We start from the raw sequence: 57,671 nt of genomic DNA on the forward strand, positions 1-57,671 counted from the left end.
TCTAACTTGCCATTCGGAATCAGTTAAACTAGAAGGAAAACACATTTGCAAGATGGTGTTTGATTAAACCTCTTAGTTACAACACTGATTCCTTTTTTTATGCTTTTCTTTTTAAACACCCTCTGAGCGAAGTCGAAGGAGTGAGTGATCAGTTGTCAGTTGTGAGTGACTCGGAATTAAAACTTATTGCTCCGATTGCTCCATAATGAGCTAAACGCTGAAGAGTGCGACGCAACGGATGTTTGATAGTAGTGCGAATGCTCAGTGCATCGTTTTTTTGTAAGTGGTGAGTGGTCAGTTGTGAGTGCTCTTGCTTTAAATAAAAAAGCTCAGGTATCACCAAGATGCCTGAGCTTTTTATTTTCTGTTGTTTTTTTTATTCCAAATTACGCTGGATGTCTCCTTCGTCGACAATACAAACGCAAGTAGCCAATATTGAAGTTTCACCTTTGACGTTTCACTAACTCACAACTGACCGCTCACCACTCACATCATTTGCTTTCCAACCTTACAATCGGCACTAACATTTCTTCTAATGAAATACCGCCGTGCTGGAATGTGTTTCGGTAATAGTTAACGTAGTAATTGTAATTATTCGGATAACACAGGAAAATATCTTCTTTTGCAAAAATGAAGGTAGAACTTACATTCGGCCTTGGAAGCCCTGCCAGGCGCGGATCACGGAAGGCCAGCACATCTTTTTCTTCGTACTGCAGATTGCGGCCGTGTTTGTATCGCAAATTGGTTGTGGTATGACGATCACCCACACATTTGCTCGGTGTTTTTACACGTTGCGTACCATGATCGGTGGTGATAATCACCTGAATGTTTTTCTCGGCAATTTTCTTCAACGCGCGGTACAACGGTGAATGTTCAAACCAGCTAACTGTCAGTGAACGGTAAGACACTTCATCGCCTGCCAGTTCTTTCAGCACTTCCATTTCGGTACGTGCATGTGAAAGCATATCCACAAAGTTGTAAACGATTACGGTCAGGTCATTCGACAAATAGTTATGGATATTATCCTCCAGACTTTTACCGTCATCATTGTTCGTGATTTTCAGGTACTGCCACTTGAGGTGATCCAATTTCAGGCGTTTCAATTGTGCATCAAGGAATGTTGCTTCATGCAGATTTTTACCGCCTTCTTCATCATCATTTTTCCATTCGTTCGGAAACTTCGCTTCAATATCTACCGGCATCATACCCGCGAACAGCGCGTTACGACTGTATTGCGTAGCGGTAGGCAAAATGCTGTAGAACAAATCCTCTTCTACCGTCTTGAATGATTCCTGAATAATTGGTTGAATAGATTTCCATTGATCGAAACGAAGATTATCAATGACTACCAAAAAAGTGGGTCTTCCTTTTTCCAGTTTTGGCGCTACTTTTTCTTTGATCAACTGATGCGAAAACAAAGGCGTTTCTCCTTTGCCTTGTGCCCAGTTGGCGTAATTTTTAGCAACGTATTTAAAGAACTCGGTATTGGCTTCGGCTTTCTGCGTCTGCAATACTTCCATCATACCATCGCTGTCACTTTTCGATATTTCGAGTTCCCAATAAACAAGCTTACGATACAGTTCTTTCCATTCTTCATAGTTCGGATTAGAGCTGAGCGCCATAAACAAATTGCGGAAGTCCTGCTGATATGCAATCGTAGTCTTCTCGGCTACGAGACGTTTGCCATCCATAATTTTTTTCAATGAAAGCAGCACCTGATTTGGATTTACCGGTTTGATCAGATAATCCGTTATCTGCGAACCGATCGCTTCTTCCATAATATTTTCCGCCTCGTTTTTGGTTACCATTACTACCGGCAGATTTGGCTGCATTTCTTTGATGCGCGCCAAGGTTTCCAATCCTGTGAGACCTGGCATACTTTCATCCAGCAGCACTACATCAATATCCTTTTCTTTCAGCAGTTCCAGTGCATCGTGTCCATTAGTGAGCGGAGTCACCGAATAGCCTTTATTTTTCAAAAAGATGATCTGTGATTTCAGTGAATCTATTTCATCATCTACCCATAAAATTTCTCCTTGTATCGTGCTCATAACTATACGGTAGCGTTTTAGTTTTTTGAATTACACAAATATGTAATGGTTTAAAATTACACATCTGCCAGCGTTTCGCCTATTGTTTAACGTAAAATTGGCAAGTCGCTCATTTGCAATAACGTTCTGTTTCGTTTTTTGTTGCGTTCGCCTTATACAGAAGTCAGGTTCTCTAACTCCTGTGCCAGTAGATATAAATAAAAAAAGCGGTCGGACGACTTGAAGTCGTCCGACCGCTTTGCTACTAATTGAGAAAGACTCGTGCCGGGAGTACTCCTCCTTTGGAGGAGCCAGAGGAGGCTATCTAATCAATGTCACGTCGCCTTTAAGTGTTTTTTGACTGCCGTCGGTCATCCCAATCAGCAAAATATAATAGTACGTATCTGATTCCTGTGGTTTCCCGTTGAATGTGCCATCCCAACCATCTGTATTTCCTACTGCGTAAAAAAGCTGTTGTCCCCAACGATTAAAAACCCGAAACTCCTGAATGCGGTTGTAACCTATATTGACCATTTTAAATTTATCATTGTTTCCATCGCCGTTCGGTGTAAACGCATTGGGCAAAAACATACTCTCAAACAAACTGACATGCACCTGTGCTGTAGCAGAACATCCATATTCATCAGTTCCCTTTACGGTATACGTCGTTGCATCATGAGGTGTAGCAACAGGTGTGACGGAAAACGGATCATCGAGCCACTGAACAGGACTCCAGACGTAAGTTTTAGCGCCGGAAACCGATAACTGTGCATGGTCGCCCGGAAAGATTGTGGTATCATTACTTACTTTAAGCGTTGGCGCAGGTTCATGAACCACCTTCATAGTATCGTAACCAGTGCAGCCACTGGCGCGGTCTGTAGCCATGAGCACAAAAGTAGTTGTCTGATCTACATGACCGGTTGTATTAGGAGAATGCGGCTGGCTTACAACTGCGGAAGGTAGCCAGGTATAATCGTAGTCGCCGGCGTAGGCCATGGTTGCATGCAGGTAAAAATCTCCATTACAAGTAGCGGTATCCTGTAGCGCAGGCGTTACCACAACTGGTTTCGCAACCAGAATCGGCAGATTGACGGTCGTATTATTGACCATGTAACTAATGAAGCACTGGTAAGGAAATATAGTGGTAGCCTGACTGGCAATTGCCGGATTAAAATACCAGGTGCCGTTGTCCTCAAAGACACCGCAACCCGTAAAAGACCCGCCACCAGGCATCCCCGTGATGGGATAATTTTTATTTTCCCAACAGTACTTCGTAGCAAACGGTGTACCGTCGCCATTAACGATATTCTGTGCATTGCTTTCCGCAACACTGATCAGCATAAAACTGATGATTACAAACAAACGCAACATTGCCATTTTCTTCTTTCAATAAGAGTGGGATGCAGCTCATTCAGCACTGCATCCCTTGAAACCGACTCTTATTTATTTTGTTTTATTATTTTTTCAACTTTGATGAATGTACCATTAGCATCTGTGAGACGCAGCAGATATACACCTTCCGCGAGTTCGTTGACAGAAATGCTTTGTACATTATTCTGTGTTTTAATCACTTTACCGGCAACGTCTGTGAGTGTTGCATTTACTTTCACCGGTGCGTAAATATTCACTACATCTTTTGCCGGATTCGGGAAGATGCTCACCTGTGCTGCAATTGGATTGATGTTATTCACACCAACGTTTGTTACCACATATGCTACTGAAGTATCAACACAGCCTTGCGGGCTTGTAACTGCCACTGAGTAATTACCATTTTGCGTTACAGTATAAGTGGCATTTGTTGCACCAGGAATCACACCATTGTTCAGTATCCACTGATAAGTTGCATAACTGCTTGCGGTACCGAGTACAAAACCATTTACCGTAATTACCGCCGGTGCTACCATGTACACATATACGCTCATGCTATCAGCCGCGCTGGTATCACAGAAGTTGGCCGCTTTTACCGTAATAAAACCACCAGATTGCGTAGCGGTAACAGTGATGCTGTTGCTGTCACTTGTACCAGTCCAGCCGTTTGGCAGTGTCCAGATATAAGCAGTTGCTGTAGGTTGTTTTGGTGTTGTAAGCGTTATGGTACTCAGCGGACAAATTGAATCAATACCTACAATGGTATCTGGTTTCTGCACTGGCGGACATTCAAACAATTTTACGAGGAATGCATCCTGGTTATTACCTGAAGGATTATTGGATTGTACAGGCTGAAAACCATTTGCCGTAGCCATACCTGTAACAGAGCTGGTTACGCCGGAAAAATACACTGTTCCTGCGCTGGCCAAACCCGCAATTGCTCTGCCCACATCTTCCATAGTGCCACCATAGTAAGTGCCCCATTGACGAACACCCTGATTATTGAATTTTGCGAGGAAGATATCATTACCGAGATTCGGGTTTCCTGTGAACGTATCACGCAGCACACCTGGTGTCGGGAACATACCCGTCTTACTTTTTGTCTGCCCTACTACATAAATATTTCCAATTCCATCAGCATAAACTCCATTTGCAGCATCTGCGCCTTCACCACCAACATATGTAGACCAGGTACGCGCGCCGTTTACATCAAACTGAGCAATGAAAGCATCACCGTTGCCTCGTTGTGTATCCTGGTATGCACCTGTTGTTGCCAGACCTGCAGACCAGTAAGTGCTTGTGCCTGCAGACGCAGAACTGGTAGAGCCAACCATGTTCACCAGACCGTTGCCATAGCTGACACCAGCTGCGGCATCGTTACCTAAACCACCAAAATAAGTACCCCAAACACGTGTTCCCGCTGATGTAAACTTGGCAAGGAACGCATCATTTCCGTAAGGCAAGGTACCTGCAAATGAAGTCTGAAATGCGTTAGCTGTTGCGATCCCCATCACGCTACGCGTAGTTCCTGACATATAAACGTTGCCCGAATCATCTATTGCGATTGCTCTGGAATCTTCATAATCGTTGCCACCATAGTAAGTACCCCACTGACGAACGCCTGCTGTATCAAATTTTGCGAGGAATGCATCGCTGGTGTTGAGTCCTGTAGAGAGTGTATCTTTAAAGCTACCGGGCGTACTCATATTGTTTGGGCTCGTAGTAGTACCGGAGAAATAAACGGTGCCACTGTCGGTCACTTTTACACAATAACCGTAGTCCGTACCAGTGCCGCCATAGTAGGTAGTCCATTTGAAATTTCCTGCGGTGTCAAACTTGGCAAGAAATGCATCTGTTCCGCCACCAAATGAAGACTGTGCACTGCTTGCCGTTACCGGAAAGCCAGAACCGCTGCCAGAAGTAGTATTACCGGCGAGATACACATTACCCCATTTGTCGCAGGTAATTGCATTTGCCTGATCACCATTTACACCACCAAAATAAGTACCCCAGATACGCGCACCGGCACTATTGAATTTTGCGAGAAACACATCATTGCCCGCTACATAAGTAGACAGGTAAGCACCTGCTGTAGCAATATTTGTTGTACTTGATGTATAGCCCGTCAGGTAAACGTTTCCCGCCGCGTCGGTCGCTACAGCGTATCCATTTTCAGGATTGTTGCCACCGTAATACGTTGCCCATTGCAGTATTGGATCAATGATCAACGTGCCCTCATACTTGTCTGTATTAAAACTTACTGTATTTCCTTTCACAGAAAAATTAGAAGCCACAGTTTTTGATTCACCATAACCGTTTGTTGTATAGCTATAAGGACTTTGTTCCGTTACATAACCCATTGGTGTGGTAACACGCAGACCGCCATCAGTCTGCTTTTGCAGATCGGAAGCACCGTTGTATGAAAGCTGAATATCGGAAACATTACCACCCGGATGCACCACAAAATCATACTCCATATGTCCATCTTTCAGGTACAATTGCCAGTCAATATTGTGATAAATATTTTTGTAGACGATCTTTTCGTAAGCAGCGATATCCATCGTTTTTCCTTTACTCACATAGCTTTCATGATATTGCTGCACGCCGCTGCGCTCCATCTTTGCATGTTTGTTTGCGCCGGCCAAAAGCATATCCATGCGATAGATGTTTGTTTTCTCGCCGTTCTTCACCGTCCACTGATAATGCAAGGCACCATTACTGATGAATACATTTACATTTTCGGCAGAAAGCTTAAACTGTACATCTTTTCTGTTTTTACCAGACTGATCTTTGATCTGACCTTTGTTTTCGATGAAGCCAAATGCTTCGCCAAATGTACCAGGCTGCAGGTTGGGTTTCATGATACCGGATGGAAAAGGAACATTACTGCTCGGGAATGGATTGCTTTCTTGCGCCAGCACATCATTTTGAGTAGAAAACATCCCGGAGAACAGTAATACCAGAGGAAAGTATTTGCTTCGGATCATCTTAAGGTTTTTTTAATGAACAATTAATCCAAAATTGATTATTTATTCTTCCGCATTTATCATCCAAAAGGTGCATATTAAAAATCATTATGTAAACTTCGCTTTCATTCAATATCTTTATTCGCGGTACACAAACCGATTATACTTTATATTTGTTTTAGGTCGAAAAGCTGCTTCCAGCCTATGTTTTCACGTAATCTACATATCCCCTGGCTGGCCAGATATTCCATAATCCTGCTTCCGCTATTGTTTTTGACGGACATTTTTTTGTACGGTCAGACTTCCTCAAACAAAGAGCAATTTTCTATTTCCTATGGTATTCCTGATTCATTACGCATCGATCATGAAATAGATTCGGCTAAAAAAATACTGGAGTATGCTCCCGACAGCGGCATTCAAATATTCAAATCAATACTTTCTGAAAGTCGCACCACAGGTTACGCCAAAGGGATCTATAATTCCTTTATTTCGTTAGGAAAAGGCTATGCAATGATCGGAAAGTACGGTGACGGCATTGGCTACTGGAAAGATGGCATTACATTTATTTACGCCACCGGAAAAGGAACAGATAAACTATCGAGCTTCTATGGCAACATCGGCGCCATTTACGGTATCAAAGGCGATTATGAAACGGCGCTGCAATATGTTTATAAAGCAATTGACCTTTCAAAAAATGATGAGCAGCTTATCATGGCATACAACAATGCGGCAAACATATTGCTACGTATGCCCAACATGCCCGCCACTAAACCGCTGCACTATTTAGAACTTGCGGCACAGAAAGCAAGAAAAGCAGGCAACAAACTTATACTGGCCAGCATCTTGACCAATATGGGCTCTGTGTACGTGCAGCAAGAAGACTGGACAAAAAGCAAAAGCTATTTTGATTCTGCACTCGCATTAGCAGAAGGTCCGGAAATGGCCGAATTGAAATACAGTACGCTTTTATCATTGGGAGAATTAAGTCTTTCGCAACACCAACCTAATGAAGCGCTGCCTTATTTCTACGAAGCGCAAAGCCTTACGGGGCAGCATGTCAATCCTTACTATACCGTTACCTGTGATCTGCGACTGGGTGAAGCTTATATTCAACTGAAAGATTACAACACGGCACAGCAATTTGCAAAACGTGCAGAAGAAAAGACACGCGAATTAGGTATCGTCAACAACAGAGTACAGGCGTTTGAAACACTTTCCCGTTTATACAAACAGATGGGTGCTCACGAAAAAGCACTGGTCTTCTACCAGGAATACACGCACCTAAAAGATTCTCTTTTTCGCCAAACAACCATCGACCGCGTAAACGAAATGGACATCCGGTATAATACGGCCCAGAAGGAAAAAGAAATCGCGGATAATCAGTTGCTCATTGCCAACCAGCAAAACAGACTGCGACTAAATAATGTATTGCTGATTGCAGGCAGCGGCGGTATTTTATTGCTGGTTATTATCCTGATTGTAGTGTCAAAAAATGCGAAACAAAAACAAAAAATTCTGATCAGCGATCATACGATTTCTAATCTCAAAGCGATGATGAAAGGGGAAGAAAAAGAACGCATTCGCATTGCGCGGGAATTGCACGATGGAATCGGCGGAATGCTGGCTGCCGTGAAAATCAATTTTAGTTCACTCACGCAGACCAATCCTTCACTGAGATCTGAAAAAGCAAAGCATATCGAAGAGATGTTGCAGTCTACGGCACAAGAAGTAAGAACAGTGGCGCACAATCTGATGCCGGATATTGTATTGCAATTTGGCTTGCAAAAATCGCTGGAAACATACTGCAATAATATTTCGGGCAGAAATCCGCATCCGGAAATTCACTTGCAGTTCTACGGAGATTTATCTTTGCTCGACAAATCGACGGAACTGATTTTATACCGCATTTGCCAGGAGCTTATTCAGAATGTTTTGAAACACGCTCAGGCTACGCGGATCGAAATCCAGATTATGGAGTATGAAGGAAAAATTAACCTGACAATTGAAGATAACGGTGTAGGATTTGACACGAATGAAGTAAATTATGGCATGGGATTGCAAAACCTGCAATTCAGGATGCAGGCGCTGCAAGGCTTTATTTCGGTAGCTTCCAGAAAAGGCGAAGGCACGTCGGTCCATATTGAGTTCGATGTTCTTCAAAGCAGCACGACTAACACACAATAAAAGAACAGGATCTTTTGAAAATAAAAATTGCCATAGCAGACGATCATCCAATGATTATCCAGGGCTTGCAGAATATGCTTTCCCGGTACGACCGTATGGAAATCGCTGGTACCTACAATGACGGTACGGAACTGATGAATGGTCTGGAAAAAATGACGCCTGATATTTTGCTGCTGGATATACAGATGCCCGGCAAAACGGGCAGCGAACTGGCGCCGCTGATCCTGGAAAAATTTCCTTCGATAAAAATCATTGTGCTCACCAATTTTGACAGCGGGCTGTATGCGCACAATATGCTGCAATCTGGCGTAAAGGGCTATTTACTGAAAACGGCAGATGAAAGCATGGTGGTAAAAGCCATTGAGCAAGTGTATGAAGGCGGATCGTTTGTGGAACCTTCGATTGCGGAAAAGCTGGAAATGCTGCAGCAAAAAACCAATCGGGTTTTTACCACCAAATCAATGCTCACGCAAAGGGAAAAACAAATCCTGCAGCTGATTGTAGACGGTCACACCGACGGCGAAATTGCATCCAAACTATATCTCAGTGCTTACACGGTAAAACACTATCGTATCAGTCTGCTTTTTAAACTGGATGTAAAAAATGCTGCGGCACTGGTGAAAAAAGCAATACAACTGGGTTTGGTTACTTAATTCAGTTTACTGTCACCCACCACTTGTCATGCGGAGCGGAGTTGAAGCATTGCCCCAACATTAAATAAGAGCAACTCACTATCCAGAACTGACAACTCACAAAACAACTTACAACGTAAAACTTATAACTAATTATTCAAATGCCACACACGAACATCATTATTCGCGATGCCGTAAAAGAAGATTGTCCACGCATGCTGGAGCTGGTAAAAGAACTAGCTGTTTATGAACGTGCACCGGATGAGGTAACAGTGAGCCTTGAACATTTTATCGAAAGCGGTTTCGGAGAAAATCCGGTGTGGTGGGCGCTGGTTGTAGAAAAAGAAGGCGTGATCATTGCCTTTGCACTTTACTACATCCGCTATTCTACCTGGAAAGGACAGCGTATGTATCTTGAAGACATTATCGTTACCGAAGAATGGCGTGGCCGTAAAATCGGCGGCCTGCTTATGGACGAACTTATCAAAAAAGCCAAAACGAAGGGCTTTGATGGCATACACTGGCAAGTACTCGATTGGAACGAACCCGCGATCGGTTTTTACAAAAAATATCAGGCACGTTTTGACAACGAATGGATCAATGTATCACTCGATGTTAGAAATCACTAAAGCCGCGCCTCATATAACCCGGACATTTGTATGTTTTCAGCTGAAAAGAAATATTAAACACAAAATACATATACTGATCCTTTGAGGAACTATTGCCGCGTTGTTTACCAGCCCTACCTAAAGGATCATTTGGGTTTATTTCCATAGAGCGGTCTTGCAGGATGTATGCAGGATTCGGATTCTGCGGATCATTCGGGAATTTATCGGCGCCAACATAAGTAGTGCTTACGTCATCCAGATAATCGGTAAGCGTAAGACGGTCTGCAATTTCAAAACCAAAGTTCAAACCCGGACGGATCCAGTATTTGAAACCCATACCAATCGGGAAACACATGCTGAACGTGCTGTATCGGCGTTCCGGGTGATCAGCAAATTGTCCTTCAGTACCGAGCGTACGCAGGTAATATTTCCGCCCGTCGTAATCGGTATACGGATTATAATAAAACACGCCGACGCCGCCCGTCAAATATGGAGTAAAACGGCTGTTATCTTCCCCCGTTGCAAAGCGAAAGAAGTTAAATTCTGTTTGTACGGATGCTTCAAAGATATCGGAACGGAAACTCAGGTTACGTTTCTGATTGAATGGATTGCTCGAATATTTATCGTCATAGCCCACTTTTGTATAGCTCAGATTACCACGTACCGAAATATAAGGGTTGAGGTGCAATCTTGCGAAAACACCTAATGCCGGTCTTACATAATCGAAGCCATAATGATCATTGATATCACCGAAATATTCTGAACCACCGAAGATAATCCCCCATTCTGAAGCCTTATAAAAGCTTTGCGCCTGGGCGCCGGTAAAAGAAACAATCAGCAAACTCAGCAATACGGCTATTTTCTTGCTCATAATCAAAACAGAAGCTATAACTACAAATGTAACTTTTTTATTGTGGCGTGAAAGCCATTTTAGCGCCTTTTAATTTCTCCGGTCAATGCCCCAATACAATTTCTGACGGATCGTCTTCAGGAAGTTATGCTCGTCAGGGCGCACCAGCGAAATTGTGAAATGCTCCTTCTTTACAGCAAGTTGCACCTGGCTGGTAATGCTTTCTGTCCGGGCATCCAGCGTACAAAGAAATTGTTCCGCACGGCCTTCTATCTCAAAAGAAATCACATTATCGTCCGGCACTACAATCGGACGAGTATTCAGATTGTGTGGCGCCACCGGTGTAATGACAAAGCTGGATGTCTGAGGAAATACAACCGGGCCGTTACAGCTCAGCGAATAACCTGTAGAACCGGTTGGTGTAGCTACAATCAGACCATCCGCCCAGTAGGTATTCAAAAACTCACCGTTCAGATAAGTGTGAATTTTAATCATTGAAGAAGAATCCTTGCGGTGCAGGGTAAATTCATTTAATGCAAAAGGAGCGTCGTCAAATAATGGAATACTGGAATCCAGATGAAGCAAGGTTCTTTTTTCCAATGTATAAGAACCGCGTACTAAAGATAAAATCGCGATATCTACCTCATCTTCCGGAATAGCTGCCAGAAATCCCAGACGACCCAGATTTACGCCAATCAGCGGGATATTGGTATCTCCCACAAAATATACGGTATCCAGTAAAGTACCGTCTCCACCCAGACTGAACAACATATCGGTGTGACGCGGAAGATCTTTTTTACCAGTGAAAAAACGAGGTGTCTCTTTTAAGGTAATATGCGGAGACAACCGTTCGTAAAACTCTTTATAGAAAACAAGCTGAATCTTGTGAAGTTCCAGCTTCTGCACAATGTGCTGCAGCGTGGGTATATCTTCTTCTACAAAAGTGCGGTTGTAAAGTGCTACCAACATGTTTTTAATTATAATTTATGATGGATGAGTTATGAGTCCTGAAAACCGACAACTCTTCACGCTGACCTTATCGTTTAATATTTGTGCAAACTTTAAAAATTACGGGAGGCGGGTTAAACCGTGCACACTCATAAATCATAACCCAAAACTCATAACTAATAGACTTATTCGCTGTTGAAATGTAAAAATAATCCATTTTGGCCCAAGTGATTCCAGGTATATTCCAAACGGATCTTAAAATCGTAAGCGGTTATGATGTCCACACCAACCCCGCCGCTGTAGAGCAAACGATCATTCAAAAAACTGTTGCCCGGATACCGATTAGTCACATAACCAATGTCGGCAAATATTTTGGGATAAATGCGCAAGGGAATGCCCGGCAGATATCGCACGGATACTTTCCGGAATACTCTGTTCAGCAGTTCGCGTTTCAGATCTATACGCACCAGGCCATATTGCGAACCGTCTACCACATAATATTCGTAACCGCGCACATAATCTGATTTCGTCCCCAACGCCTGACGGAATGAATAAGGCTGATCTTCCGGCAAGGTGAGTCTTCCTCTGAAAATATAAGACAGAAACCATTTGGGCGCAGGATTTTGAAAATAGCCCGCTTCCATAGTTGTATACGCCTGAAAGCGCGCCCCTTCCAGCCCAATACGCGCTGAAGTATAAGAAACCAACTTATATCCGTGCAGCGAATAGTTCCAATTGTCTACTTTATTTATGTCGAAACGGTACGAAAGTTCTATCATGCGCAGATACCGGCTGCCATTTTCGTAGTAATCGGGATTAAGCCGCACAACAGTATCTGCTACTTCATAATCCCGGTATGCAAGCTGAAAAAGATGCCGTGTGGCATAACCAGGACGAATTGTGTAGAAAACTGCTGCATCAAACTGGCGGTTGATATATTGATCATGGTCTTTTACAAACAAAAGCTTGTTGCTATCGGTGACGTAAGACATTTCCTGACTTTTGGCCAGACTTACAGAAAACCCGAAACCTTGTTTCTGCGCTTTGTCGAAATAAGGCCTGGAATAATCGATTGAAAATTTTTGTGTGTAGCCCAACTGCACCGTTCCGCCCAGCGATTCCATATTACCCCTGAAATTGCGATCCTTTAAAGTGAGCCCGATATTGGCGCGATGGAGATCACGGTTTTGTTCGGTCCACCAGACGTTGAAATTTCGATCAGCCAGCTGAAAGGAAACTTCCGGCCAGATGTACCAGCGTTCTTTTACCATAATCAGCAGATTGACCGTCGATGAATCAACCGGTATAAACTTAAGATTTACTTCTGTGAAAAGCGTGGTGTTGTATAACCGGTCTCTATTGAGGGTTTTGAGATAAGGCAACGAATCAGAGCCGATGATATCACCTTCTTTAAAACTTAATTCGCGCAGCAAAATCTGCCTGCGTGTTCGCGCGGTTCCTTCTACCGCAATTTTATTAACAACAACCTTTCGGGCAAGTATGATCGTGTCGTTTTTGGGCAGTACACTGCGCTCCATCTGTCCAAAAGCAAGATGGGTAAAAATGCACAACAAGAAAACACTCAGTAAGAAAGGCCTCATATTTTCGGCCCGCAAGATACATTTATTGTTGATTGAAGATTTTTGGAAGAACGACTGTGAAAAATTGGAAAGGTTCTTAAAATCTTGAGAAACGTCTAAACACAATTGACCTCCATTCAAAATACCCCAAAAAAGGGCATCCCATATTCTGAGATGCCCTCGTGTTAAACTATATAAACCTAAAAACCCTTCTCCGTTTTTAATCAAAAAAGATTCTATTTACTTATTTTGTAAATAGCAGTATGATTGTCTGCGGTAGTGACACGAAGTATGTATATACCAGAAGGCAATTGTTCCAAACCGTTGATTGTATAGATGCCAGCACCTTTTGCTAAAGAGATTTTTGCAATGACCAGTGTAGTACCATTTACGCCGATTATTTCCATCTTACCTGCTACGTCTGTACTGCTATTAATTTCAACACTCAGCATACTATTAAAAGGAATAGGAGCTACGCCATTAATTGACATTTCTGATACTGTACCCGCATCTGCTGTTTTACCATTTAGTTTTACCACGTTGCTGTAAGACACCTTCTGGTCATTGTCTATTATTTTGAGGCGATAATAGGCAGTGCCGACTGCATCATACACAAACGAATATTTATGTGTCAATGCTGCATCTGTATTCATATTTACGCTGCCTGCCAAAATAAAATCACCACCATCATTACTATATTCTACTTCAAAATGGTTAACGTCCTTTTCTTCCGCTGTCACCCAGCTAAGATTATCGGTATTGTTGTTTCTGCTACCAGTAAAGCTCACCAGTTTCAACGGCAGTGGCGCCACTAGATTTACCTGTGCAGATGCCGGACAATTGTACGTATTATTGGCAACGATGGTGTACATGCCATCATCAATATTTTTGTTATAATGCGGATTCACAAATGAGCTATTGGTAGCACCAGAAATATTTACGCCATTCTTTTGCCATTGCAATGCAGTCGCAAGACCGTCAATGTTGCCGATGAGTGTGAGGGCTGGTGGTGCATCTGTTTTTACACTAATGGAACTAACGACTGGTGCGGGATTTACAGTAACGGTATACGTAGTTGGCGTACCGCTTACAACCTGATTGCCGGTTGGCGTTTTGTAGGTCATAACCGGTGTCATTGTGTACGTAACAATACCCGGAGTAGTCAACGTATTGGTGAGCGTATTACTGATAGCAGCAGCAGGAGTAGCATTATTAGCGAGACCAGTTACTGTACCGGAAGTAAGAACCGAAGTCCAGGTATATTGTGTGCCGGTTACATCTGATGTTGGCACGCCGGTAGGTGTAGTATTGCCACAAATTGTGGTGGAGCTGCTTGATGCTACAGGAATACGGTAAGTGGTAACCCTTGATGTATCATCTGTCGAATAAGCGTCAAGATATCCTGCAGGCGCTTTGGCTATAGCGGTGTTGTTTAATGAGTCATCGCTATTACTACTAAAATTGGCAGTACCCGTAAATGTAAGTGTAGCATAGCTATTGGCTTTCAATGTAAGTGTACCATTGTAGTTACCACCCGAGTAGCTACCTGAAGCAAGTGCATTACCTGCAGTTACCGGAGTGAAAGTTGGATTGCCGGACGGTGTAAAATTAGCTGGCAACAATTCAGTAAAATTCACGCCTGAGATATCCGTCATGTCATCGTTATAAACATTCACACTGTAAGTCATGGCGCCACCTGGCAATACAGAGGCATTACCTGTTTTTACTACACGAATCTGCGCTGGCGATGAAACCTGAATGTTGCGGATTTCATGTACAGAAGCAAACTGACCTGTAGACGCTGCAAAACCTATTTTGAGTGTAGACGGTGGTGGTGAGTTTAGTATGTAAGGCTGTATCACCTGTACCATTGGCCCGTTGAGCGATTCCTGTATATATACTGATATCTGGTATTTCCCCAATACCGAGTTGTATAAAAATGCGACACGTGCCTTACGAAAATAAGCGCTTTGTGGTGGACGAACGGTAGCGGTTCCATAATCAAACCATTTAGTGTTTAATGCTGTATTGGTCAATGGTACGCCCGTAAGGTATGGCGTGCTGTCTGCGCTTCGGCCACGTATTACTACCGAGTGCGTGGTTCGGCCCGGCGCTGGATCTGTTGCAAATACCTGACTGGAAAAATTACCCCATTCATCTAGGCCAACCGCTGCATAACCGCCGGAAAGAGGCGCAGCACTGTTAAAATTTCCTGCATAACCAAGCCCACCACCAAAGCTGCCGAGTGTAAATGTGCCAGGGCCGTAAGAACCATCAAACAGAAATACAGAAATCCCGTCAGCTGGGGTGCTACTTATTTTACCCCAGGATTCAAATTCAAATTCTGCCACGAATCCTGTATTGGATGGGAATGCCTGGTTAATATATCCATACCCATTCTGATTCTGATACGCATTGGTAAGACGTAAATATCCGGCACCAACAGCATCGATGCCAGAATCGGCAGTGAGTCTTGCATTGCCACCTATTATAAAATTGCTATTGCTGGGCGTGCTACCCATACACGTTTCACCTACTGAAGTCTGGCTCATGGCCCTTCCGCTAAGCAGTGCAACAGCAGCTATTAAAAATGCTCCCTTAATTATATTTTTCATTTTCCTTCAATTAAGACTTACCCACAAAATTCCGCCAGATACATAATTCGAAAGAGGCCAAACAGGCGTAATAACAATCCAAAAAGACACACTACTCATTACCGCTAAGGCATAATATTGTTTAGGATGCAAACAGAAAAGCATCTGGCAGAATCACCAGATGCTTTTCATTACTTAAGTTGTCTTTGACGCTTGCTATTTTTTGTGCAGCACCACAAACTCTACCCTTCTGTTTTGTTGCCTTCCAGCTTCTGTGCTGTTAGATGCAATTGGATGTTTCGCTCCCATTCCCCAGGTATAAAATCTGCTTTCGTCTACTTTGTTCTGAACAAGTAATGCTTTTGCACTATCTGCGCGTCTCTGAGAAAGCGAAAGATTTACATCCGCATTCCCGACTGTGTCTGTATGCCCACAAACCAAGATCTCTACGTCGCGATATTTATTCAATTCAGTTGCAAAATGCTGAAATGCCGGATATATATCTTGCTTAATTGTCGCAGAGCCAAAATCAAACAATACACTGTTCGGAAACACCACCTTTACGGTGTCTTTTGCAAGTGTTACGTCCGCCTCATGTACATTTTTTTTAATATCCGAATATGCTTTCGTCATATAATTGGTATGCTTACAGGAAAACAAAAAAGATGTTGCAAGGAAAAGAGTTACATAATTTAGTTTCATTTTTAACGTATTATGAAGATGAAAAAATATTTCATGAGGATACAATTTTTATCCCCAATCGGACTGCAAAGCTCTCGCAAACTACATTTTCGCGGCAGTTCAATGAGACATAATAAAGCTCCATTAAGACATTTTTCAACAACCTAAATCGGATTTCACTCAAAAACCTGACCCACATTGTTCCTATTCTTTGAGTTTTGAATTTTGATTTTTTATTTTGATCATCAAACTATAACCATGTACCGAAAAATCCTTTTAGCGCTATCTATAGTTGCAATAGTTTTTAATTCCTGTAAACATGAAGTGAAAACGGAGGTAACTCCGGCTGACGGCAATTACCCGCCGGAGGTTTCAAAAATCATTATGAATAAATGTGCTACTGCAGGTTGCCATAATGCTGCCAGTTATCAGAATGCAGGCAATTTATTGCTGGACACCTGGGAGCATCTCTTCAATGGTGGCTCCAGTGGCGCAGCGGTGGTGGCTTATAGCACAGAAAACAGTCCGCTGCTTTACTTTATTAATTCCAATCAAAACGGCAACAGCGATATTGCCAATCAGCCAACAATGCCGTATAATGGCGCTCCACTTTCTGCTGCTGAATATACTACTATCAAAAACTGGATTGCAAATGGAGCACCGGACAAAAACGGAAATATTCCTTTTGCCGGCAATCCCGACACAAGGCAAAAAATGTATCTCGCCTGTCAGGGCGCAAAAGCTTGCCGACTCGTGGCAGTAATCGATGCCGAGAAAAAAGTAGTGATGCGCTATATCAAAATCGGCGAAGCGAATGTGGAGGAAACAGCGCATAATATACGCGTATCACCCGATGGCCGGTATGCATACGTTTGCTTTTTCGGAGGAACGGTTATACAAAAAATTGACACCCGTATCGATTCTATTGTTGGAACTGCCCACCTTGACACCATCGGACAGTGGAGTGTAATTAATATAGCCGCCGACGGAAAATCATTAATGGTCAGCAACTGGGTCGGCGGCAACAGCGGCTCACTTACGATCGTACATACGGAAACGATGACTGCAGATCGGCCGCTCGGAGGGTTCACCTATCCGCATGGCGTTGCCGCCAATCCTACGTTCGACACTTTTTATGTGCCGGCGCAATATGGCAACGTTGTTTATAAATTCAATAGTGATGGTACTTATTTCAAACAAATCGCGATAGACGGCAAACAAGTCAATTTTTCGACCAGTCCCGGCGCTACACCCAATCCCCATGATATCATGATGCTGCCTGATCACTCCAAATACTTCCTGACTTGTGAAAACACAAATGAAGTACGGGTGATGGATGCCTATGCAGATACCGTGATTAAAGTCTTTCAGGTCGGCACTTTTCCGCAGGAGCTGGCTGTCTCAAAATCCAAACCTTACATGTTTGTTACCTGCCAGGAAGATCAGTCTTCATATCCGTTGTCAAAAGGTTCGATTTATGTGTTCGACTATCAGCAACTCAGTTTCGTAAAACGGATTGATGCTTCGTTTTATCAGCCGCACGGCATCGGCATCGATGATAAGAACAATACCTTTTATGTGGCCAGCCGCAATTTTGATCATAACGGTCCGGCTCCGCATCACAGCTCCGTATGTGGCGCCCAAAACGGATGGTACCAGATTTTTGATCTTAATACGTTTGAACCCGTGAGCGGCCGCAGGTATGAAGTAACACCAGATCCGTATTCTTTCGACCCAAGGTTTAAACCTTAAAAAATGTATGATGTCTGATTATTGGTTGCCTGGAATGGTAGCGTTCCCCAAAACAGGCCATTAGTGATCAGAATCAGCGGTTTCTAATAGCTTTCTAATGCTCCTTTCGGTGAAAAAAACGTTAACTTTATAAGAACTAACGAATAATCATGTATCGCAAGATCTTTGTATTAGCATCCATAGCCGCTATCATGTTCTATGCCTGTAAGCATGAGGTAAAAACCGAAGTAACTCCTACCGACGGCGGTTATCCTCCGGAGGTTTCGGCCATTATCATGAATAAATGCGCCACTGCAGGTTGCCATAATCCGGCGAGCTACCAGAATGCCGGTGGTCTGCTGCTGGATACATGGGATCATATGTTTAACGGCGGCTCAAATGGTGCAGCTGTTGTCGCGTATGCTCCAGATCTTAGTCCGCTGATGTACTTTGTCAATACGACTAACAATAACAACAGCGATCTGATTAATCAGCCGACGATGCCGTATAATACGACACCGCTTTCTACCTCGGAATATAATACACTTAAGAACTGGATTGCCAATGGTGCGCCGGATAAAAACGGAAATGTTCCTTTCGGCAGTAATCCCGAAACCCGGCAAAAAATGTATCTCGCTTGTCAGGGCGCAGGTCCTTGCCGTTTGGTGGCAGTAATTGATGCAGATAAAAAAGTGGTGATGCGCTACATCAAAATCGGTGAGCCGGGCGTATCGGAAGTGGCACACAATATCCGTGTATCACCTGACGGCCGTTATGCATACGTTGGCTTTATCGGCGGTCGCTATGTAGAAAAAATTGATACACGCACTGATTCTATCGTGGCAACAGCAGACCTTGGTGTTACCAAACAGTGGAGCGTAATTAATGTTGCTGCAGACGGAAAATCATTAATGATCAGCGACTGGGAGGGTTCTGGCTCTTTAGCCATCGTTCATACCGATGCGATGACTACTGATCCTTTACTCAACGGTTTCTCATGGCCGCACGGCATTGCCAGCAATCCTACATTTGATACTTTCTATGTACCATCGCAATACGGAAATACGTTGTATAAATTCACGCAGGACGGTACTTATTTCAAAACGATCTCTATAGATGGCAAGCCATTGACCGTTTCTACAATCAAGGATGTAACCCCTGATCCGCATGATATCCTCATGCTGCCAGATCAATCTAAATACTTCCTTACTTGTGAAAATACCAATGAGGTTCGCGTTTTTGATGCGCACGCCGATACGCTGATCAAAGTAATGCCAGTAGGCATTTTCCCGCAAGAACTGGCAATTTCCCGAACGAAACCTTATATCTTAGTCAGCTGTCAGGAAGATACTTCTATGTATCCGCTTTCAAGAGGTTCCGTTTATGTGTTCGATTATACAACGCTATCTTTCGTGAAACGCATTGACGAATCTTTCTTCCAGCCACATGGCGTGGGCGTGGATGATATCAACAATACCTTCTATGTTGTAAGCCGCAACTTCGATCCAAACGGACCTGCGCCGCACCATAGTTCTGAATGCGGCAATAAAAACGGCTGGTACCAGGTTTTTGACCTGACTACGCTTACGCCATTAAGCGGCCGTCGTTATGAAGTAACGCCAGATCCATACTTTATTGATCCGAGGTTTAAACCGTAACAAGCAAAAAGCTCAAAGCCCAAGGCTTAAAGCTGTGTAAAACTACAGAGCTTTAAGCCTTGGGCTTTTCTACAATCCTTATCCAAGTGCTTTTTAGCGTTATGCCTTAAGCTTTCCGCTTTAAATTAAAAAAGTTTCAGCTTCGCTAATCGTTCTATTTCTTTATTGATAATGCTGTCCAGCGCTTTCAGTTTGCCTTCTTTATTTCTATAAATCAGGCGGTGGTCTAGTACGGAATGACTGATGTCTTTCAGATCATCTTCTATCACAAACGTGCGGCCTTTTACGAGTGCATAGGCGCGTAAACATTTCAGAAACGAAATACCGCTACGAGTAGAAGCGCCCAGCGAAATATCCTGATGTTCACGTGTTGCTCTTACAATATTGCTCACACCACGAATGATCTCTTCATGCAGAAAAACGTTTGACGCAGCATCCTGTAAATTGAGAATATCCTGCATACTGAGGATTTGCTCGAGATTAGTCAGGTTATTGGCGATATTGGCATATTCACGATAGATATCAAGTTCCGTAGTTTCATCTACATACCCGAAATAGATTTTCATATAGAAACGATCCAGCTGCGCAGCGGGCAACGGATATGTACCTTCCATTTCTATCGGGTTTTGCGTGGCAATGGTAAAGAATAATTTCTCCAGCTTCAGCGTAGTATCACCGACAGTAATCTGATTTTCCGCCATTGACTCCAGCAACGCACTCTGCACTTTAGGCGAAGCACGGTTGATTTCATCAGCCAGCAAAATATTGCAGAACAACGGCCCGTGTTTAAATACAAACTCCTTATTTCGGTCATCGAAAATATGCGTACCGATCAGGTCCATCGGAAGCAGGTCTGGCGTAAACTGTACGCGCTTAAACACTACATGCTCGCCCGCCATTCGTCCGCTGATACATTGCGCAATGGTACGTGCCAATACGGTTTTACCAGTACCGGGATTGTCTTCCATAAGAATGTGTCCACCGGCCAAAAGGCAGGTCACCACTCTTTCTATTTGCCCGCGTTTACCACGAATTACCTTTTCAATCTGGGCAATCAATTGTTGAATAGCTTCGGTACTATTAATCGTCTTAACGTCTGATGCAGATTCCATTAGCGATAGCTTTATACAATTTTACTGATTTATGCCCGTCAAACAGCAACTAAAGCCATAATTTTTTGTGAAACGTGCTGAGCTTAAAGGCTAAAGCTTAACGCGAAAAGCTTTCCCTCAATACGAACATACCGAAAATAAATAGAGACGTAGCAAGCTACGTCTCTGTATAAATGTTTATGCTTTCAGCGTTAAGCTTTACGCTTAGTTAGCCAATTGTTTTTCGATTGCAGTATCGTAAGCTTCTTTCCAATCATTGAGGAAGCCCCAGCTTTCACCGTCAACTACGATATCCTGATTGTAGTTGATCGTACCCAGTTTCGCAAACGGTACGTTTTTCATTTCAGCTTCGAACAATGCATGTAAATCCGGATTCACGCTCACCACTACGCGGCTCTGAGCTTCACCAAACAAGAATGCATCTTTACGGATATTTGCATCAGTGCTGATGTTGAAACCAAGACCGCCTGCCATTGCACTTTCCAGCAAGGTTACAAACAGACCACCTTCTGAAATATCGTGCGCAGAGAAGATCAATTTCAGTTTGATCAAACGCAGAATTGTTTCCTGTACTGCCGCTTCTTCTTCAAGATCGAAGTAAGGAGCCGGGCTGTGCGTTACATTCTTAATGTGGTGCAGGTATTCAGAACAGTTGATATCATTGCGGTTCAGACCTACTACATAAATCAGATCACCAGGCTTTTTGAAATTCATGGTCATCTTATCAGTCAGAGATTCAAGCACACCCACCATACCGATTGTTGGTGTCGGATAAACCGGACCATCTTCGCTCTGGTTATAGAAGCTCACGTTACCGCCGGTTACAGGCGTATCGAACTTAAGACAAGCTTCGCCCATACCTTTAATAGCGTTTACAAACTGGTAGTATACTTCCGGATTGTAAGGGTTACCAAAGTTCAGACAGTTGGTAATTGCTACCGGCGTACCACCACTACAAACGATATTACGTGCTGCTTCCGCAACTGCGATCATACCGCCTTTGTACGGATCAGCAAATACATAACGGCTGTTACAGTCTGTAGTTACCGCCAGCGCTTTTTTAGTGCCGTGTACGCGTACCACAGGTGCATCGCTTGGTGCATTTGTGTGTGTGTTACCAGTTCCTACCATTGAATCGTACTGATTGTACACCCAACGCTTAGAAGCGATCGTAGGCAATTGAACCAGGCTGTAAGCCACTTCTTTCAGATCTGAAGGAACAATGATGCTTTCAGCGTTGAACTTCGCGATCTCCTGGAAATATTTAGGTTCTGTATATTCTCTATCATAAACAGGAGCGCCGCCACCGAGCACCATGCTTTCTGCAGGCACATCCGCAACCAGTTCACCGTCCATATAGTATTTCAGATTCTGATCTTTAGTCACTTCACCGATCTGTACGCAATGGATATCCCATTTGTCAAAGATCGCCTGCATTTCTGCCTCTTTACCTTTCTCTACTACAACCAGCATACGTTCCTGGCTTTCGCTGAGCAGCATTTCCCAAGGCTTCATGTTTGACTGGCGTGTTGGCACTTTGTCAAGGTGAATGATCATGCCGTGTTCACCCTTAGCAGACATTTCACTGGTAGAACAAGTGATACCTGCAGCACCCATATCCTGCATACCGATTACTACACCTGTTTTGATGAGTTCCAGACATGCCTCGAGGAGTTTTTTCTCTTCAAACGGATCACCTACCTGTACAGCAGGCAGATCGTTAATGCTATCTTCAGAAATATCAGCAGAAGCGAAAGACGCACCGCCGATACCGTCTTTACCAGTAGCCGCACCTACTATGAATACCGGATTGCCGGCGCCATGTGAAGTTGCAGAAACAGTAAGACCTTTATTTACTTCTACCACGCCAACACTCATTGCATTAACGAGCGGATTAGTCTGGTAACAATTTTCGAAATAGATTTCGCCACCTACAGTCGGTACGCCAAAGCAGTTACCGTAATGACCGATACCCTTTACTACGCCTTTCAGCAACCATTTTGTTTTTGGATTGTCCAGTTTACCAAAACGGAGAGAATTCAGCGAAGCGATCGGACGAGCACCCATTGTGAAGATATCACGGTGAATACCGCCAACACCTGTTGCTGCGCCCTGGAATGGTTCAATTGCAGAAGGGTGGTTATGGGATTCGATTTTAAACACACAACCCCAACCGTCACCGATATCAACGAGACCAGCGTTTTCTTCACCAGCCTTTACAAGCAGTTTTTCACCATCGCGTGGCAATGTTTTCAGCCATTTGATGGAGTTTTTATAACTACAGTGTTCACTCCACATAACAGAGTACATTGCAGTTTCAGTGAAATTGGGCGTGCGACCCAGTACTTCTTTAATCTTTTCAAATTCTTCTTCGCGAAGGCCAAGTTTTATAGCCTGGTCGAGTGTTGCCTGCATGAAATGCAAATATTTTGAGGACGTGAAAAACTGCTGCAAAAGTACACTAATTCGGCGAAAGGCGAAACGTGGATGGGGAATGGGCAATGGTGAATACCCGTAAAATGTGAAAAGTCAAACTTAAAAGCTAATCAAAATCACTGATTTTCTGATCGCTGATGGCTGATTTGGATGCAAGATTGGTTAATGGTCAATGGTGAACGCCGGCTAAACGTGAAAAATCGAACGTGTACCATCAGTAAAATCGCGGACTTGCAATATGATACTATCCATTTCGTAGTGGTGTAGCGCGCTACACCACTACCGCCCGCTATTTGCAGATTTTCATGTTATTTTGAATTGGCAAATGCCGACTTTATGGAAATAATAAATAGTATCATTCCCGTAGAAACTTATCGCAGGTTGCGCCGGGAATGTGGTCTTTCAGACAAAACGGAACAAGCCGCCACTATTGGCCTGAAAAAAACGGTACATTCTGTGATGGTAAAAGAAGCGGCTGAAGTGATCGGAATGGGACGGCTGATTGGCGATGGCGGCTGCTTTTGTCAGATCGTGGATATCTGCGTATTGCCGCAGTACCAGGGAAAAGGTATTGGCAAAATAATCATGAAGGACTTAACGGACTTTATTCAAACTCAACTGCCTGAATCTTGCTATATAAGCCTGCTGGCAGACGGCGACGCTTCCTTTCTTTACGAACAGTTCGGATTTAAGGATGCCATGCCGCAGTCGAAGGGGATGTTTTTAAAACGCTGATTTTCCTCGTGTTCCTCATCCCTGAACGGAGTCGAAGGAAGTACGTTGTGGTTGCTCTGAACGATGTGTGGGGAGAAGAAACGATCAACAATAAAAGAAAACGGTCGGACGACTTGAAGCCATCCGACCGTTTATTTATTCAGATAATTTGGGCAACGCCCACATTATCGCGTTAATTATTCACCTACTACTTCGAATTCCAGAGCAACGATGTTGTCTTTACCGAAGTCGATTTGAGCTTTGTAAGTACCCAGCTCTTTCACTTCATCAAGGATATTGATGCGGCGACGGTCGATTTCGTATCCTTTTTGCTCACGGATAGCGCGACCCAGTTGGATTGCAGTTACAGAACCGAAGATTTTACCGCTAGTACCGATCTTAGCACCAACTTTCACTGGAGCAGAAGACAGTGCAGTGCGAACTTCCGCGATCTGCGCCAACAGTTTTTCTTCACGTTTTTGCAATTGTTTGCGGCGTTCTTCCAGAACTTTCAGGTTAGAACCGCTCGCTTCGATTGCATATTTCTGAGGGATCAGGTAGTTGCGTGCATAGCCAGGCTTCACGTCTACCAGTTCATGGGCAGCGCCCAGATTATCTACGTCTTTTATCAGAATTACTTGCATGGAATTTTACTTAAAAATGTGAAACGATCACTGACTATTTTAACAGATCAGTTACATAAGGCAACAATGCGAGCTGACGAGCTTTTTTAATAGCCTGTGCTACTTTACGCTGGAATTTCAGGGAGTTACCACTGATACGGCGAGGAAGCATTTTACCTTGTTCGTTCAGGAATTTTTTCAGGAATTCTGCGTCTTTGTAATCGACGTATTTAATTCCCATTTTTTTGAAACGACAGTATTTCTTCTGACGTTTTTCAACACGTGTGGAAGTGAGAAATTTGATTTCGTTTTGCTTAGCCATTGTGTACAGTTTTTAAATTGATTAAACAGTTTCTACTTCAGCACCTTTGTTGCGCTTTTTAGCATTGTATTCAACTGCGTATTTATCCAGGCGGGTAACCATGCGACGCATAATGTTTTCGTCACGGTTCATCTGGATTTCCATTTTAGCGTTTACTTCAGTAGGCGCTTTGTACTCGATCAACCAGTACAGACCAGTTGTCTTTTTCTCAATTGGGTAAGCCAGGGAACGAAGGCCCATTGCATTTTGGTGAACGATTTCGCCACCATTGTCTTTGATGAAGTCTGCAAACTTCTTCTGAGCGTTCTTGAAGTCATCTTCTGCCAGAACCGGCGTAAAGATCACCATCAGCTCGTAGCTTTGAAGGTTGTTTGTTGCCATAATAAATATGTTTTTAAAATGATTCCCAATTGTCCGGCAGCAACGCTGGATACCGTTTTACCGGCAGCCGAACACAATTTGGGATTGCAAAGGTAGGAATTATTATGTTTTGTTGAGCTGTGAAGTTGTAAAATTTGTAAAGCTGTACTCCAACCAAGGGCATACATTTCACAATCAGTCATTTACATTTATAAATCACTTCAGAAACAATCAACTTTACAAATCGGCGATCAAGCGAAATTACAAAGAACCCAGCACCATCCGCGCTCTTGCCCGAAAACCGGCCGTGGCTCCCTGCTCCAGCTGGTCTTCTATAATACTGACCAATTCCTGCCTGATCTCAGGATATTTACAGGCCAGATTTCCCAACACAGTCATTGAAAAACAACGCACTGCAACGGTTTCTTTTGGATCGGCGAGAAATTCAAAACACGCAAACATCACCGGCCCCTCCAAGGATTCAGGAATTGGAACATGCTGCAACATACGAACGACGTTCCTCCTTACCGCCACCGGCAACTCAGGCTCCTGCATTCGTTCCGCAAACAAAGACAAATAAGGCTCAATGAGTTTCGGATATTTTTCGGCAACTAAACTAATGACCCACGCCACCCGTTGTACTACACGATATTCATCTTCCAGAAACAGTTCTATCAATTTCTCGAAACGCCTTTTATTACTGCCAATGTAATTGGCAATCAGTGTAGACTGTTCTTTTGAATGTTCTTCGAGTATTGCTGTTCTTAGATCCATTTTTCGTTCCGGTTAATTGGTTAAAGCGCTAAAGCGTTAATTGGTCGTTGCATAATCTGGCCGATTTCCAATTTACCATTTTTAGCTATCCCCGACAGATTTAACCATTTACCTTTTTAACGAATTGTCGTTTTTCGTAAATTAAGAGCATGAAAAGCATTCAGACATGGTTGTCGGAATATGGTGAAAGTCACCAGAATCACACCAATAAAATGATTCACTGGATATGCGTGCCCTCCATTTTCTTTTCGATCGTTGGCTTGTTCTACAGCATCAAACTGCCGGTTATGCTCAGTTCGAATTTATCATTAAACGTGGCGATGATTCTGTTGGTATTAATCGTCATTTATTATGCATCATTATCACGCACTATATGGATCGGCATGTTGTTGTTCTGCATGATTTGTCTGTTGCTTTGCCGTTTTATAGAAACACATTTCACCATGCCGCTCTGGCAAATCAGCATTATCATTTTCGTACTCGCCTGGATCGGGCAATTTTACGGTCATAAAATCGAAGGCAAAAAACCTTCTTTTCTCAAAGACCTCCAGTTTCTGCTCATCGGTCCGGCCTGGCTGATGAGCTTTATTTACGGTCGTCTGCACATTTCCCTTTAGTTAACTGGTTAACGAGTTAAATTAGTCAAACGTAACAAACCACGACTGATTTAACCTTTCGACAAATTAACCATTTAACCAATTGCCCCCTTAACTATTTAACCGATTCGCCGTCCCGATGATGTTTTGGAAAATTAAACAACGTCGAAGTCAATATCGGCACAAAGAAAATGGCGATACTCAGCAAAGAAGTAATCAGGTCACCCCAAACAGTTGGATGCTCCCCTTCCGGCAAATGCTTACCCTGAGATTCCAGGCAATCGTGCGGACCATCAATGAAAAGAGAAAAATCTGCACATGGATTAAAATGAGTGTATAACGCCAACAATAATTTTATTCCAAGAATTGCGATTACCACATAAGCACATTTCTCCAGGAAAGGATATTTTTCCATCAGCTTCACAAACCCCTGTGCTACAAAACGCATCGCCAGAATACCTATAAATACACCAACCCAAATGAGGATAATATTCTTGGTATAGGCATTAGCCGCAATCACATTATCGATGGAAAAAGCAAGATCCATCAGTTCCACTAATACAATAGTTGCCCAAAACGGGCCGAATAGACCAAGTGTTTTTCGATACAGCCAGCTCTTATGTTTTTGATCCAATTCTTCTTCAATGGTATGATGTTCTTCTTTTTTCTTTGAGAAAAAATATTTCCCAGCCAGAAAAACGAGATAGATCCCCCCCAATGGTTTGAACCACCAGATCTGAATCAACATGGATGCAAACAGCAGACAAATCCCCCGAAATATATAAGCACCAAGGATACCGTAACGCAGCGCTTTGCGACGCTGGTCTTTCGGCAGATCAAGTACCATGGTTGCGAGCACCGCGGCATTGTCTACAGAAAGCAGACTTTCTATCAGAATCAGATTTACCACCACCGTTAGTGCGCCCAATGGCTTATTGGCTATCTGATGTATTAATTGATCGAAATGTTCGAGTACCATAATTCAAAATTCAAAAGCTTAATGCTGAAAGCCTAACGCTCAAAGCTGTGTTACGTAATTCCAGATGCTGATTCAGCTCCAATTACCGTTGCAACTGTATGGCTTCACTTCCCTTCTCATTCGTCAGTTTCAACAAATAAACGCCCGGTGCGTATTGATGTGCAGGAATCGAAACCATTGTATTATTCACCTTCGCTTCCCACAATTTTCTGCCTTGCATATCAAACAAAGACAACTGCATACCCGGCACAATATTTTCTACTTGCCATGCATCACTTGCCGGATTCGGATAAACCTTTATCTGCGCAGCCTTAATTTCCGGCACCGACAGACTAATGTCATGCTTCATTGGTGTATTGCTTCTATCTAAAATCCAGTTGTTAGGATCCACTGTAAAACCTGTCATTGTATTAGGCCAGTTTACAGTAACCATTTGCGTAGCAGCGTTGTTATAAATTTTGATGACCGTATCGCCTTGTGCAGAGCTGAGTTTCAATTCTAACGGTGTAACAAAAAGCGGTATAGAAGCAGGTTTGGAAGTTGTTTGATTGAGCTGAATATATACGACCCCATTTTGCTGATTCCATGAACCTGCATATTTCGGATAGCCTTCACCATAAATCCACTGATTGAAAAAAGTATCAAGGTTGCGGTTGTACAACTGCGAAGCAATTTGTTTTAAGTCTTCCGTATTTGCATTTCCATAAGCGTGCTGTTGCTGATAAGTTTTCAACACTGCAAAAAACAAGCTGTCATTATCTGCGAGGAAACGGAGCATGTGTACCACTGCACCGCCCTTGGCATAAACCAGCCGGCTATCAAAAATAGGTGCAAACGAACTGGAGTCATCCACATGCACTCTGCCACCGATGGCGGCCATTACCTGAGCAAACATCTGCTGTCTGAAAGTGGCTGCAGCAGCAGCACCATGAAAATGTTCGAGATACAGATGTTCACCATAAGTTGCAAAACCTTCGCTGAGCCATGCGTCTGCCCAACCTTCGAAAGTCACATTATCGCCAAACCACTGATGCGTCATTTCATGCGCGATCAATTGTACATCCGCAAAACCAAGCGTGCTCATAGATTGATGTTCCATGCCACCTTGCAGTGTCGTAAAACAATGACCGTATTTTTCCTGATAAAAAGGATAACGACCGAAGAGATCGGAGAAATAATTAATCAGCACACCAGTACTGTCCAGGTTTGCTTTGTTGGCCGGAAAAAAAGCTGTTGAATCATAATAATAGTTTTGAATCAGCATGGAATCGCTGCTATTATTAAAATGCATGAAGTAGGAATAATCTTTGTAAGGCGCTACAGAAACGGAAATCAGATAATAAACGATTGGATATTTTTCTTTCCACCGATACTGTACGAAACCACCCGTTGCATTGGAAGACTGCAAAAGCCCATTGCTCCCTGCTTTCAAACCCGCAGGAACGGTTACCATCATTTCTACCGAATCAATTTTATCCTGCAGCGATTGTTTACAAGGCCACCAGTCCTTAGCACCATAAGGATCGCTCATTGTGTAGACCATTTCTACGCCGTTGGAAATATCATGTGTCACACCAATACTATAGTTATTGACAGCAGCATTTTGCGGTGTGCCATGATAAAATACCTGTGCGCTAAAAGCCGTACCAACACTCAATGCCGCGGGCAAAGCGATCGTGCGCACCACTCCAGTTGACGCAACCGGAAGTGATACGCCATTTATTTTCGCAGAATCGACGGCCATTAATGTATCTAACTCAAAAACATAAGCACTCATATTTTGCACAGCAACTGCATTAGTGACAACATCGCCAGAAATATAAGTAGAGTTGTTACTCATGCTAAGATTGAACCGAAGGTTTTTAATATCATAATTATCTTCCAGCGGAGAGGCGACAGTCACACGAGCCAGCTGCTGTAGCTTCTTTTGTTCCTTTTGTCGAAATATAACCGGGTTGGTCTGTGCTACAGCTGCAAAACCAAGGGCGAAGAAAAAGATAAAGAATGTAGATTTCAATGGCATAGGTATAGATATAAAACGTCCAAGTTACTGGTTTCACGAATATTTACAGAATTTTGCTTCTATGAAAAATCTTGCAGGCATACTACTGCTTTGTTTCCTGTTGCTATTTTCCGGTGCCATTCAAGCACAATCGATAAATTCAGATCAGTTTGAAAAAGCATTGCAGCAACATACCAATGCACAATTATTCGACCTGCGCACTGCAGCGGAATATAATTCCGGACATCTGGCACACGCAATGCTTGCAGACATGAATGACAAAGCCGCATTCACAGAAAAACTCAGCACTCTAGACAAAACCAAACCGGTATACATTTACGCAGCCGGCAGTCAAAGTCATGCTACAACGCAATGGTTGCGCGCCAATGGCTTCTCAACGATAATAGAGCTTGAAGGAGGCATTGATGCCTGGAAAACCGCGGGCAAGCCAGTTGAAAAAACACAGAGCTTTCATCCGATCTCTGAAAAAGAATATCTGCAAATGATCAGTGCACAGCCATTAGTGCTGGTTGATTTCGGTGCTTCGTGGTGCGTACCGTGCCGGCAAATGCAACCCGTGATCGACGCATTGTCTGAAAAATATGAAGGCGTGCTGACGATTACATTTATAGACGGTGGCACGCAAACATTATTGATGCAAGATGTACAGGTAAATGATATGCCGGGCTATATTTTGTACAGGGGTGGCAAGGAAGTCTGGCGCAAAGTGGGGATTGTGGCGAAAGAGGAAATGGAAGGGATAATTGAAAAAAATATTGTTCATTAGCGGGGGATCGGAAATCCCGTTTATCTGTCGTTCGATATGCGCTTCGCTAACATATCGAACAGCATCGATTACTTTACGCTGTCTGCATTTCATTTCTTAACGCCAAGTTCCCTTAGGCCGGATGTGTTACGCAAAACAAGCTTGGAGACTAAACATGGGCAAAGCTTTCGGCTTTATGCGTTCAGCGTTTCGGTAAACCAGCGATCAAAAAATCAGACATCAGCGATTGTTGTATCTTCGCGCAGCTCATGGCAAAAAACTTTACATCTAAAATTTTCTTTGACGGCAAATCTATGCTGGCCGTTATCCTCCCTTCTTTACGAAAAGATGGCATGCACTACGAAGTAAACATACAGGGCTATCCACGCTTTTATATGACCTGGAGTGCTTCTGACCGCTACGATTTAGTATCACCGGAAGAATATAATTTACCATACAGTCTGATACTTGCAGTAAGCGATGCAATAGAAGCACACGCAAAAAAACACTAGCAGATAGCACTTCAAAATATTTACAGACCGCAGTCTTTACTGCGGTCTTTTTTATTCGCCTTAAAATATTTTTTTCTTTTATAACTTATTGCCATAAATTAGAATATGAATATTTAAGCATGCATTTATTGACCATAACCAACAAATGATGAAAAAGCTTTTTTCAATTATAAAAACAACCGTCGTTGGCGGAATACTTTTTCTCGTTCCGGTGATATTGGTCATAATGATAGTTGGAAAAGCAGTAGGAATAATGCGCAAACTGGTTCATCCAATCGTAGAGCAGCTCGATGAACGGTTTAATCTCCGGTTTGAAAACCTCGTTGTTGCCGCTGCCATTATCGCCATCTGTTTTCTTGCCGGTATGCTGGCACATATTCGTGCAGCAAAAAAAGTCGTCTCCTCCGTCGAGAACAATGTGCTCAGCCATATGCCCGGTTACAGCTTTATGAAAAGCTTTGGCGCAGATATGATGGGACAGGGCAACGACAATGACTGGAAACCCGTTACGGTAAGGCTGGACGACTCCTGGCAAATCGGATTTTTGATTGACGATATTTCGGAAGATGTATGCGCTGTTTTTATACCGGATGCACCCAAACCATGGTCCGGAACGATTACTTATGTCACCAACGACCGCATCAAAATCTTAAACATCACGCAAAAACAAGCTGTCGATTATTTGCGTGTACTCGGCAGAGGCATGCATTCGATGATTAAGGATGGCTTTGACCAATGAACCGGCAAACGAATTATTATGAAACTAAACTCAGGGAAACTATTACTTAGCGGATTTGGACTGGTTATTACGCTTGCACTTTGCTACGGTACTGCGTTTGGTCAGGGTGGTGGCGTGAAACTGAGCCCACGCGATCAATATCTCGACAGCCTTAAACGAATGGATGCAGACTGGCCGTTGCCTATTTGGGGAAACCGGCTGCTGAAAAAAGGTTTTGATCTGCAATACCCGTTTGGCGCAATGATCAACGGTTTTGTGGCTACACAAAAAGTCGTGATTTCTGATCTGAAGGTAGGCTTTAATGATATGGATCCGGTACCGCTCGACTTTATCAAATTTGGCGATGTAAAAGCAAAAGCTGTTTCTACCAATGCCCGCCTTGATGCATGGATTCTTCCATTCATGGATCTCTACGGTATCGTTGGGAAAACCTGGACTAAAACAGAAGTGGATATCACCGAGCCCTTCAAAATGAACAGCACAGCCAATTTCGACGGCAACACACTTGGCTTGGGAACAACGATCGCTGGTGGTTATCACCGGTTCGTTACCATCATTGACCTCAACCATACCTGGACTACGCTTGAGAATATTAAAGGAACAATACAGTCAACCATGTTTACACCTCGGCTCGGTTATAATTTTATTCTGAAGAATAAAGCAGACATGAGTATTACCGTATGGGTCGGTGCTTCAGGCATGTTTATCAACAGGACCACGGAAGGCACGATACCGCTCAGCGACCTGACAACAGATGCGAGTCGGGAAAAACTGCAGCAAATTGTAGATGGTGCTGAAGATTGGTATCAGGGGCTGAAACCTCCGCAGCAGGCCGTGATAAAACAGATCGCACAAAAGCTGATCGATAAAATGGATGGACTCGATATCAAAGATGCTACTGTTTCTTATTCGCTCAACAAAAGACCGACATCGAACTGGAGTATGAATTTAGGCGCACAATGGCAGCTAAACCATCGATGGCAGATCCGCTCAGAACTCGGATTTTTTGGCGGACGGCAATCACTTTTGTTGTCCGGCAATTACAGATGGCACTGGTAAAAATCCTAATCCCAAACACCGCCGATGAAAACATTTTTTAGATACATTTTATTAATGCTTTTGCTGACGATGCAGTTACAAGTCACAGCTCAGAAACAGAAGACGAAGGTTTCGTTTAAAGATTCACTGGACGGAAAGTTTGACATGAGCAGCTTTCTGATCGATGCCAATGGCTTTATTCCGCTGCTGACGATCGTTACGGAACCTGCGTTGGGCGGCTTTGGTTTGGCAGGCGGACCAATTTTCATGAAAAAAAGACCACCGATCGTTGATACGATTGACGGACAACCACGCTATACTCCGGTTGCTCCAGACATTACCGGCGGCGGCGCCTTGTGGACCATCAACAATACCTGGGGGGCAGTGGCAGCACGGAGCGGCATGTGGGTAAAAGCAAGAATCAAATACAGAGTGGTAGGCGGATACATGAACATCAACGCCGCTTTTTACCACACTTTTCAAACAATCGGAGAACAAGAATTCAAATTCAATATCAAAACAATTCCGTTGTATGCTTTTGGCATCAAAAGAATTGCCCGGTCCAACTGGTATGGCGGCCTGCAGTACCTACTTCTGAAATCTCAGGTGAAGCTGCAAAACAACGAACAGTTACCCTCTTTCGTCACCGACAAGGAGGTAAATAGCTTCGTCAGTCAGCCTGGGGCAATAATAGAATTCGATAACAGAGATAATATTTTCACCCCCAACAGTGGATTAAAATTTCACGTAGACGGTGGCTGGTCGGACAATATTTTCGGTAGTGATTTTGATTTCGGACGAATCAATTACTACACATACATGTACAAGCCTTTTGGCAGAAAAGTAATCGGCGGGTTGCGCATCGATGGACAGCAATCCATTGGCACGCCTCCTTTTTATATGCTTCCCTATATCGACATGCGCGGTATTCCTGCAGCACGGTATCAAGGCAAAGCCGATATTCTAACGGAAGGAGAAGTAAGATATGATGTTGTGCCACGTTGGAGCATCGTCGGTTTTGGCGGTACTGGTAAGGCTTTTGACGACTGGAGTGATTTTGGTTCATCGAAATGGATTTACAGCTATGGCGCAGGGTTCCGATATCTGGTTGCAAGAAAATTCAAGTTAAGAATGGGTATAGATGTAGCCGCGGGACCGGATTCATGGGGCTACTATATCGTTTTTGGCAGCGAATGGCTTAAATAAAAACTAATTGATAACACGACATTTAATCACCTCAAATACGTAATCTATGCGCAAACTAACATTCCTTTCGTTGTTGTTTGGACTTGTTTTTTCCTCCTGCCGGAAAACGCCAAATTTCGATGAGTTATCCTCCGATTTTGTTGTTACCACAAATCGCGACAAGGCTGCTGATTTTACAGAATACAAAACGTACTACATTGCAGATACGGTTGCCAATCTCGGCGGCACAGGCGACGATTCCATCCTTACGGATGCCAATGCACAGACATTAGTGCAGACAGTTAAAGACAACATGAACGCACGCGGCTATACATTTGTTTCCAAAGATCAGCATCCGGATCTTGGACTGCAGATAGGCATTGTGAAAGTAACCACCACTGTTTATTATCCAGGTTGGTGGGATGGTTATTATGGCTGGTATGATCCATGGTATTGGGGCTGGTATTATCCATACTATTATCCATACAGCACGGTGTACTCTTACAACACCGGTACCGTTATCCTGAATATGTATGATCTCAAAAATGCCGGCACAGAACATCAGATCACGGGCATCTGGAACAATATCGATTTCGGCGCCATAGGCAGCAGCCTTTCCACCAACGTACAACGTGGGGTGAACGCCATCAACCAGGGCTTTGCACAATCAACGTATATCAAAGCAAACTAACCACACATCTGTTTGATTACTTTCTAAAATCATCTTTATGAAAAAAATACTTTTTATACTCGCGATGATATGTGGTGCGCAAATTGTGGCACAAGCACAGGCTCCGGCATATACCATCCATTACACACGTGATATCTTTATGGGCAGCTGGGAAATAGGTGTGCCTACCAATAACGACTTTCTAAATAAAACAAGCGCCGCCGGCGGCCGTTTTGAGTATCGCCACATGATCAATCCACACGTATCTATCGGCGTTGGTCTGAGCTGGAATTCCTTTGAACAACACACAAGCCGTAAGACTTATTATTCTAAAGACGGCGGCAGCGCCATTACCACCGATGTGATCAAAGATATTTACACTTTACCGATCACGGCCGGGGTCCATTACTACTTCGGCGATCCCCACGCTAAAATAAAACCATACGTAGGTATTGGCATCGGCGCACAATACAGCGAACAGGATGTCTATTTCAACATCTACAACATTACTTATGACAACTGGGGTTTCTGCGTACGCCCTGAAGTAGGTGTAATCATGCCATTCAACGAAAACGTCGGTGGTTTTGTCAGCGCAGCGTACAATGTTTCTACCAATAAAAATGATGATTTCAATATCAGCAGCCTGAAACATTTCGCCTTCAATATAGGCCTCGCATTTTCAGTCCGCTAACCGGCTTCCGCACCTTCAAACACTAAAGTCCCTTCTCCTGAAGGGGCTTTTTTTATCCCGTCCCCAAAGGCGGGCCGTCGCGGTATGAGATTCCCTTCTAGGGGTTAGGGGTTTTTGACTATTTTTGTACCCTCATACAAAAGATATATATGCAATTTCTCGATTTTGAAAAGCCGCTGGAAGAGCTTTATGCCCAGATGGACAAGCTGAAAGATATGGCGGCCAAAAATCAGGTTGATGTAAGCGCCACCATTCGTGAACTGGAGGCTTCTATCGAAAAAACACGTACGCAACTATATGAAAATCTCACTCCATGGCAGCGCGTGCAACTCAGCCGCCATCCGGAGCGTCCATACACACTTTACTATATTGAGAAAATCTTCACTGAATTTACGGAGCTGTATGGCGACCGTCAGGTAAAAGATGACAAAGCTATGGTGGGTGGTATGGCTAAACTGAACGGCATGCCAGTAATGGTAATCGGTCAGCAGAAAGGCATTAATACTAAAATGCGTCAGATGCGCAACTTTGGCATGGCTAATCCCGAAGGCTACCGTAAGGCATTGCGTCTCATGAAGATGGCCGAAAAATTCAACCATCCGATCATTACATTTATTGACACGCCGGGTGCTTATCCGGGTCTTGAAGCCGAAGAACGCGGGCAAGGCGAAGCAATTGCGCGTAACCTGTTTGAAATGGTAAACCTGAAAGTGCCGGTAATCTGTGTGATCATCGGCGAAGGTGCTTCGGGTGGTGCGCTGGGCATCGGTATCGGCGATAAAGTTGCCATGCTGGAAAATACCTGGTACACTGTAATTTCTCCGGAAAACTGCTCGACAATCCTGTGGCGCAGCTGGGATTTCAAGGTAAAGGCAGCAGAACAACTGCGTCTTACTTCTAAAGACATGAAAGGCTTTAACCTTGTAGACGATGTAGTGAAAGAACCACTGGGTGGCGCACATGCAAAACCAGAAGAAATGGCGGTTACCCTGAAAGAATACCTGATCAAATCTATCAACGAACTTACGCCGATCGACGCAGAACAACGTATTGAGGACCGTATCGAGAAGTTCTCTAAAATGGGCTTTTACGACGAGGTTCCGGTATCATAAATTTTTTATTTCAAGAAGAAGTCAAAGCAGGCCGGATATATTTCCAGCCTGCTTTTTCGTTTTTTGCCCACTGAATATAAGCGCATTACAAGAGCAATGTGGTCATTTGCTTACATTTCCCCGCAATATCGAATTAGCTATTTATCCAATTAACCTTTTAAGCCATTTATCGTAATTTTGGCCCGGCCAATGCCGATATCATATCGGCTTTAACCTTAAAGAAGTAACGCAGACAACTGCGATCCAATAAAATCAAATTTATGTCGAACATGTTTCGTGGTACCGGCGTAGCGCTGGTGACGCCGTTTAAAGAAGATCTCTCTATTGATTTTGATGCACTCGCTAAACTCATTGACCACGTAATTGACAATGGTGTCAACTATCTGGTAGCGCTGGGCACAACAGCTGAAACCCCAACTCTTACTGACGAAGAAAAGAAGCAGATCCTCGCATTTGTCATCAAGCACAACAACAATCGGGTACCCGTAGTATGTGGCATGGGCGGTAACAATACAGCCGAAATCGTAAATCAGCTGAAAACCTATGACCTCAACGGTGTAGCAGGTATTCTGACTGTGGCACCATATTATAACAAGCCGTCTCAGGAAGGCATGTATCAGCATTTCAAAGCAATCGCTGAAGCGACTAAACTGCCAATCATTTTATACAACGTTCCAGGACGTACAGCCAGCAACATTTTGCCAGCTACTGCACTGCGCATCGCAAACGAATTCGCTCATGTAATTGCAATTAAGGAAGCCAGCGGCAACCTTGTTCAATGCATGGAACTCGTACAAAACAAACCGGCGCATTTTGCAATTCTCTCTGGCGACGACAACCTCGTACTGCCGCAAATTGCAATTGGTATGGAAGGCGTGATTTCGGTTGCTGCCAACTCTTATCCCAAAGATTTTACCAACATGGTAAACGCTGCACTGGCTGGTAATTTTAATGAATCACGCGCGCTGCATTATAAACTGCTGAAAGGAATTGATCTGCTGTTTGCGGAAGGTAATCCGGTAGGCGTAAAATGTGCACTTAACCTGATGAACATTTGCAAAAATACACTCCGCCTGCCGCTCGTAACGGCTACTGCAGGCTTACAACAAAACACAAAAGAATTCGTCGATACACTGAAAGGATAATATCTTTCCAGGATGATCCTGACATAAATAAAATTAACCCCGGCAGTACTGCCGGGGTTAATTTTTTGATACCTCATAAAAACAAAAGGCTGCGCCATGAGGCACAGCCTTTCAAAAAAAGGAACACTTATTTATTTTACTACTTTGATAGTTGTATGCTCACCTGTTGATTTATCTGTTACAGCGATGAAGTAAATACCTGAAACCCATCCTGAGGTATTAATATCAACTGTAGTACTGCCTTGAGCAGCGCTTACTTCAGATGTCTGCATTGTCTGACCTGTCTGATTGAAAATATTGACACTTATTTTGCCAGCCTCGCTGCGTTGGATCGTCAAATGAGCGGTTGCCTGTACTCCTACCGGATTTGGCGTAACACCTGCTTTCATTTTGTTCGTCTTACTGTCTGATTTCAACACCACTACATTAGAGTAAGTCACTTTGCCATCTGTTTCATCCATTTTCAGGCGGTAGTATCTGCTCGTATTTGATGTTGGCGTTGTAAACTGATAATAATTTGTACCCGCTATATTTTTTGCGCTTACAGATCCGACAACCTTGTATTGAGCGGCATCTGTAGATAGTTCCACTTCAAATTTGTCCATATTCTTTTCATCCGTTGTTGTCCAGCTCAATACATCTGCATCATTTGCTGTTTGACCAGAGAAGCTGATCAACTTCAGATCCAGCGGCTGAGGGAAATTGATTGTGTATGTACCTGGCATACCCATTTGGCCCGCTGCATCAAGCGTCTCATAGCCAAACTTTACCAAACTATATCCAGAACCTGTAAATTGTATCGCCAGTTTAGTAGGATCGTAATTTGTGATTTGCTGAAATACTGTTACTGGTGTACCGTCATACAATAGTTTCGCACCGCCCGTTGGTATTGATGTAATAATTATAGTATTAGAAGCACCAAGTGCACCATCTTCCGGATCAGTTCCTTTTAGCGGACCGGGATTAGTCAACGTACCAGTGCCATTTAAAACGAGCGTACTGTTGTTTACAGGAAGCCCAATGTTATAAGTCTGATTAGTAGCTGTCGGATATTGTTCAATTCCAAAATCAATGTTAGCTACTGGCGCCAGATCCACCTGTACATTTACCATTCCGTTTGCGTTTCCGTCATTACCTGCGCCGAGACCAACATTTTCACCAGTAGAAACCCAAGCACCAGTCAAAGAAGACATTGAAGAGTTATCACCTACAGTCCCCTGCGTCTTGCTCACCTCCACCGAATAGGTTGTGTTGGAAGGAACTCCAGTTATCTGCCAGGTACCATCTGCGTTTACTGGCACAGTTGCTACCACGGTGTCAACTTCCGGGTCTACAACATTAATGTATAGCTGAGTTGCATTTATTACACCAATACCGGTACCATTTACCGTATTATCAGACAAGCCATTAGCATCATGAAACACATTGCCGCTAAGTGTCTGAGGCAAGCTTTTGGTTTCTACAAAAGACCCTGTCACTCCAATGATATCTATCCCGCCGGCAGAAAGGTTATTTGCTGCATCTGTTGTAAGTGGATATAAAGCATTATTAGTGTAGTTAAGAATATCTGCTGATGTGGAACCCGTAAAATCGGCAGGAATAATAGAATAGCCGTAAATGGTGGAACCCGCAGATAAGCCGAAGCTCGTGTAAGGAATAAATATTCCACCGATTGATTGCATCCCAACCCAGTCATTAGACAATCCCATATCCGTTTGGACTGCAGCGTCACGACGATATACAGCCCAGTTATATGTATCCGTTATATCATTAGCGGCCCAAGTGCTATTGTCAGCTAAAACAACTGTGCTATAAGAGGTTGGATTACCGCCCGCATCTACGGAGAGAATTGCGGCTAATTTTACCTGACCATGTTGATTAGGCAGCCCTCTTTCAAAAATAACGGCTCCATTGCCTTCATTAGCATACACTTGTTGCGGTGTCTGAAACACGATATCAATCCGCTCGATATCATTAAAATTGCCGTAAGTCTCATTCACATTACCAAAGATATTATCGGAACCACGATTCAAAAATTTGCCGGAAAAAGCATCCGTCATATCATTGCTGTATGAAGGTCGCATCTGAAAAGGAGTATGACGGTTGCCAGTATTACCATCGTACATACTATCCAAATTTTGGAAAAACATCTGATGTCTTATGCCCTGCACATTGGCATTGTCCACTCTACGGAATGTAACTGTAGTTGGCAATGTTGAAGACATACCATATTTCTTACCCGACGATGTTGTAAAGTTTTGCAGTGCAAGATCATTATCTGTACGCCCCGTGTTGGTACCATATTGAGTAACAAAATTAGAGCCCCCCATAGCACCATTAGATGTAATAGTACTACCCGTACCCTGAACCCATAAAGTGTTTGCCTTAGTAATTGACTGCACCTGGGCATTAGTGATTACTGGTACCGAAAACAGCGCTGTTGTCACAAATGCTGCTGTTAAACCATTGAAAATCTGACTTTTCCTGTTCATTTTTTTGATATATTTTTCTTTATTGTTCATTTTATTATCTTTTACTTATTTGTATTATTTATACTGCAAAGCTCGTATCCGGCGCCTTGGCCAAATTGCCCAAACGGACATGTTATTGGCCCAATGAGCCTTTTTTGGACGTTTATTTAAATTTTCCGTCTTACACTTCTATCAACTACAAATCGCTCAAGAAGCAAGTTTCTCTTCAATTGATTTTGTGAACCGGTATTAGAAAAACCTCGTTTGCAATTAGCCATATATCAACATGTGTGCCAAAAAGCAATTTTTAGCACCCGTTAACTTTACATTAATATTCTATCGAATTGAATAAAAAAAACATACATACAACTAATCAGCTGATTATTAGGATATATCATCCCCCTAATCCAAATGGCAGTTAAATAATTTTATCCAACCCGGAAAAACTTTCGAAAGAAATAGGCTATCAAAAGGCGACCGGCGATTAATAAAAAGTAGCAAACACTATTATTTGTTTTCCGGATTAGTCCGTGCGATCACCTCGTTTTTGTCTCAAATCGCTATTTTAGCGAGACTGCAGGAATTCCCTATAAATTGGTACCATTACTGTAACTTTGCAAAAAATTAAATAACAACGAGATCATGAGTACAAACACTCGCTCTAACATCGATTTTAAACTGCCTTATAAGGTTGCGGATATTAGTCTTGCAGAATGGGGACGTAAAGAAATTAAACTGGCGGAAGCTGAAATGCCAGGTCTGATGGCACTGCGTGCTGAATATGGTGCTTCTAAGCCATTGGCTGGTGCTCGTATCGCTGGCTGTCTGCACATGACTATCCAAACTGCTGTGTTGATTGAAACGCTGGTAGAACTGGGTGCCGAAGTACGCTGGAGCTCTTGTAATATCTTCTCTACGCAAGATCACGCTGCTGCTGCAATCGCTGCTGCAGGTATCGGTGTTTATGCATGGAAAGGCCAAAGCCTGGAAGAAGCTGATTGGTGTATCGAACAAACTTTGTTCTTCGGTGGTGAAGATCGTCCTTTGAATATGATCCTGGACGATGGTGGTGATCTGACTAATATCGTTTTTGATAAATACACAGAACTGATCCAGCATATCAAAGGTCTGTCTGAAGAAACAACTACAGGTGTTCACCGTCTATACGAACGCATGGCGAAAGGTACTTTGCCAATCCCTGCAATCAACGTAAATGACAGCGTTACTAAATCTAAATTCGACAACAAATACGGTTGTAAAGAATCACTGGTAGATGCGATCCGTCGTGCTACTGACGTAATGATGGCTGGTAAAGTAGCTGTTGTTGGCGGTTACGGTGACGTAGGTAAAGGTTCTGCAGAGTCTCTGCGTGGTGCCGGCGCTCGCGTAATCGTTACTGAAATTGATCCGATCTGTGCGCTGCAAGCTGCAATGGACGGTTTTGAAGTGAAGAAAATGATCGATGCAGTAAAAGAAGCTGATATCATCGTTACTGCTTCTGGTTGCCGCGACCTCATCACTGAAAAACATTTCCGTCTGATGAAGGATAAAGCGATCGTTTGTAACATCGGTCACTTCGATATCGAAATCGATATGGCTTGGTTGAACAACACTTATGGTAATACTAAAGACACAGTAAAACCACAGGTTGATATGTACACGATCGACGGTAAAGATATCATCGTTCTGGCTGAAGGCCGTCTGGTAAACCTGGGTTGTGCTACAGGTCACCCATCTTTTGTAATGAGTAACTCTTTCACAAACCAGACACTGGCTCAGCTTGAACTGTGGACTAACCACGGCGCTTACGAAAACAAAGTGTACGTTCTGCCTAAACACCTGGACGAAAAAGTAGCTCGTTTGCACCTCGCTAAAATCGGCGTTACACTGGACGAACTGACTGACGAACAAGCTGAATACCTCGGTATTCCTAAATTCGGTCCATTCAAAGCTGACCACTACCGTTACTAGTATGCTGAAAGCCTAAGGCGTAAAGCTGAAAGCTTTCTCGAAATAAAATACAAAAGCCAGTTGATTCAATCAACTGGCTTTTTCCATTATCCTGAGGGGAAAGCTTTGAGCGTTAAGCCTCAAATACGACTTGTGAGTATTTCACATCGCCTTGCATTGGCGGACGAAGCTTACGCACTGCTACTCTTACTTTTTCCGCTTCCGGAAATTCCAGCTTTAATGCTGCATGAATATTCTTTACAAAAGTTTCCAATAACTGTCCCGGTTGATTAAAAATAGCGTAAACAGTCTGACTGATCACTGTATAATCGATGAATGGCCATTCACCAGCGTGTGCAACATTTACGAAAACGTCGACATCAATTTCAAAATCATTACCCAAAATGTGCTCCTGTGGATAAAGTCCGTGAGGTGCATGCACATGAATGCCATGAAGCGAAACAGTAAACATAAGACTGATTTAGGCTGCAAAAGTAGTTTTTCTCGCGTCATTGCGACGAAGGAAGCAATCTGCACGTAATGTTGAACACATTATATTGTGCAGGTTGCTTCGTACCTCCTAAAAAAGAAAGCCACAAAGAATACCTTTCGCGACTTTGCTCCTTAATTTGCTTTGCATGAAATGTACCTCTGAGTTGTCACCTTGAGCGCAGTCGGAATGGACGCAGATCAGACATCAGCGATAAAGCTTCTCTTAAAACCAATCAGAGCTTTCTGCCGGGTTTGAAACTCATGCTCCGTCTGGTTAGTAATTTCTGCTACTGTCATCGGCTTGCAGACGACAGTGTGATAGCCAAGATGATTACTGAGTCGTTGAGACTTGTCCACAGATAGTTTTCCAAACTCATATTTCGCAATCAGACGACCTTTTCGCAGTAACGCTTCATCAACCATTGTCAGCGGACTATTGAACGTACAGATCAACTGCACATTCAGAAAATCAGCGAGCAGTCCATCTGAGATATTCAACAGATTGGAAACAGCAGAACTATTGTTGATCCTGCGATCCATAATGATATTCTCTGCGTCTTCGATAATGATTACAGAATCCGGATTATCAATCAGCAAATCAATGAACGAAGGATGTGTTAAATCACCGGCGATATTGGGCGACAAAAACATTACCCGCTTTTTCAACTGACCAATCAGGTGACGCAAGTAAGTGGTTTTGCCCGTGCCCGGAAGTCCGTGCAGCAGTACAATTCCTTTGTCATCCTTTTGTGCCAGTCGTTTCTTGATCGTTTGATCTACTGCTTTAAAATCATCCTCGTAGTACAGGTCAAAATCAAGTTTCGTCCGTTTAATTTCCATTGCTTTCAACGTGAGCTCGCCGCTTTCTGAAACAACGAGGTTAACCTCCCGTGGTTTTCTGCGCTGACGTTTTTTAAATTGGTTTATAAGGGCTGTTATTTCGTTTAAAAAAGCATCTTGTGTGCCATTGTGCATCATACAGCAATACTCCTTATCGAATTCCAGCAAACATCCGTTGCTAAAAATGATGATCGTTTCATCAAACTCGTTTGGTTTAATAGACGAAGTATGCCGTCTGTATGTATAGGTATGTACAATAGAAGATTTATATTGCTCCTTTATTTTATCATAAGCTTTTTCACCGTCAATACTGTTTCTAAAAAAAACACTCGGCGGGTGATTGAAATGGTAAAGGAACATGGATTTTGCATCGAGAAAATAATGACTCATCAAACCTGATGAAAATTTTATCTCTCGTGATTGCTGATTGTCCATCGTTGTTGTTTTAATATTTTAAAATATCGGCGCTATGCCGGATAGTCTTCACTACACTGTGAATATTTGCCTTATAAAAAGGCAGCCGATAGCATATTTCTGACCAAGCGCATAAAAAATACTTTTAAGGGTTAATGATAAAACATGTTGCGGCTATAGGATTCGAACCCATAACTACCATTGTATAAGAATGGCATTCTAACCGTTGAATTAAGCCGCAGTAGTATAGGAGACGGGACTCGAACCCGCAACCACTTCATCCCAAATGAAGTATCCGGCCAATCGGACTGCTCCTATATATACCGAAGGAAAATGCAACAGAACCGGCAACGAAGTATGTCACTACTAATTGCGTTAAGAAGCGCAACCGGTTCCACCGTTTTTCCTACGGTGTTTTGTTTATTCATGTCATAGCGGTTCAGGGGCTGATTTAAACATCTGATGTTCTGCAATCATCCGTTCTGAATAACCTGCTTCATAGCCGGATCAAATTCATTCCGAATTCGCTCCATCTGGCGAAGGTGGCGCTTAGCATGTTGCACCAGAAAATAGATATAGTGATACACATCAATCTTACCCAGACCATTTACGCTCATCATCATCTTGTATGCAACCCCCTCTCCGTTTTTCAATTCATCGAGATAGATCATGCATTCCTGAAGCTGTTGCCGCAGCGTAGCTTTTACCAGCGCTAGTTCTGCGGTGCCGGTTGGCTGCATATGCTCTGGTCTGTTCCAGTAAAAAGCATCAGGTTCACCAACCTGCTGCATACGATCCCATTCAAAAGAATAATCGCGCAACAACTCCTGATAGTCTTCCAAAAGCGCTTGTTGTAACGCTCTTGTCCGGCTTTTTCTGATCAATATGAGCAGGTAGAAATTCGTTAGCGATACGTGCTCTAATATCTCTGCTACATTCCAGCCGCCATCTTGGGGCGTGTATTGTTGCAATGTATTTTCTGCGTTAAACCATTTCATCATTTCATTGAAAGTGATGAGCATTTCGTTTTTAATTCTTGTAATTACTTGTTGCATTTTCGGGTTGTATTAATGTTTCACCTGGGTTAAAAAATCTGCAACAATAACGGAATGCAAAAAGCCCCGCGACCATTGCTGACCGCGGGGCTTCTTCAACTGCACAGGACTATGCCTTATGCAAATGACACCACGATCGTTTATTTATTGATTTATATTCTTTGCCTGTTACCGCTTGTATTATCATACAATTCGCTCCTACAAAAGATATCGGTTCTATTGCCGACAAACTACCCAAACTGCTGGCGGCAGGTATCGGAAGGAGATTGTTATATTTTATCAGTTGCAGCATTGGCTGTTTTTTAGTTAAAAAATTAATTTCCGCTCACAGCGGGCATAAAAAAAGCCCCGCTTTGTGCGAGGCTTTTTATCAGTATGTTGAAAATCGTTTTATCAATTTCACAACAGCATAAACTGCCCCGCAAAGGATGCTTCTATCGGGAAGCTACCTTTAATTGCTATATGTACAAATGTGCGTTGCATGATTATCTGTTTCTTTTGATTTTGTAGTGCAAAGATATATTCTTGTTTCGCAGACGAACAAATTTTTTTGAAAAAAAAATTAAATCACACCTAACAAAACGTATGACGACTCAAAGAAAAACATCTGATGTTTAACTCAAAAAGCAATACAGCAAACAATCCTAAAAACAGAATAAGCACATCAGATGTTTCCAAAAAGAATCCAAAGACGTCAAGTTACTTTTTTATTAAGCAAGCAATACATGAGCTGTTTTCTCAAAAGAAAAACTACTGACGATGCAAAAAATGAGTCGTCAGTAATTAAAAAGCTTTTATTGTTTTACAAACTTCCCGGCATAGCGAGCACCGTCTGTTGCTATAATTGTGGCTAGGCACATCCCCGAAGGCAATGTGGGAACAGACGCTTCATTGCCGTTTGTGTGCTGTACCATTTCCCTGTTATATCACTGATAATAAACTCCTGCACTTTCACTTCCTTTGCAAAAACAGTCTGGCCGGCTGGGTTTGGAAAAAGAGAAATCGACTGAGCAACGGATGAAAGATTAACCACGGAAGTTAGATTCAGATCCAGTTTATAAAATTCCGTAGCAATTGTAGTTTCATAAAATTACTGAAGTACAAGCTTGACGTAAATGGGATCATCGGAGACCGCTACTGTAATCCGAAACCTGCAACCCACAACTTTTTTAATCGTCGATCATTGCGCTTTAACTTTATTTTTGGCATGAAAACCATGGGATACCGCTGAATACCATTAAATTTAGTTGGTCGTCTCCAGATGAAAACTGCTATAGCTGAAATGAAGAAACCTTTTTCCATAAAAAGCCTTTGCGTATGGCTGCTCGTCTGCTTCGTCATGATGAACAATACGGACGCGTGGGCTCAAATTCCTGTAACAACACCGCAACCGGTGTCTCCACGTGCACAAAAGCGCTATGAAATTGATGCAAAACGTACCGGTACTGACCCGAATAGCGAAGATGCCCTGCCACGTTCCCGCGAATTCTTGCGGATTGACAGCACTTACTATGTTGGCTGGATGTATGAAGGCATGTACAAATTCAATCATGCCGCCGACTACCTGGGATTTAAAAACGCTTCTGTGCCACTGGCACGTTCACTGCAAACATTAGAACGGGACTACCGGAAAGAGTTGGCGACCCGCACACCAGACCTCGCAACCTTTTTCCCGGTTTTCAAATACCAGCTCGACTATACCATGGTGGCCTACTACCTGCTGCAATGTTATATGAATATGGAGGACGCAGAACAGGCAAATGCGTTGCTGCGCCGCGCTTTGAAATGGAACTTTCAGCGCGATTTCTACCTGGATGTTTATAACTACCTCGCCTGGAATGTGCACCGCAACCGTTTTTACACGAGCAAGAAATTTTCCTTCCTGAAAAACAGCATTGACGAAAACGAAGCACTCGCTAATCGCTTTCTTGACTCTGGCTACAGAAGGATTATAAAAAACGCTGCATTCAACGCTCATATCTTCCAACCCGGGTATGAAAAGCAAGACAAGATGAGTGTGTACCATTACAAAAGCATTTTGTGCAGCTATAATTTCAGTATTGACTCAGCAGCGTATTATTTTGATCTGATGCGTGGCAGCGGTGTTTTCCCACACAATAACTACGCCACCTTCCGGATGATATGTGGTGATTTTCGCGAAGCCGAAAAAGAATATCAGGAAGCTGCAGCGCAAGAATCAGGTGACAAGCGGCTGAAAGAATACATTTACTACAGCTCCGTACTGGATATTTATAAAGCGCAACCAAAGCAAGGTATAGAGTTATTAAAAGCAATGATACAGGCCAATGGGTCTACGCCAGGTTTTGGATGGTATAATATTGGACTGGCAAGATCTATGTTTTATGACGGTCAAATGGAAGAAAGCCGCCGTTACATTACGAAAGCTGAACAATTTAAAGAAGTACATATCGGTACCACACTTGGCCAGAGCCATTATGATTTCAGCATTCAGCTCAATAAACTGATGAATAAAGAAACTGAGTTCGAAATGAAACGTTTCGAGAATGCCAATTGGTGGTATAATCCTTCAGTACTGGGCGACATGGCACAATTGAAAGCAGAAAAATTTCTGCAGCAGTTTCTGATCATTAATCAGTTTGCCCAAAATCCGGAGCGCGATCGTGTGGTTTATAAATTGTTCTCCACAGAAAGTACAGTGACATGGGATGAGATCTGGTATCTGATCCGCGATTTCAGCACACACTTTTTCCTCGATAAATTTGAAAAACAATCTCAGACTGATAAGCGCAAGTATATCCGTAAATACTACGACCTTTTTGTAGCGCGCTTGTACATGAAACAAAGCAATTACAAAAAAGCCAAGGATATGCTGGATAATATTCTTCGGTCACCAGATACGGATCTGGAATTTGAAAAACTGTTTATTGCCCGTGTATTTGAAGCCGAAGTGACCTGCAATCAGGAATTGAAAAACGAACGTGCTGCGAACGAATTCATGTACCGCATGTATCAGGAATATCCGCAACTGCTACCGTACACTGGCTTTAAACCGAATATGAATCTGCATGTCGGACCAGTGAATGATAAAGAGGATGCATTGGTATTAGACCGTCTGAAAAAATGCAATATCAACTGGGTGACTGATCGAGCAATCGCGGCGCCAGATGTTTATGTAAATTTTTATCGCAAAGGCAAAACAAAAACGATTGAATACACAGTGGTCGACGCCTCCGGGAATACGATTGTAGAAAAGCAGTCATTCAGCTGGCAAAAACCAGACGAAGCAGGCGTTGCACTCGCCTACCGGCTTTTCAATATTGGCGGAAAATCAGCCGAAGCAGAAGAGACAGAAACCAAAGACACGAAAGCTGGCAAAGAGAATAGCTAGCACAGTTTAATTTTGTTCATTCGGCACAATGTGATTATTTTTAGTAATATCATTTTCACCTTGTAAATAATCTTCTTACCATGTTTGTTGCGTCATTGTACAATCTGAAAGGCGGAGTCGGAAAAACAGCCTCTTGTGTCAACTTTGCGTACATGGCCGCAAGCGATGGTTTCAAGACATTGCTCTGGGATCTCGATCCACAAGGCGCTTCGAGTTTTTACTATAATGCGCAGCCAAAGGCGAAAAGCAGTGTGAAGAAGATTATGGAAAATGAACTGGCGCTGGGAGATGCGATCATGAGTACCGATTATAAAAACCTGGACATTATTCCCGCTGATCTTTCCGCCCGTAAACTAGACATCGTACTGGATGAAAATCATGCTTCGAAAAAGCATTTATCGCATTTGCTGAAAGCGGTGGATGATGATTATGATTTTGTATTTATCGATTGCCCGCCCGGATTTTCTGTCTTGGCCGACAATATATTCTTCGCTTCAGACGCTGTGCTGATGCCAGTGATTCCTACTACACTTTCCTTGCGCACTTATGATCTGGTGAAGAATTATTTCGAGGATAAAAACATCGGTCTTGATAAACTGATGTGTTTTTTCTCTATGGTGGATACCCGCAAGAAAATGCACAATGAAGTAATGCAGGATTTATACAAAGACAAGCGTTTCTTTGTATATTATGTTCCCTATCTCTCTGATGTAGAAAAAATGGGCATTCATCATGCGCCGGTAGAGGCATTTGCAAAATCTTCTTATGCAGCCGTATGCTACAGAGCATTGTGGAATGAGGTAAAAGAAGGCGTGTTGGCGTAATCTCCGCTCGTTAACTATTGAAATTCAACAAAGTAACCAGACAAAAATATTTTTTTCAAGTTTCGCTTGCATATCTGCGAAACTTGTGCTTATCTTTGCAACCCAATCGGAACCAAGGATCGGTAGTTCAGTTGGTTAGAATGCCGCCCTGTCACGGCGGAGGTCGCGGGTTCGAGTCCCGTCCGGTCCGCAAAAGCTTCACAGAAATGTGAAGCTTTTTGTTTTTACACACCTTTACTTTGGTGCATTGATTTTGGATCAAGTAGAAGTTTCTCACGGCGGCAAAACCGAGCGGCTGGATTTAACCACGCTAATCTACCCAACTAAAAATAGTTCGAACTCAACTTCGCAGTTACTTCCAACGAAAAGTCGGGGCTGTATCATTTGCTATGCCACTGCTTATTTCTAGTCCACGAAATTTACCATCCCAGTCACGAATAGCAAATTCCCGACTATCGCCATGAGTCGTTCCATCTTCAGCTTTATGCTCTAGCCATATTTCAATACTATGTTTAACACCATCGTACTCTGCGTGAACTTTCACTTTCCAAATTCTCCCATCAGTTCCCCAATATTCTAACCACTCTAATTCTTTCGCAACCGAATTATCCTCTCGTCTTTGAAGCTCCCATTTAGGGTCTTCAGTTCCTTGAAGAATTCCGGTAGGCCAATGAGCATTTGTTAACCATGCGGTCCTATAAATCCCAGCTCTTTCCTGATATTGAAATTCTTTAAAAAAACTCATGTGATGTGCGATTTATTAACAGTAAAATATTTAATTGGATTCAAATATATAAAACATAAACATGTGTCCTCTCGATTTTTTTAACCTATTTACGTATGGAATTGCACGAACTCTTTCGCTAAACTGCAATTGATTTGTCACATTATCGCTCCGAATTAATGTTATACAATTATTATATGCATCTTGCGTTAGTAAAATATCCCTAACCTTAAAATCCGAACGTCTTGAGAAATATCATTCTTACCTGCAGCCTGACACTTGCGATAGCAATCTTCTTCTCATGCAACAAAAAGGAAAGTGAAAACAAATCCACAGGCGGAAATGTTGTGACAGGCACCTGCCTGCCCTCTGGCCTTAATTCTGGGGTATTGGCATTTTACCCCTTTGGCAACGGCAGTATTTTGGATGTATCTGGCAACGGACATGATTTAACGAACGCTACAAACGCAGTTTCAACAACAGACCGGGCGGGGAATATGAATTGTGCCTATTTATTTAACGGACAAAATTTTCTGACAAATGCGAACGCAGCGTTTCTCAATAACCTGAATCAATTCTCCATTTCCCTTTGGTATGAACCGCTGGATACCAGCAGCCACAATGTTCACGAATACCAGGTACTGATATGTAAAGACACCGGGAATACAGGACGCATATGGGAGAGCTATTGGTCTATCGGGTTATACGATTGCAGCCGGGCAGTTTTCCTTGCTAAAAACAATGTCTGGGATAAGCTGATTATTAATATCGACCAAAACGACTGTTATAACGAAATAGCAGCGCGTACCGGATCCTGGCATCATCTTGCCGCCACCTACGACGCATCTGGCAATAGTATGAAAATATACCGCGATGGTGTATTGCAGGCTTCAGACGTAGTAAACCCTTTAACATCGCCAATCATCAATATCGGAGATCTTACGTTGGGCAAATACTTTACCGGAAAAATAGACGATATAATCATCTACAACCGTGCCCTTAGCCAAACCGAAGTAACGCAACTCTCCCAATTAGCAACTTGCTGCAACTAAGACAACTTTTATTCAACTACATAAGTCCTTGCTGTAATCCCGCCGAGAAAAACTTTCTCGTCTTTCAGCGTCATATAAAGCGGCGTTGTGAGACCATCAAAAATAGACAAACCAGCACCTAATGCCACCGGATGTGTAACCAGATGATATTCGTCGACCAGACCAGTTGCTATGAGACTGCGCATAAAGCCGGCGCCACCTCTTGCTACGATTGGTTTTCCTTCTTCTGCTTTTAATTTTTTGATTCCTTCCGAAAGGTCACCATCAAAAATGCGGGCCTCTGCCCAGGACACCAAAGCAGGAGTTGGATCAGGTCCCGGATCAATACCTTTAAATCCCTTTTGCGTGAAAACAGCTTTAGGAATTTCATTCATCGGCGGCGCAAAAGGATCTGTCGAGGTTGGCCAATAAGCTGCCATGGACTCAAATGATTTCCGGCCCCATATATGCAATCCAGCTTCCCAACACTGTGCTACAGCCCATGCCTTTGAAGTCGCATCACTCGTTTTGATGATCCAGTCATTCACGCCATTGGCACTGGCCACAAATCCATCGATAGACAGAGACATCCTCATTTGTAATTTTCGCATGATTGAAGGTTTTATTTTCCAAATCTATTCTACTTCCAACAAAATAGTGGGTGGCGATGACGACATTCTAAGGGGCATTTGCGCAAGGCATACGGCTTCACACTCCGAATTGTGTTAAATGATGATCCAGATGTTTGTAAAACATAGTGTCCCATTCTCTAGCGCTCAGAGGGCCGAACGAATGTGATTCCTTTCCTTCAAAATGGCCTGCACCCAATTGCTGTGTTTTATTGATATAGCTAATCAATCTCTGCTTTTCTTTTTCAAAATCCTGACGATCGGATACAAGAAAAACGGGAGCCGTAGGACTATTTCTTTTATATGGTTTATCACCTACGACAGCATTTTTCACAAATGCCTTCAGCAGAAATCGTTTAAAGGCGCCTGGTTTCGGATGTTTATTGTCGTATACCAGTTCATAAGTCACATTACAATGCGCCAGCATTTGGGCAACATTCATTTTACCCCATTGCGGCTGCGTTGCAGGTGTAAGCTTATTGATTCGCTGAATTAATCCGTTTGTATCAGTTTGGTTAAATGCACTTTTAGACATGGGAGCTTCTTTGCCTCTAAATTACATTTAATGATTGATAGCCAATTTGCGGACTTCACGGGACTGGATGTAAAACAAGAAGGGTTGCTCATTCGAGCAACCCTTTTATCTGATGTGTGTTCATCAATTAAAGCAAACTTATTAATTTCTGCTGATGGTTATTTTATCATAACCAATTAATACACCTTCAAGATTACTGATACGCAGCAGATAGGTTCCACTAGCGAGTGTGCTTACATCGATTGAAGTAGCATTTTCTTTAGTAAGCATTACTTTACCATCAATAGCATGCAGTGTAACATTTACTGGCACCGGCGAGTCTATTCTCACTGTTGAAGAAGCCGGATTCGGATACACCTTGATGTGATTCATTTGAATATTCGTCACACCCAGACCTGTGATTACAGAATCAGCAGACGTACCGATACAACCATGATCGCTAGTTACCGTAAGCGAATAATTACCATCCTGAACTGCGAGATACGTATTACTTGTAGCGCCTGCAATCGGTTGACCATTCAGATTCCATTGATAGCCGTTGTACACCGTATTTGTACTCAGGATAAAACCATTTACCTGAATAATCGGCATTGGTGAAATATTGATAGTATCGGTTATTACAGCTGATGTATCGCTACAACCCGCGGCTGTTACTTCATAAACACGATAGTTGCCAGATGCAGTTGCCGTATAGCTGGCACTTGTTGCACCGGTAATATTTACACCATATTTCTGCCAAACATATTGAATGCCGGTTCCCGTATTGGCCACATGTTTTACACTGTCACAAGCCTGCATACCACCCGGAGTGATGATAGCTACCGGCGAAGCATTAATTGTAACTGCAGAAACAGCAGATGTATCAGTACACCCAGGTGTAGCAGTGGTTACAAATGCACGATAATTGCCACTAGAAGTTACGCTATACACAGAGTCAGTTGCTCCGGCGATATTCGCACCAGCTTTCTGCCATTGGTAATTTAGGTTAACAGCTGGCAGCATATGGAGTTTCACAGAATCACAGGCAGCAACAGCACCAGAAGGAGTAAAACTTGCTGCCCCCGCTATCGGAGTAATCACCGATGGAACTGAAGGCGCAGAATTACAGCCAGAGAGTATACTTGATACAGTGTAACTTGTCTGTGCTGTTGGTGCAGCCCATACAACGCGGTTCGTATCAGCAGTTGTCATTGGAATTGTGTGCATCGAATCTTTGTACAAACCCGTTACTGGTGACCAGCTGATTGGTTTTGGCGCACCGAATGTCAGTTGAATATTTGGACGATAGCTGCTCGTAAAATTCTGTGCCACATTGGTTACAGAATGCGCCACCAGTGTATCATAAGAAATAAAGCCACCGTTGCCATTATTAGCATCACTATAATACATGTCCATCACTGCGGGAGTGAGCGTATTAAATACACCTGCGGATTTAATACCTGATGACTTTTGTGAACAAATCTCTACCACCAGATTGCTTGTGCCATCCCATGTAAACGGTGTATTCAGCGTATAAGCATTCATACCCACTGTTACAGGAACCGTTTTTTTGAACAGCTGCGTAACAGGAAGCCAGTTACCCGGAGATAATGTGCCCGCCGTAGTAAGACCCAGACCAACCATTACAGTGTCTAATGAAAACAGCCCGTAGTGGTAGCCTACACTTACTGCAACAGCGCTTATTTTCACACCAGCAGTCATACCCTGTGCAGTCAATTCCGCCGCAGTATAAATCATCTGCTGACGGTGGTTGTATTGCTGTCCATCGAGTGGAGAATTGTCGTCGCTTAGCTGATTGAAAGTACTGTCGGTGCCCAACGTTGCGAGCGTAGGCGCTGTAGCTATGCCAGCAGCGGTGATCTTCACAGAGCCGCCGTTATTACACAGTATAGCGCCTGCAGGTGAAAGTATCGGAGAAACCGGCGCCAGAATAGTGTACGCATTTTTGACCGTTACACTCTGCGTTGGACTTGCAGTTGCAGGTAACACAACAGATGTAGGACAAAATGTAGTTGGGAACGCAACCGTAGTCGCACCAACGTTTGCCGGGGTTACGATGTCCTCCGCGATCACGAAATACACGATACTGTCGCCAGCTACTGGCAGACCTGTAAGCAAAGAATAATCTGGAGTGAATGTAAAATTTGTGCCCGAAGTATTAGTGCCGTTCACGTACTTCCAGCCATTAACTGCAGCAGTATTAGCGCCGCCGAAAACATCAGCTTCAGAAGCCTTTTTGTAATACATACGCGGGCCGTTGGTAGCAGTAGTGTTCACACCAGTTGCGTCATAAATAGAGGCACTGAGTGTTGGCGCTGTGGTCACACACAATGTCGTTACAGGAAGTGGTGCATATTGGATGATAGGCGCATTTTTATCTTTCAGGATGCCATTAAACTGCAGCGCACCTGCATCGCTGGTAGCCGGACGTGTCACACCAAGCTGGTCAACTGTAATTGGCGGCACTGTAATCGGTGAACCTACGCTTTCAGCATACGAGTTGCTGGTCGGAGCATACAATCCCGGGTATCCTGTTACTGCAGAAAGGTTATCCTCATAATAACTGGTACGCTCACGCTGACCCATCCATTGCTTGTAAGTACTCAGACAGGTGATGTTGAAATTCGGATCGCTCATTGGCCCGAAAGTATTCATGGCAGCAATACTGCCACCTTCGGCATAATAAAAACAATAAGCCGAATTCGGCACATAGTAGATGTTGCTTCCTGTCGTATTTGTAATAATAGTCGGCGGCAGGTTACCATTAGTGTTGTTTGCCTTCTGTACAGCCGCTACAATACCTAAACCCTTTGGAAGACAGTTAACGTTCACAATATTGTTGCGCATATCCAGGCTCGCCAGATTATCTCCGAAACCAACGCCTACAACACCAAAGTTGGCACCGGTGCTGCTCATATTCAACTTCACTGTGTTGTAATAAAAATTGGCATTGGCCGTATAGTTACCAGAGGTCAGAAAAAAGCCCCAGATACTTGTTGGTTGAGAACTACTGTTGCTCCAGGTGGGTGCAGAAAAATCAGAGACTGTATTATTATAGATCGTACAGCTACCATATCCGCCCACACCAGAAATACCGATAATTTGTGCAAATGCTGTATTCGTACCAATCACCACCAGCTTAGTAACCGTATTGTTGTAGCACGTGTTGTTCACGTTGCCGTTACTCAGCGCGATGCCGGTGAAAAATCCGCCGCCGGTAGTATCAAAAGCAACATAACAATCGTGGATGCTACCGTTAAAACTTTTACTCGGACCAGAGAAAGTACCAGTGTTCACGCGGCAGTTGGTCACAGTATCAAATGCCATCTCTGAGCCTTTAGAACCATAACCGGAGTTGTGCGTAGTAACGGCACTTGTACCCAGCGCCTGCACGCGGTCCATTTTGTTGTACTTGTGTATAAATACCTGTCCGGTTGGGTTAAGTAAATTTGCCTGAACGGCGTTACCTGTATTCGTAAATTTCACTGTATTATTGGCGCTACAATTTGTCATTTTGTTGTACATCACAGTATACAATCCAGACGTAGCCTGATTTCCACCAGATTCAATCGCAGTCAGGTCATTGTTGGAACCTGAAGCCACAACTCCCTGCTTGTACAGGTTGGTGAATGTGTTGTTCATAATCGTCTGAAACTTGTGCGTACCTGCTGAGGTATTGCTGCCGGTTTCATTAATACAGCGGAGAAATCCCGTACTGGTTGTTTTAAGCGGGCTCGACCAATAAATATTGCTGAATGTGTTATTGGAAATACTGTCAATATTCCAGTCATTGGCGCCGTTATACAACCCATAGCAGCCGCCCGACGTTGCAAAAGTGTCAGTGCCGGTCATAGAGTTACCTGTAAACGCAAACTTCGCATTGATATCCGAGTGGCCGGTGCCAAGAACAGAGCCAAGGAAGTTGTCATTTCTTACCGCATAAAAGGTTCCGGTAAATAAAGCGCCCGACTGCATTTGCCAGCTAATATTAAACTGGTTGTTGCGAATGGAAAGATCACCACGGCCTGTACCTGTGGAAATCATAGCCATTGTCACTGTACCAGCAGGAAGCGTCTGGAACGGAGATACACTGAATTGGTTGTTGTGGAACGTGAGTACTGAATCATAAACAGCATGCACGCCTGCCACAGACCCAAAGCTGCCACCTCCGATTACGATCGTATTTCCCTGACCGGCTGTATTACTACCTACGCGGTTATCATAGTCAAATCTGCCCGGACTATTCATACCGCGCATACTGATTGCGGTATCTGTATTGGTAATTGTATTTCCCCAAAAACGGTTACTACTGTTGGCGTCAGATGTCAATGCGCCTGTAACTGCAAGTACTGTGTTTGTTCCCGGAACACTATGTGCGAGGCGAATACCACAGGTAGCAGTGTTCGCAGCATTCAGCGTGATCGAGCAATTCTGAATCAGATTATTCTGACAACCATCGAAAGGGGCCACATTATTTTTCTTAACGAAATTGTACCCCCACTCCATCAGCGTCGTGTTTGTTGTATTCGTTGCGCTTTCATTCAGGTTAAGTCCGTTGATGGTCACGTAGTCAGTACCTGACAATGTAAAGATCGCATCTGCATTACCGGTACCTATACCCGCTGTAATCGTACTGTTGTTTCCGTTGATCACCAGCGGTGTCACAGCCGTAAGACTGGCATTCAGTGCAGTGCTGCCCAAAATGTAGCCGCCCGCTGGAGCTGTCTCTAATGTCCCCGCGGTAATGTTGATGATCGCACCGCCTGTTCCCACACCTTGTGTGTTTAATGCCGTGACGACGCTCGCAATGGTAGGGTACGTTGCGCTTGGAATACTGTACGTGCCTGATAGTTGCGCTTTTGCAGATACACCTGCAACACAGCCTAAAGCAAGCAGGGCCAGCCTGTTCATGTGTTTTTTTCTTACCATTTGTGATGTTTGAAAAATGTTTTAAAAATCGATAAGGCCTTCTTCAGTTAAGAGCTACGGTCTGTTTCAATTGGGGCCATTCTCGAAACGAAAAGCCACCGCTTTATAAAACGGTTCTTACCTATAACAAGTTTTAGATAATTACCCTCAAATCATATAGATAACCATCCATACTTATGTAGACAAACAGCGATTTTACAATCAAACTATATTGAGCGGACATTCTAATTTTATCCACACAGACCGACTCGATCAGCTTGCCCAAAAACAATCAGGCGCCCCGACAATGCCGTCGGAGCGCCTATAAAGAGACGATTAAACAGTTTTTCTATTGACGTGTCAGCCGGGCGGCTACCTGCTTACCACTTACGAAAGCAGCTTCTACAGTGCCGATAGCCGGGCCTTCATACATAGCTTCCCCGGCGAAAAAGATGGTATTGGGTACAAGTTCATAAAGCTGTCGCTTCGCTTCCGCAGATTTCGTGGTTTCATAACTGTACGAACCCAACGCAAAAGGATCTTTGGTCCAATTAGCGATGTTCCACGCAGTAAGATTTTCGCGCAGCGTTTCTACCGGAAGTGAAAAAATATTCGCAAGTGACTGCAATCCGATCTGTAAAATTTCCTCATCGGAACCTTGTGCTATTCCTCTGGCTTTCGGCCCGCCAAACCAGCCTGTCAGCAAGCCGCTTTTACGTGGATACTGTGTCCACCACGTCGGTATGATTTCTTCCGAGAAAAGAAATTCAAGTTTAGTCATATCCACACCACGACGATCATGTAATAATGACTCGTTGTAAA

At 43.3% G+C, this 57,671-nt stretch carries 46 protein-coding genes and 3 tRNA genes (1 of these 49 running past the window's edge); 22 read left to right on the top strand and 27 right to left on the bottom strand.

All coding sequences use genetic code 11. From position 1 onward, the window contains the following. Positions 1-491 precede the first annotated feature (491 nt). The 3 genes from porX to DN068_RS14105 all read right to left on the bottom strand — a co-directional run bounded on the left by porX (position 492) and on the right by DN068_RS14105 (position 6,385). Positions 492-2,051: a T9SS response regulator signal transducer PorX gene (gene porX / locus DN068_RS14095; RefSeq protein ID WP_110999579.1), complete on the bottom strand. Its 1,560-nt coding sequence runs from the start codon at positions 2,049-2,051 to the stop codon at positions 492-494. Between the two features lie 300 nt (positions 2,052-2,351). After that, on the bottom strand, positions 2,352-3,407 hold the full coding sequence (locus tag DN068_RS14100; protein ID WP_110999580.1) for a gliding motility-associated C-terminal domain-containing protein: 1,056 nt from the start codon (positions 3,405-3,407) through the stop codon (positions 2,352-2,354). 62 nt (positions 3,408-3,469) lie between these two features. Further along, positions 3,470-6,385: a DUF7948 domain-containing protein gene (locus DN068_RS14105; RefSeq protein ID WP_110999581.1), complete on the bottom strand. Its 2,916-nt coding sequence runs from the start codon at positions 6,383-6,385 to the stop codon at positions 3,470-3,472. A gap of 183 nt (positions 6,386-6,568) precedes the next feature. On the opposite strand from DN068_RS14105, the gene DN068_RS14110 reads away from it, so the two are divergent. The 3 genes from DN068_RS14110 (at position 6,569) to DN068_RS14120 (ending at position 9,809) form a co-directional block, all read left to right on the top strand. Continuing rightward, positions 6,569-8,548 (top strand): tetratricopeptide repeat-containing sensor histidine kinase, encoded by a 1,980-nt coding sequence (locus DN068_RS14110; protein ID WP_110999582.1) that lies wholly within the window; start codon positions 6,569-6,571, stop codon positions 8,546-8,548. Between the two features lie 14 nt (positions 8,549-8,562). Continuing rightward, positions 8,563-9,201: a response regulator gene (locus tag DN068_RS14115; protein WP_123985352.1), complete on the top strand. Its 639-nt coding sequence runs from the start codon at positions 8,563-8,565 to the stop codon at positions 9,199-9,201. 140 nt (positions 9,202-9,341) lie between these two features. After that, complete coding sequence (locus tag DN068_RS14120; RefSeq protein WP_110999584.1) at positions 9,342-9,809, top strand: GNAT family N-acetyltransferase; 468 nt, start codon at positions 9,342-9,344, stop codon at positions 9,807-9,809. Here DN068_RS14120 and porG read toward each other — a convergent pair. The 5 genes from porG to DN068_RS14145 form a co-directional block, all read right to left on the bottom strand. Next, positions 9,796-10,659 (bottom strand): type IX secretion system protein PorG, encoded by an 864-nt coding sequence (gene porG / locus DN068_RS14125; RefSeq protein WP_110999585.1) that lies wholly within the window; start codon positions 10,657-10,659, stop codon positions 9,796-9,798. The two genes, DN068_RS14120 and porG, sit on opposite strands and share 14 nt — an antisense overlap. 69 nt (positions 10,660-10,728) lie before the next feature. Further along, entirely contained in the window at positions 10,729-11,607 is an 879-nt protein-coding gene (locus DN068_RS14130; RefSeq protein WP_110999586.1) for an NAD kinase, read from the bottom strand. Between the two features lie 164 nt (positions 11,608-11,771). Then, a complete protein-coding gene (locus DN068_RS14135; protein ID WP_123985353.1) occupies positions 11,772-13,187 on the bottom strand; it encodes a POTRA domain-containing protein in 1,416 nt (471 codons plus the stop codon). A 215-nt stretch (positions 13,188-13,402) separates the two neighbouring features. Beyond that, positions 13,403-15,781: a PKD-like domain-containing protein gene (locus DN068_RS14140; protein ID WP_110999588.1), complete on the bottom strand. Its 2,379-nt coding sequence runs from the start codon at positions 15,779-15,781 to the stop codon at positions 13,403-13,405. Positions 15,782-15,976: 195 nt separating this feature from the next. Beyond that, positions 15,977-16,462, bottom strand: a complete 486-nt coding sequence (locus tag DN068_RS14145) for an OmpA family protein (RefSeq protein ID WP_110999589.1) — start codon at positions 16,460-16,462, stop codon at positions 15,977-15,979. Between the two features lie 237 nt (positions 16,463-16,699). On the opposite strand from DN068_RS14145, the gene DN068_RS14150 reads away from it, so the two are divergent. Both DN068_RS14150 and DN068_RS14155 read left to right on the top strand, forming a co-directional pair. Continuing rightward, positions 16,700-18,193 (top strand): c-type cytochrome domain-containing protein, encoded by a 1,494-nt coding sequence (locus DN068_RS14150; protein ID WP_110999590.1) that lies wholly within the window; start codon positions 16,700-16,702, stop codon positions 18,191-18,193. 149 nt (positions 18,194-18,342) lie between these two features. Continuing rightward, the gene (locus tag DN068_RS14155) at positions 18,343-19,830 is read left to right on the top strand and encodes a c-type cytochrome domain-containing protein (RefSeq protein ID WP_110999591.1); all 1,488 of its coding nucleotides are present in this window, start codon (positions 18,343-18,345) and stop codon (positions 19,828-19,830) included. A 125-nt stretch (positions 19,831-19,955) separates the two neighbouring features. Here the strand turns inward: DN068_RS14155 and DN068_RS14160 are convergent, their stop codons facing one another. Both DN068_RS14160 and purL read right to left on the bottom strand, forming a co-directional pair. Beyond that, entirely contained in the window at positions 19,956-20,942 is a 987-nt protein-coding gene (locus DN068_RS14160; RefSeq protein ID WP_110999592.1) for an AAA family ATPase, read from the bottom strand. 204 nt (positions 20,943-21,146) lie between these two features. After that, positions 21,147-23,357 carry a phosphoribosylformylglycinamidine synthase subunit PurL gene (purL, locus tag DN068_RS14165; protein WP_110999593.1) on the bottom strand — a complete coding sequence of 737 codons (2,211 nt, stop codon included), beginning with the start codon at positions 23,355-23,357 and terminating at the stop codon, positions 21,147-21,149. A gap of 357 nt (positions 23,358-23,714) precedes the next feature. On the opposite strand from purL, the gene DN068_RS14170 reads away from it, so the two are divergent. Beyond that, a complete protein-coding gene (locus DN068_RS14170) occupies positions 23,715-24,113 on the top strand; it encodes a GNAT family N-acetyltransferase (RefSeq protein ID WP_110999594.1) in 399 nt (132 codons plus the stop codon). Positions 24,114-24,289: 176 nt separating this feature from the next. Here the strand turns inward: DN068_RS14170 and rplI are convergent, their stop codons facing one another. From rplI to DN068_RS14185, 4 genes are all read right to left on the bottom strand, one after another. Then, entirely contained in the window at positions 24,290-24,736 is a 447-nt protein-coding gene (gene rplI, locus DN068_RS14175) for a 50S ribosomal protein L9 (protein WP_110999595.1), read from the bottom strand. 34 nt (positions 24,737-24,770) lie between these two features. Then, on the bottom strand, positions 24,771-25,037 hold the full coding sequence (gene rpsR / locus DN068_RS22285; protein WP_207798943.1) for a 30S ribosomal protein S18: 267 nt from the start codon (positions 25,035-25,037) through the stop codon (positions 24,771-24,773). A 21-nt stretch (positions 25,038-25,058) separates the two neighbouring features. Next, entirely contained in the window at positions 25,059-25,418 is a 360-nt protein-coding gene (rpsF, locus tag DN068_RS22290) for a 30S ribosomal protein S6 (protein ID WP_207798945.1), read from the bottom strand. Between the two features lie 240 nt (positions 25,419-25,658). Then, positions 25,659-26,171, bottom strand: coding sequence for a hypothetical protein (locus DN068_RS14185; RefSeq protein ID WP_110999596.1), 513 nt, complete (start codon positions 26,169-26,171; stop codon positions 25,659-25,661). A gap of 149 nt (positions 26,172-26,320) precedes the next feature. Here DN068_RS14185 and DN068_RS14190 point away from each other — a divergent pair, with 149 nt between their 5' ends. Next, on the top strand, positions 26,321-26,788 hold the full coding sequence (locus DN068_RS14190; RefSeq protein WP_110999597.1) for an Mpo1 family 2-hydroxy fatty acid dioxygenase: 468 nt from the start codon (positions 26,321-26,323) through the stop codon (positions 26,786-26,788). A 94-nt stretch (positions 26,789-26,882) separates the two neighbouring features. Here DN068_RS14190 and DN068_RS14195 read toward each other — a convergent pair whose 3' ends face one another. Together DN068_RS14195 and DN068_RS14200 are read right to left on the bottom strand one after the other, a co-directional pair. Continuing rightward, complete coding sequence (locus tag DN068_RS14195) at positions 26,883-27,746, bottom strand: TerC family protein (protein WP_110999598.1); 864 nt, start codon at positions 27,744-27,746, stop codon at positions 26,883-26,885. A gap of 82 nt (positions 27,747-27,828) precedes the next feature. After that, complete coding sequence (locus DN068_RS14200; protein ID WP_110999599.1) at positions 27,829-29,769, bottom strand: M1 family aminopeptidase; 1,941 nt, start codon at positions 29,767-29,769, stop codon at positions 27,829-27,831. Between the two features lie 61 nt (positions 29,770-29,830). Between DN068_RS14200 and DN068_RS14205 the strand changes: the two genes are divergently transcribed. From DN068_RS14205 to dapA, 9 genes are all read left to right on the top strand, one after another. Continuing rightward, positions 29,831-30,535, top strand: a complete 705-nt coding sequence (locus DN068_RS14205; protein ID WP_110999600.1) for a thioredoxin domain-containing protein — start codon at positions 29,831-29,833, stop codon at positions 30,533-30,535. Between the two features lie 248 nt (positions 30,536-30,783). After that, positions 30,784-31,026: a hypothetical protein gene (locus DN068_RS14210; protein ID WP_110999601.1), complete on the top strand. Its 243-nt coding sequence runs from the start codon at positions 30,784-30,786 to the stop codon at positions 31,024-31,026. 226 nt (positions 31,027-31,252) lie between these two features. Beyond that, complete coding sequence (locus tag DN068_RS14215) at positions 31,253-31,765, top strand: DUF502 domain-containing protein (RefSeq protein WP_165836401.1); 513 nt, start codon at positions 31,253-31,255, stop codon at positions 31,763-31,765. A gap of 18 nt (positions 31,766-31,783) precedes the next feature. Then, on the top strand, positions 31,784-32,824 hold the full coding sequence (locus tag DN068_RS14220) for a hypothetical protein (RefSeq protein WP_110999603.1): 1,041 nt from the start codon (positions 31,784-31,786) through the stop codon (positions 32,822-32,824). A 24-nt stretch (positions 32,825-32,848) separates the two neighbouring features. After that, the gene (locus DN068_RS14225) at positions 32,849-34,009 is read left to right on the top strand and encodes a BamA/TamA family outer membrane protein (RefSeq protein WP_110999604.1); all 1,161 of its coding nucleotides are present in this window, start codon (positions 32,849-32,851) and stop codon (positions 34,007-34,009) included. Between the two features lie 46 nt (positions 34,010-34,055). Further along, positions 34,056-34,679 (top strand): DUF4136 domain-containing protein, encoded by a 624-nt coding sequence (locus DN068_RS14230; RefSeq protein WP_110999605.1) that lies wholly within the window; start codon positions 34,056-34,058, stop codon positions 34,677-34,679. A 37-nt stretch (positions 34,680-34,716) separates the two neighbouring features. Beyond that, the gene (locus tag DN068_RS14235) at positions 34,717-35,349 is read left to right on the top strand and encodes an OmpW family outer membrane protein (protein ID WP_110999606.1); all 633 of its coding nucleotides are present in this window, start codon (positions 34,717-34,719) and stop codon (positions 35,347-35,349) included. Between the two features lie 149 nt (positions 35,350-35,498). Then, on the top strand, positions 35,499-36,461 hold the full coding sequence (locus DN068_RS14240; RefSeq protein ID WP_110999607.1) for an acetyl-CoA carboxylase carboxyltransferase subunit alpha: 963 nt from the start codon (positions 35,499-35,501) through the stop codon (positions 36,459-36,461). A 260-nt stretch (positions 36,462-36,721) separates the two neighbouring features. Then, positions 36,722-37,606, top strand: coding sequence for a 4-hydroxy-tetrahydrodipicolinate synthase (gene dapA / locus DN068_RS14245; protein ID WP_110999608.1), 885 nt, complete (start codon positions 36,722-36,724; stop codon positions 37,604-37,606). A gap of 131 nt (positions 37,607-37,737) precedes the next feature. Here the strand turns inward: dapA and DN068_RS14250 are convergent, their stop codons facing one another. Then, positions 37,738-40,128 carry a T9SS type A sorting domain-containing protein gene (locus DN068_RS14250; protein ID WP_110999609.1) on the bottom strand — a complete coding sequence of 797 codons (2,391 nt, stop codon included), beginning with the start codon at positions 40,126-40,128 and terminating at the stop codon, positions 37,738-37,740. Positions 40,129-40,719: 591 nt separating this feature from the next. Between DN068_RS14250 and ahcY the strand changes: the two genes are divergently transcribed. Continuing rightward, the gene (ahcY, locus tag DN068_RS14255) at positions 40,720-42,048 is read left to right on the top strand and encodes an adenosylhomocysteinase (RefSeq protein WP_110999610.1); all 1,329 of its coding nucleotides are present in this window, start codon (positions 40,720-40,722) and stop codon (positions 42,046-42,048) included. Positions 42,049-42,160: 112 nt separating this feature from the next. Here ahcY and DN068_RS14260 read toward each other — a convergent pair whose 3' ends face one another. The 5 genes from DN068_RS14260 to DN068_RS14280 form a co-directional block, all read right to left on the bottom strand. After that, positions 42,161-42,499, bottom strand: coding sequence for a dihydroneopterin aldolase (locus tag DN068_RS14260; protein ID WP_110999611.1), 339 nt, complete (start codon positions 42,497-42,499; stop codon positions 42,161-42,163). A gap of 218 nt (positions 42,500-42,717) precedes the next feature. Continuing rightward, the gene (locus DN068_RS14265) at positions 42,718-43,794 is read right to left on the bottom strand and encodes an AAA family ATPase (protein WP_110999612.1); all 1,077 of its coding nucleotides are present in this window, start codon (positions 43,792-43,794) and stop codon (positions 42,718-42,720) included. Positions 43,795-43,941: 147 nt separating this feature from the next. After that, a tRNA-Ile gene (locus DN068_RS14270) sits at positions 43,942-44,014 on the bottom strand. A 4-nt stretch (positions 44,015-44,018) separates the two neighbouring features. Next, positions 44,019-44,091, bottom strand: a tRNA-Pro gene (locus DN068_RS14275). A 155-nt stretch (positions 44,092-44,246) separates the two neighbouring features. Then, complete coding sequence (locus tag DN068_RS14280; RefSeq protein ID WP_110999613.1) at positions 44,247-44,828, bottom strand: DinB family protein; 582 nt, start codon at positions 44,826-44,828, stop codon at positions 44,247-44,249. Between the two features lie 161 nt (positions 44,829-44,989). Here DN068_RS14280 and DN068_RS14285 point away from each other — a divergent pair, with 161 nt between their 5' ends. From DN068_RS14285 to DN068_RS14305, 4 genes are all read left to right on the top strand, one after another. Beyond that, entirely contained in the window at positions 44,990-45,241 is a 252-nt protein-coding gene (locus DN068_RS14285) for a hypothetical protein (protein WP_110999614.1), read from the top strand. Positions 45,242-46,110: 869 nt separating this feature from the next. Next, positions 46,111-48,198: a hypothetical protein gene (locus tag DN068_RS14295; RefSeq protein WP_123985354.1), complete on the top strand. Its 2,088-nt coding sequence runs from the start codon at positions 46,111-46,113 to the stop codon at positions 48,196-48,198. Between the two features lie 80 nt (positions 48,199-48,278). Further along, positions 48,279-49,022: a ParA family protein gene (locus tag DN068_RS14300; RefSeq protein ID WP_110999617.1), complete on the top strand. Its 744-nt coding sequence runs from the start codon at positions 48,279-48,281 to the stop codon at positions 49,020-49,022. A 116-nt stretch (positions 49,023-49,138) separates the two neighbouring features. Next, positions 49,139-49,212, top strand: a tRNA-Asp gene (locus DN068_RS14305). A 162-nt stretch (positions 49,213-49,374) separates the two neighbouring features. Here the strand turns inward: DN068_RS14305 and DN068_RS14310 are convergent. Continuing rightward, entirely contained in the window at positions 49,375-49,767 is a 393-nt protein-coding gene (locus tag DN068_RS14310; protein ID WP_110999618.1) for a hypothetical protein, read from the bottom strand. A 224-nt stretch (positions 49,768-49,991) separates the two neighbouring features. Between DN068_RS14310 and DN068_RS14315 the strand changes: the two genes are divergently transcribed. Further along, positions 49,992-50,798: a LamG domain-containing protein gene (locus DN068_RS14315; protein ID WP_110999619.1), complete on the top strand. Its 807-nt coding sequence runs from the start codon at positions 49,992-49,994 to the stop codon at positions 50,796-50,798. Positions 50,799-50,806: 8 nt separating this feature from the next. On the opposite strand, the gene DN068_RS14320 is transcribed toward DN068_RS14315, so the two are convergent. From DN068_RS14320 to DN068_RS14335, 4 genes are all read right to left on the bottom strand, one after another. Then, the gene (locus DN068_RS14320; protein WP_110999620.1) at positions 50,807-51,388 is read right to left on the bottom strand and encodes a dihydrofolate reductase family protein; all 582 of its coding nucleotides are present in this window, start codon (positions 51,386-51,388) and stop codon (positions 50,807-50,809) included. A 97-nt stretch (positions 51,389-51,485) separates the two neighbouring features. Continuing rightward, the gene (locus DN068_RS14325) at positions 51,486-51,941 is read right to left on the bottom strand and encodes a DUF1569 domain-containing protein (RefSeq protein WP_110999621.1); all 456 of its coding nucleotides are present in this window, start codon (positions 51,939-51,941) and stop codon (positions 51,486-51,488) included. A 141-nt stretch (positions 51,942-52,082) separates the two neighbouring features. Further along, entirely contained in the window at positions 52,083-56,870 is a 4,788-nt protein-coding gene (locus DN068_RS14330; protein WP_110999622.1) for a T9SS type A sorting domain-containing protein, read from the bottom strand. A gap of 328 nt (positions 56,871-57,198) precedes the next feature. Next, on the bottom strand, positions 57,199-57,671 hold the end of the coding sequence (locus DN068_RS14335; RefSeq protein ID WP_110999623.1) for a flavin monoamine oxidase family protein. Its footprint extends 829 nt past the window's final position; only the last 473 of its 1,302 coding nucleotides appear in the window; its start codon lies off the right edge, out of view — the gene reads right to left on this strand; its stop codon occupies positions 57,199-57,201.

Source organism: Taibaiella soli (assembly GCF_003236175.1).
Classification (GTDB): domain Bacteria; phylum Bacteroidota; class Bacteroidia; order Chitinophagales; family Chitinophagaceae; genus QKTW01.

Excerpts from the sequence above, each read along its gene's own strand:
- DN068_RS14205 (WP_110999600.1), top strand. The coding sequence starts at position 29,831 with ATGAAAAATCTTGCAGGCATACTACTGCTTTGTTTCCTGTTGCTATTT.
- DN068_RS14150 (WP_110999590.1), top strand. The coding sequence starts at position 16,700 with ATGTACCGAAAAATCCTTTTAGCGCTATCTATAGTTGCAATAGTTTTT.
- rplI (WP_110999595.1), bottom strand. The coding sequence starts at position 24,736 with ATGCAAGTAATTCTGATAAAAGACGTAGATAATCTGGGCGCTGCCCAT.
- DN068_RS14295 (WP_123985354.1), top strand. The coding sequence starts at position 46,111 with ATGAAGAAACCTTTTTCCATAAAAAGCCTTTGCGTATGGCTGCTCGTC.
- DN068_RS14220 (WP_110999603.1), top strand. The coding sequence starts at position 31,784 with ATGAAACTAAACTCAGGGAAACTATTACTTAGCGGATTTGGACTGGTT.
- DN068_RS14155 (WP_110999591.1), top strand. The coding sequence starts at position 18,343 with ATGTATCGCAAGATCTTTGTATTAGCATCCATAGCCGCTATCATGTTC.
- DN068_RS14260 (WP_110999611.1), bottom strand. The coding sequence starts at position 42,499 with ATGTTTACTGTTTCGCTTCATGGCATTCATGTGCATGCACCTCACGGA.
- DN068_RS14300 (WP_110999617.1), top strand. The coding sequence starts at position 48,279 with ATGTTTGTTGCGTCATTGTACAATCTGAAAGGCGGAGTCGGAAAAACA.
- DN068_RS14110 (WP_110999582.1), top strand. The coding sequence starts at position 6,569 with ATGTTTTCACGTAATCTACATATCCCCTGGCTGGCCAGATATTCCATA.
- DN068_RS14210 (WP_110999601.1), top strand. The coding sequence starts at position 30,784 with ATGGCAAAAAACTTTACATCTAAAATTTTCTTTGACGGCAAATCTATG.
- DN068_RS14250 (WP_110999609.1), bottom strand. The coding sequence starts at position 40,128 with ATGAACAATAAAGAAAAATATATCAAAAAAATGAACAGGAAAAGTCAG.
- DN068_RS14330 (WP_110999622.1), bottom strand. The coding sequence starts at position 56,870 with ATGGTAAGAAAAAAACACATGAACAGGCTGGCCCTGCTTGCTTTAGGC.
- DN068_RS14195 (WP_110999598.1), bottom strand. The coding sequence starts at position 27,746 with ATGGTACTCGAACATTTCGATCAATTAATACATCAGATAGCCAATAAG.
- DN068_RS14310 (WP_110999618.1), bottom strand. The coding sequence starts at position 49,767 with ATGAGTTTTTTTAAAGAATTTCAATATCAGGAAAGAGCTGGGATTTAT.
- DN068_RS14140 (WP_110999588.1), bottom strand. The coding sequence starts at position 15,781 with ATGAAAAATATAATTAAGGGAGCATTTTTAATAGCTGCTGTTGCACTG.
- DN068_RS14130 (WP_110999586.1), bottom strand. The coding sequence starts at position 11,607 with ATGTTGGTAGCACTTTACAACCGCACTTTTGTAGAAGAAGATATACCC.
- DN068_RS14200 (WP_110999599.1), bottom strand. The coding sequence starts at position 29,769 with ATGCCATTGAAATCTACATTCTTTATCTTTTTCTTCGCCCTTGGTTTT.
- DN068_RS14185 (WP_110999596.1), bottom strand. The coding sequence starts at position 26,171 with ATGGATCTAAGAACAGCAATACTCGAAGAACATTCAAAAGAACAGTCT.
- DN068_RS14120 (WP_110999584.1), top strand. The coding sequence starts at position 9,342 with ATGCCACACACGAACATCATTATTCGCGATGCCGTAAAAGAAGATTGT.
- DN068_RS14135 (WP_123985353.1), bottom strand. The coding sequence starts at position 13,187 with ATGAGGCCTTTCTTACTGAGTGTTTTCTTGTTGTGCATTTTTACCCAT.
- DN068_RS14215 (WP_165836401.1), top strand. The coding sequence starts at position 31,253 with ATGATAGTTGGAAAAGCAGTAGGAATAATGCGCAAACTGGTTCATCCA.
- purL (WP_110999593.1), bottom strand. The coding sequence starts at position 23,357 with ATGCAGGCAACACTCGACCAGGCTATAAAACTTGGCCTTCGCGAAGAA.
- DN068_RS14170 (WP_110999594.1), top strand. The coding sequence starts at position 23,715 with ATGGAAATAATAAATAGTATCATTCCCGTAGAAACTTATCGCAGGTTG.
- DN068_RS14265 (WP_110999612.1), bottom strand. The coding sequence starts at position 43,794 with ATGGACAATCAGCAATCACGAGAGATAAAATTTTCATCAGGTTTGATG.
- DN068_RS14240 (WP_110999607.1), top strand. The coding sequence starts at position 35,499 with ATGCAATTTCTCGATTTTGAAAAGCCGCTGGAAGAGCTTTATGCCCAG.
- ahcY (WP_110999610.1), top strand. The coding sequence starts at position 40,720 with ATGAGTACAAACACTCGCTCTAACATCGATTTTAAACTGCCTTATAAG.
- DN068_RS14190 (WP_110999597.1), top strand. The coding sequence starts at position 26,321 with ATGAAAAGCATTCAGACATGGTTGTCGGAATATGGTGAAAGTCACCAG.
- rpsR (WP_207798943.1), bottom strand. The coding sequence starts at position 25,037 with ATGGCTAAGCAAAACGAAATCAAATTTCTCACTTCCACACGTGTTGAA.
- DN068_RS14280 (WP_110999613.1), bottom strand. The coding sequence starts at position 44,828 with ATGCAACAAGTAATTACAAGAATTAAAAACGAAATGCTCATCACTTTC.
- DN068_RS14325 (WP_110999621.1), bottom strand. The coding sequence starts at position 51,941 with ATGTCTAAAAGTGCATTTAACCAAACTGATACAAACGGATTAATTCAG.
- rpsF (WP_207798945.1), bottom strand. The coding sequence starts at position 25,418 with ATGGCAACAAACAACCTTCAAAGCTACGAGCTGATGGTGATCTTTACG.
- DN068_RS14320 (WP_110999620.1), bottom strand. The coding sequence starts at position 51,388 with ATGCGAAAATTACAAATGAGGATGTCTCTGTCTATCGATGGATTTGTG.
- DN068_RS14230 (WP_110999605.1), top strand. The coding sequence starts at position 34,056 with ATGCGCAAACTAACATTCCTTTCGTTGTTGTTTGGACTTGTTTTTTCC.
- DN068_RS14235 (WP_110999606.1), top strand. The coding sequence starts at position 34,717 with ATGAAAAAAATACTTTTTATACTCGCGATGATATGTGGTGCGCAAATT.
- dapA (WP_110999608.1), top strand. The coding sequence starts at position 36,722 with ATGTCGAACATGTTTCGTGGTACCGGCGTAGCGCTGGTGACGCCGTTT.
- DN068_RS14105 (WP_110999581.1), bottom strand. The coding sequence starts at position 6,385 with ATGATCCGAAGCAAATACTTTCCTCTGGTATTACTGTTCTCCGGGATG.
- DN068_RS14100 (WP_110999580.1), bottom strand. The coding sequence starts at position 3,407 with ATGGCAATGTTGCGTTTGTTTGTAATCATCAGTTTTATGCTGATCAGT.
- porG (WP_110999585.1), bottom strand. The coding sequence starts at position 10,659 with ATGAGCAAGAAAATAGCCGTATTGCTGAGTTTGCTGATTGTTTCTTTT.
- DN068_RS14160 (WP_110999592.1), bottom strand. The coding sequence starts at position 20,942 with ATGGAATCTGCATCAGACGTTAAGACGATTAATAGTACCGAAGCTATT.
- porX (WP_110999579.1), bottom strand. The coding sequence starts at position 2,051 with ATGAGCACGATACAAGGAGAAATTTTATGGGTAGATGATGAAATAGAT.
- DN068_RS14145 (WP_110999589.1), bottom strand. The coding sequence starts at position 16,462 with ATGAAACTAAATTATGTAACTCTTTTCCTTGCAACATCTTTTTTGTTT.
- DN068_RS14225 (WP_110999604.1), top strand. The coding sequence starts at position 32,849 with ATGAAAACATTTTTTAGATACATTTTATTAATGCTTTTGCTGACGATG.